This is a genomic window from Streptomyces sp. NPDC107559 (assembly GCF_055657365.1).
On sequence record NZ_JBVKBD010000013.1, the window covers coordinates 171695 to 228987 of the forward strand.

General features: G+C 71.6%; 49 protein-coding genes (1 of these 49 cut by a window edge). 31 read left to right on the top strand and 18 right to left on the bottom strand.

Annotated elements, in window-relative coordinates:
- The 3 genes from ACZ7OY_RS31745 to ACZ7OY_RS31755 form a co-directional block, all read right to left on the bottom strand.
- On the bottom strand, positions 1–114 hold the 5' end (the start) of the coding sequence (locus tag ACZ7OY_RS31745; RefSeq protein WP_471914617.1) for a hypothetical protein. 231 nt of this gene lie to the left of the window's left edge; only the first 114 of its 345 coding nucleotides appear in the window; it begins with the start codon at positions 112–114; its stop codon lies off the left edge, out of view.
- A gap of 301 nt (positions 115–415) precedes the next feature.
- Positions 416–1075: a response regulator gene (locus tag ACZ7OY_RS31750; RefSeq protein ID WP_450662864.1), complete on the bottom strand. Its 660-nt coding sequence runs from the start codon at positions 1073–1075 to the stop codon at positions 416–418.
- 2 nt (positions 1076–1077) lie between these two features.
- Positions 1078–2031, bottom strand: coding sequence for a sensor histidine kinase (locus tag ACZ7OY_RS31755; protein WP_471914618.1), 954 nt, complete (start codon positions 2029–2031; stop codon positions 1078–1080).
- Between the two features lie 414 nt (positions 2032–2445).
- On the opposite strand from ACZ7OY_RS31755, the gene ACZ7OY_RS31760 reads away from it, so the two are divergent.
- From ACZ7OY_RS31760 to ACZ7OY_RS31800, 9 genes are all read left to right on the top strand, one after another.
- On the top strand, positions 2446–2808 hold the full coding sequence (locus ACZ7OY_RS31760) for a TraR/DksA family transcriptional regulator (RefSeq protein WP_471914619.1): 363 nt from the start codon (positions 2446–2448) through the stop codon (positions 2806–2808).
- Between the two features lie 46 nt (positions 2809–2854).
- Positions 2855–3226, top strand: a complete 372-nt coding sequence (locus ACZ7OY_RS31765; protein ID WP_471914620.1) for a TraR/DksA family transcriptional regulator — start codon at positions 2855–2857, stop codon at positions 3224–3226.
- Positions 3223–4044: a rod shape-determining protein gene (locus ACZ7OY_RS31770; RefSeq protein ID WP_471914621.1), complete on the top strand. Its 822-nt coding sequence runs from the start codon at positions 3223–3225 to the stop codon at positions 4042–4044. Before ACZ7OY_RS31765 ends, ACZ7OY_RS31770 begins: the two co-directional genes overlap by 4 nt.
- 64 nt (positions 4045–4108) lie before the next feature.
- On the top strand, positions 4109–4738 hold the full coding sequence (locus ACZ7OY_RS31775; RefSeq protein WP_471914622.1) for an Rv1733c family protein: 630 nt from the start codon (positions 4109–4111) through the stop codon (positions 4736–4738).
- 245 nt (positions 4739–4983) lie between these two features.
- Entirely contained in the window at positions 4984–7614 is a 2631-nt protein-coding gene (locus ACZ7OY_RS31780) for a hypothetical protein (RefSeq protein ID WP_471914623.1), read from the top strand.
- Positions 7611–8888 carry a hypothetical protein gene (locus ACZ7OY_RS31785; RefSeq protein ID WP_471914624.1) on the top strand — a complete coding sequence of 426 codons (1278 nt, stop codon included), beginning with the start codon at positions 7611–7613 and terminating at the stop codon, positions 8886–8888. Before ACZ7OY_RS31780 ends, ACZ7OY_RS31785 begins: the two co-directional genes overlap by 4 nt.
- Positions 8885–10096: a hypothetical protein gene (locus ACZ7OY_RS31790; RefSeq protein ID WP_471914625.1), complete on the top strand. Its 1212-nt coding sequence runs from the start codon at positions 8885–8887 to the stop codon at positions 10094–10096. The genes ACZ7OY_RS31785 and ACZ7OY_RS31790 overlap by 4 nt, the downstream gene beginning before the upstream one ends.
- Positions 10093–10938, top strand: coding sequence for a vWA domain-containing protein (locus ACZ7OY_RS31795; RefSeq protein WP_471914626.1), 846 nt, complete (start codon positions 10093–10095; stop codon positions 10936–10938). Before ACZ7OY_RS31790 ends, ACZ7OY_RS31795 begins: the two co-directional genes overlap by 4 nt.
- Positions 10935–11717: a hypothetical protein gene (locus ACZ7OY_RS31800; RefSeq protein ID WP_471914627.1), complete on the top strand. Its 783-nt coding sequence runs from the start codon at positions 10935–10937 to the stop codon at positions 11715–11717. Before ACZ7OY_RS31795 ends, ACZ7OY_RS31800 begins: the two co-directional genes overlap by 4 nt.
- Positions 11718–11728: 11 nt before the next feature.
- Here ACZ7OY_RS31800 and ACZ7OY_RS31805 read toward each other — a convergent pair whose 3' ends face one another.
- Positions 11729–11860, bottom strand: a complete 132-nt coding sequence (locus tag ACZ7OY_RS31805) for a hypothetical protein (RefSeq protein WP_471914628.1) — start codon at positions 11858–11860, stop codon at positions 11729–11731.
- A gap of 10 nt (positions 11861–11870) precedes the next feature.
- On the opposite strand from ACZ7OY_RS31805, the gene ACZ7OY_RS31810 reads away from it, so the two are divergent.
- A complete protein-coding gene (locus ACZ7OY_RS31810) occupies positions 11871–12074 on the top strand; it encodes a hypothetical protein (protein WP_471914629.1) in 204 nt (67 codons plus the stop codon).
- 61 nt (positions 12075–12135) lie between these two features.
- Here the strand turns inward: ACZ7OY_RS31810 and ACZ7OY_RS31815 are convergent, their stop codons facing one another.
- Entirely contained in the window at positions 12136–12801 is a 666-nt protein-coding gene (locus tag ACZ7OY_RS31815) for a hypothetical protein (protein ID WP_471914630.1), read from the bottom strand.
- Positions 12802–13137: 336 nt separating this feature from the next.
- Here ACZ7OY_RS31815 and ACZ7OY_RS31820 point away from each other — a divergent pair, with 336 nt between their 5' ends.
- The 6 genes from ACZ7OY_RS31820 to ACZ7OY_RS31845 are packed head-to-tail and all read left to right on the top strand — an operon-like array spanning position 13138 to position 18821.
- On the top strand, positions 13138–13878 hold the full coding sequence (locus ACZ7OY_RS31820; protein ID WP_471914631.1) for a DUF1684 domain-containing protein: 741 nt from the start codon (positions 13138–13140) through the stop codon (positions 13876–13878).
- A gap of 48 nt (positions 13879–13926) precedes the next feature.
- The gene (locus ACZ7OY_RS31825) at positions 13927–15444 is read left to right on the top strand and encodes an ABC transporter substrate-binding protein (RefSeq protein WP_471914632.1); all 1518 of its coding nucleotides are present in this window, start codon (positions 13927–13929) and stop codon (positions 15442–15444) included.
- Entirely contained in the window at positions 15444–16409 is a 966-nt protein-coding gene (locus ACZ7OY_RS31830; protein WP_471914633.1) for an ABC transporter permease, read from the top strand. The genes ACZ7OY_RS31825 and ACZ7OY_RS31830 overlap by 1 nt, the downstream gene beginning before the upstream one ends.
- A complete protein-coding gene (locus tag ACZ7OY_RS31835) occupies positions 16406–17263 on the top strand; it encodes an ABC transporter permease (protein ID WP_471914634.1) in 858 nt (285 codons plus the stop codon). Before ACZ7OY_RS31830 ends, ACZ7OY_RS31835 begins: the two co-directional genes overlap by 4 nt.
- Entirely contained in the window at positions 17260–18060 is an 801-nt protein-coding gene (locus ACZ7OY_RS31840; protein ID WP_471914635.1) for an ATP-binding cassette domain-containing protein, read from the top strand. Before ACZ7OY_RS31835 ends, ACZ7OY_RS31840 begins: the two co-directional genes overlap by 4 nt.
- Positions 18057–18821: an ABC transporter ATP-binding protein gene (locus ACZ7OY_RS31845; RefSeq protein WP_471914636.1), complete on the top strand. Its 765-nt coding sequence runs from the start codon at positions 18057–18059 to the stop codon at positions 18819–18821. The genes ACZ7OY_RS31840 and ACZ7OY_RS31845 overlap by 4 nt, the downstream gene beginning before the upstream one ends.
- A 53-nt stretch (positions 18822–18874) precedes the next feature.
- On the opposite strand, the gene ACZ7OY_RS31850 is transcribed toward ACZ7OY_RS31845, so the two are convergent.
- On the bottom strand, positions 18875–20347 hold the full coding sequence (locus ACZ7OY_RS31850) for a 3-hydroxybutyrate oligomer hydrolase family protein (protein WP_471914637.1): 1473 nt from the start codon (positions 20345–20347) through the stop codon (positions 18875–18877).
- Positions 20348–20661: 314 nt separating this feature from the next.
- Here ACZ7OY_RS31850 and ACZ7OY_RS31855 point away from each other — a divergent pair, with 314 nt between their 5' ends.
- Both ACZ7OY_RS31855 and ACZ7OY_RS31860 read left to right on the top strand, forming a co-directional pair.
- The gene (locus ACZ7OY_RS31855) at positions 20662–20871 is read left to right on the top strand and encodes a DUF2180 family protein (RefSeq protein ID WP_471914638.1); all 210 of its coding nucleotides are present in this window, start codon (positions 20662–20664) and stop codon (positions 20869–20871) included.
- An 82-nt stretch (positions 20872–20953) separates the two neighbouring features.
- Positions 20954–21412: a Fur family transcriptional regulator gene (locus ACZ7OY_RS31860; protein ID WP_471914639.1), complete on the top strand. Its 459-nt coding sequence runs from the start codon at positions 20954–20956 to the stop codon at positions 21410–21412.
- A 45-nt stretch (positions 21413–21457) separates the two neighbouring features.
- On the opposite strand, the gene ACZ7OY_RS31865 is transcribed toward ACZ7OY_RS31860, so the two are convergent.
- Positions 21458–22195 (bottom strand): L,D-transpeptidase family protein, encoded by a 738-nt coding sequence (locus ACZ7OY_RS31865; RefSeq protein WP_471914640.1) that lies wholly within the window; start codon positions 22193–22195, stop codon positions 21458–21460.
- A gap of 262 nt (positions 22196–22457) precedes the next feature.
- Positions 22458–22829, bottom strand: coding sequence for a VOC family protein (locus ACZ7OY_RS31870; protein WP_351610220.1), 372 nt, complete (start codon positions 22827–22829; stop codon positions 22458–22460).
- A 160-nt stretch (positions 22830–22989) separates the two neighbouring features.
- Here ACZ7OY_RS31870 and ACZ7OY_RS31875 point away from each other — a divergent pair, with 160 nt between their 5' ends.
- A complete protein-coding gene (locus ACZ7OY_RS31875) occupies positions 22990–24060 on the top strand; it encodes a zinc-dependent alcohol dehydrogenase family protein (RefSeq protein ID WP_471914641.1) in 1071 nt (356 codons plus the stop codon).
- Between the two features lie 71 nt (positions 24061–24131).
- Here ACZ7OY_RS31875 and ACZ7OY_RS31880 read toward each other — a convergent pair whose 3' ends face one another.
- From ACZ7OY_RS31880 to ACZ7OY_RS31895, 4 genes are all read right to left on the bottom strand, one after another.
- Complete coding sequence (locus ACZ7OY_RS31880; RefSeq protein ID WP_471914642.1) at positions 24132–25052, bottom strand: pyridoxamine 5'-phosphate oxidase family protein; 921 nt, start codon at positions 25050–25052, stop codon at positions 24132–24134.
- A 115-nt stretch (positions 25053–25167) separates the two neighbouring features.
- Positions 25168–25455, bottom strand: a complete 288-nt coding sequence (locus tag ACZ7OY_RS31885; protein ID WP_351610227.1) for a DUF1876 domain-containing protein — start codon at positions 25453–25455, stop codon at positions 25168–25170.
- An 80-nt stretch (positions 25456–25535) separates the two neighbouring features.
- A complete protein-coding gene (locus ACZ7OY_RS31890) occupies positions 25536–26531 on the bottom strand; it encodes an Acg family FMN-binding oxidoreductase (protein WP_471914643.1) in 996 nt (331 codons plus the stop codon).
- Positions 26532–26692: 161 nt separating this feature from the next.
- Positions 26693–26974, bottom strand: coding sequence for an SHOCT domain-containing protein (locus tag ACZ7OY_RS31895; protein WP_471914644.1), 282 nt, complete (start codon positions 26972–26974; stop codon positions 26693–26695).
- A gap of 706 nt (positions 26975–27680) precedes the next feature.
- On the opposite strand from ACZ7OY_RS31895, the gene ACZ7OY_RS31900 reads away from it, so the two are divergent.
- Positions 27681–28874, top strand: a complete 1194-nt coding sequence (locus tag ACZ7OY_RS31900; RefSeq protein ID WP_471914645.1) for an anhydro-N-acetylmuramic acid kinase — start codon at positions 27681–27683, stop codon at positions 28872–28874.
- A 238-nt stretch (positions 28875–29112) separates the two neighbouring features.
- Positions 29113–29718: a hypothetical protein gene (locus ACZ7OY_RS31905; protein ID WP_471914646.1), complete on the top strand. Its 606-nt coding sequence runs from the start codon at positions 29113–29115 to the stop codon at positions 29716–29718.
- Between the two features lie 43 nt (positions 29719–29761).
- On the opposite strand, the gene ACZ7OY_RS31910 is transcribed toward ACZ7OY_RS31905, so the two are convergent.
- The gene (locus ACZ7OY_RS31910) at positions 29762–30145 is read right to left on the bottom strand and encodes a hypothetical protein (protein WP_471914647.1); all 384 of its coding nucleotides are present in this window, start codon (positions 30143–30145) and stop codon (positions 29762–29764) included.
- A 741-nt stretch (positions 30146–30886) separates the two neighbouring features.
- Here ACZ7OY_RS31910 and ACZ7OY_RS31915 point away from each other — a divergent pair.
- The 3 genes from ACZ7OY_RS31915 (at position 30887) to ACZ7OY_RS31925 (ending at position 41941) form a co-directional block, all read left to right on the top strand.
- Positions 30887–34729 (top strand): laminin G domain-containing protein, encoded by a 3843-nt coding sequence (locus ACZ7OY_RS31915; protein ID WP_471914648.1) that lies wholly within the window; start codon positions 30887–30889, stop codon positions 34727–34729.
- A gap of 196 nt (positions 34730–34925) precedes the next feature.
- Positions 34926–41453, top strand: a complete 6528-nt coding sequence (locus tag ACZ7OY_RS31920) for an RHS repeat-associated core domain-containing protein (protein WP_471914649.1) — start codon at positions 34926–34928, stop codon at positions 41451–41453.
- An 8-nt stretch (positions 41454–41461) separates the two neighbouring features.
- Complete coding sequence (locus ACZ7OY_RS31925; RefSeq protein ID WP_471914650.1) at positions 41462–41941, top strand: hypothetical protein; 480 nt, start codon at positions 41462–41464, stop codon at positions 41939–41941.
- A gap of 76 nt (positions 41942–42017) precedes the next feature.
- Here ACZ7OY_RS31925 and ACZ7OY_RS31930 read toward each other — a convergent pair whose 3' ends face one another.
- Together ACZ7OY_RS31930 and ACZ7OY_RS31935 are read right to left on the bottom strand one after the other, a co-directional pair.
- Positions 42018–44402: a beta-L-arabinofuranosidase domain-containing protein gene (locus tag ACZ7OY_RS31930; protein WP_471914651.1), complete on the bottom strand. Its 2385-nt coding sequence runs from the start codon at positions 44400–44402 to the stop codon at positions 42018–42020.
- A 165-nt stretch (positions 44403–44567) separates the two neighbouring features.
- Positions 44568–47171, bottom strand: coding sequence for a PA14 domain-containing protein (locus ACZ7OY_RS31935; RefSeq protein ID WP_471914652.1), 2604 nt, complete (start codon positions 47169–47171; stop codon positions 44568–44570).
- 158 nt (positions 47172–47329) lie between these two features.
- On the opposite strand from ACZ7OY_RS31935, the gene ACZ7OY_RS31940 reads away from it, so the two are divergent.
- The 5 genes from ACZ7OY_RS31940 to ACZ7OY_RS31960 all read left to right on the top strand — a co-directional run bounded on the left by ACZ7OY_RS31940 (position 47330) and on the right by ACZ7OY_RS31960 (position 53088).
- Complete coding sequence (locus ACZ7OY_RS31940) at positions 47330–48343, top strand: LacI family DNA-binding transcriptional regulator (protein ID WP_471914653.1); 1014 nt, start codon at positions 47330–47332, stop codon at positions 48341–48343.
- Positions 48344–48488: 145 nt separating this feature from the next.
- Entirely contained in the window at positions 48489–49586 is a 1098-nt protein-coding gene (locus ACZ7OY_RS31945) for an ABC transporter substrate-binding protein (protein WP_471914654.1), read from the top strand.
- A 1-nt stretch (position 49587) separates the two neighbouring features.
- Positions 49588–51105: a sugar ABC transporter ATP-binding protein gene (locus tag ACZ7OY_RS31950; protein ID WP_471914655.1), complete on the top strand. Its 1518-nt coding sequence runs from the start codon at positions 49588–49590 to the stop codon at positions 51103–51105.
- Positions 51098–52060, top strand: a complete 963-nt coding sequence (locus tag ACZ7OY_RS31955) for an ABC transporter permease (RefSeq protein ID WP_471914656.1) — start codon at positions 51098–51100, stop codon at positions 52058–52060. The genes ACZ7OY_RS31950 and ACZ7OY_RS31955 overlap by 8 nt, the downstream gene beginning before the upstream one ends.
- On the top strand, positions 52057–53088 hold the full coding sequence (locus tag ACZ7OY_RS31960; protein WP_471914657.1) for an ABC transporter permease: 1032 nt from the start codon (positions 52057–52059) through the stop codon (positions 53086–53088). Before ACZ7OY_RS31955 ends, ACZ7OY_RS31960 begins: the two co-directional genes overlap by 4 nt.
- Positions 53089–53172: 84 nt before the next feature.
- Here the strand turns inward: ACZ7OY_RS31960 and ACZ7OY_RS31965 are convergent, their stop codons facing one another.
- Positions 53173–53961, bottom strand: coding sequence for a YwqG family protein (locus ACZ7OY_RS31965; RefSeq protein ID WP_471914658.1), 789 nt, complete (start codon positions 53959–53961; stop codon positions 53173–53175).
- Between the two features lie 206 nt (positions 53962–54167).
- On the opposite strand from ACZ7OY_RS31965, the gene ACZ7OY_RS31970 reads away from it, so the two are divergent.
- Together ACZ7OY_RS31970 and ACZ7OY_RS31975 are read left to right on the top strand one after the other, a co-directional pair.
- Positions 54168–55073, top strand: a complete 906-nt coding sequence (locus ACZ7OY_RS31970; protein ID WP_471914659.1) for an AraC family transcriptional regulator — start codon at positions 54168–54170, stop codon at positions 55071–55073.
- A gap of 168 nt (positions 55074–55241) precedes the next feature.
- On the top strand, positions 55242–55991 hold the full coding sequence (locus tag ACZ7OY_RS31975; protein ID WP_471914660.1) for an SDR family oxidoreductase: 750 nt from the start codon (positions 55242–55244) through the stop codon (positions 55989–55991).
- Here the strand turns inward: ACZ7OY_RS31975 and ACZ7OY_RS31980 are convergent, their stop codons facing one another.
- Entirely contained in the window at positions 55992–56384 is a 393-nt protein-coding gene (locus ACZ7OY_RS31980; RefSeq protein ID WP_471914661.1) for a hypothetical protein, read from the bottom strand. It abuts the gene before it with no gap.
- Positions 56385–56500: 116 nt separating this feature from the next.
- The gene (locus ACZ7OY_RS31985) at positions 56501–57223 is read right to left on the bottom strand and encodes an SMI1/KNR4 family protein (protein WP_471914662.1); all 723 of its coding nucleotides are present in this window, start codon (positions 57221–57223) and stop codon (positions 56501–56503) included.
- Positions 57224–57293 lie beyond the last annotated feature (70 nt).

Below are 57293 nucleotides of genomic sequence, written 5' to 3' on the forward strand. Positions count from 1 at the left end.
CCCGCGCTCGGCCCGAGCGGTCGCGGCAGCCGGTCCGGTCGCGGTCGGCGACGCGGATGCGGACGCGGATGCGGCCGGTGGCGCGGATACGGATACGGCCAGTGGCGCGGACACGGATGTGGACGCTGGCGCGGATGCGGATGCGGATGCGGATGCGGATGCGGATGCGGATGGTGGCGCGCCGACGGGTGCCGCCTCGGTGAGCAGGGCGGTGAGTGCGGTGAGTACGGCGAGAAGGACCGCGATCAGCGCAGAGGCCCCGGGGGCACGCAAGCGTGCCGGGGTGTACGAGGAGCGCGCCATACGTCGTCCTCGCTTCGGCTGCGGTGGGCGCTGGTCCTGGGGCGGTGCGCCTCAAGGCCCCGGCGGGGGAGTGGACGGCCGGAGCCTTGAGGCAGTCGGAAGGGGCCGGCGGTCAGGGTTCGATGAGGCCGGCCCGGATGGCATAGCGCGTGAGCCCCAGACGGTCGCGCATCCCGAGCTTGTGCAGGAGGTTCTCCCGGTGCCGGTGGACGGTCTTGATGCTGATGAACAGCAACTCCGCGATCTCCTTGGAGGAGTGGCCCTCGGCCACGAGCTTGAGCACCTCCTCCTCCCGGGGCGTCAGCACCTGGTCCGGGGGTTCCTCGCCGTCGTGGACACGGTCGAGGTAGTTGCGGACGAGGGCGGTGACCGCGCCGGGGTAGAGGAACGGCTCGTCGCGCATGGCGGCCCGGCAGGCGGCGACCAGGTCGCGGTCGGCCACGGACTTCAGCACGTACCCGCCGGCCCCGGCCTTGAGCGCCTGGAAGAAGTACTGCTCGTTGTCGTGCATCGTCAGCATCAGGACCCGCACGCCGGGCTTGACCGCGAGAAGTTCGCGGGCGGCCTGGAGGCCGGTCATCCGGGGCATCGCGATGTCCAGGACGGCCAGGTCGACCTGGTGGGTGCGGGCCAGGGCGACGGCCTCGGCGCCGTCCCCGGCCTCGGCGACGACTTCGAGGTCGGGTTCGCCGTCGAGGATGAGCCGCACCCCGCGTCGTACCAGCGCGTGGTCGTCGGCGAGCAGGATCCGGATCGTCGGTGTTTCGGTCATGGTCACGACTTTCTGGGGCTGGCGGGCACGGTCAGCCGGACCTGGGTACCGGCCGTCGGCCCGGAGGTGATGTCGAGCGCCGCCCCGATCAGCAGGGCCCGCTCGCGCATCCCGCGGATCCCGGCGCCCTCGCGGACGACGGCGCTCCCACGGCCGTCGTCCGCGACGGTCAGGACCACCGCGCCGTCGGCGTGGCGCAGGGTCACCTCCACCCGGCCGGCCTCGGCGTGCCGGGCGGCGTTGGTCAGGGCCTCCTGGACGACCCGGTAGAGCACGAGTTCCGTCTGCTCGTCCAGCGCGGGCAGCCCGGGGTCGAAGCGGCGCACCACGCGCAGCCCGGCGTGCGTGGCGAACTCGGTGGTCAGCGAGGTCAGGGCGCTGACCAGGCCGAGATCCTCCAGCACGCCCGGCCGCAGCCGGCGCACCAGCCGGCGGACCTCGTCCAGGCTCTCGCGGGTGATCTCCTGAGCCTGTTGCAGCTCACCGCGCAGCGGATCGGCCGCCGTGTCCGCCGCCCGTTTCAGCGCCAGCAGGATCGCGGTCATGCTCTGGCCGACCTCGTCGTGGAGTTCCTGGGCGATGCGGCGCCGCTCGGCCTCCTGCGCGAGCAGGACGCGGGCGCTGCTGGCGGCCCGTTCGTGTTCGAGGCGGTCGAGCATGGCGTTGAAGGTGCGGATCAGCTCGGCGATCTCGGTGTGCCCGCGTTCCGGCAGGCGCTGGCCGGGGCGCAGCAGGTCGACGGTGGTCATCAGCTTCGCGAGCCGGCCCAGGGGGGCCAGGCCGATCCCCAGCAGGGCGGCGTTGGCGACCAGCATGACGGCGAGGCCGGCCACGAGGATGACCGCCTCGGTCAGCACGACCGGTACGGACACCGTCACCGGGGCCCACAGCAGCAGTGCGGTGGCGGTACCCAGCACCACGGCGTTGAGGGCGAAGATCCGCCAGAACAGCGACACCGGGATGACAACCCTTCCTCGTGCGATACGGCTCTGTTTCCACTGTCGGTCACCGCTGTCGGTCACCGCGCACCCTGTGCCCGAGCCGAGGCCGCGGTTCCCGACCGGCCTGTGGCCACCCTCCCTCCGCCCCGCCCGGCCCGTCGATGGGCTCCAATGCCCATTTCCGCGGCCGGGCCGGCCCAGGTCGCGACGGGCTCGGCGCGGCGCCACAGATGGGTATCGCGCCCGATGGGTTTCGTACGGCGCCTCGACCAAGGTGGGGGCATGGACCACTCACCGTGACTTCGTGACTCCGCGACCCCTCGACCCCGGACCCCACGGTCCCGGTCCGGGGCGCGCCTCTCCGGTCCAAGGCTTCACGCCTCACCTTCAGCTCCGTACGTCCCCGTTCCGTCGAGGAAAGGACCCGTCATGTCGCTCGACACGCCCCGAACCGATCCCCGTCCCGTAACCCGATCCGCAGCCAGTTCCGAGCCTCGTCCCGAGCGACTGACCGCGCACGAGGCCCGGCAGCGACTCGAACACGAACGCAACTCCCGGCTGACGCAGCTGCGGGCCATCGCCGAGGCCGGGCCGAGCACGGGGGACCCGATGGCGGCCGCGCAGCGGGACACCGTGCAGCGTGTCCTCAAGGAGATCGACGCGGCGTTCACCCGCATCGAGGACGGCAGCTACGGAGACTGCGAGGGCTGCGCCAAGCCCGTCCCCGTCGAGCGCCTGGAGATCCTGCCGCACACGCGGTACTGCGTCCCCTGCCAGCGCGCCGCCGCCTGACCGGCGTCCGCCCAGTCTCCGTCCGCTGCCCCGTCCGAGGGGGGAATTGGTGAACCACCAGAGCACCCGCCACCGCAACACGACCCTGTCGATCGAGGACCTCGCCGCCCTGCGGGAGAACCTGCACGAGCAGCGTCTGTTCCGCCTGGAACAGCTCCAGCAGCTCTCGGCCGCCGCGCACCGCCCCCAGGCGCTGTCCGACCGGCGCGCCGCCTCCCAGACGGAGGTCCGGGTCAAGCTCGCCGCCTCCGCCCGGATGGTCCTCGCCGACGTCGAGGCGGCCCTCGTACGCATGGAGCAGGGCCGGTACGGCACCTGCCACCTGTGCCGCAGGCCCATCGCCCGGGACCGCCTGATCATCGTGCCGCAGGCCCGCTACTGCGGCCGCTGCCAGCAGGTGCGGGAGGCGGGCCGGTGACCGGAACACCCCGCCCGCGCTCCCGTAGCGCCCGGCACCGTACCCGGCCCTGCTGCCGGCAGTGCTGCGGCGTCGCCCTGGACCTGGGCAGCGTACGCACCCGGGTCTGGGCGTCCGGCCGGGGCGTGATCCTGGACGTGCCCACGGTGACCTTCCCCGGGGACGGCGGGCTGCACCCCATCCAGCGCGCCACCATCGTCGACGTCCCGGGCACCGCCCTGATGCTGGACCGTCTGCTCGGCCATCGGCTGCCGCACGCCGCCCGGCCCATGTTCATCCTGACCACACCCGTCCTGAGCGGACCGGCCTTCCGTGAGGCGGCCCGCGCGGCGGTGGAGCGGCTGCGGCCGCACGGCGTGCTGACCGTCCCGGCGGCGCGAGCCGTGGCCACCGCCGTGGGCGCCGATCTGAGCAGGCCGCTGCTCGTGGTGGACCTCGGGGCTCACGTCACCGAGGTCGTCCTGCTCACCGACGGCTTCGTGACCGACGCCCGCCGTACCGCCCTGGGCCTCAGCGACCTGGACAGCCGCACCCCGCCGGCCCGGATCGCCGACGCGGCCGTCGCGATGATCACGACCATGCTGGAACAGGACCGCACCACCCAGACGCTCGACGCGCTGCGCCGAGGGGTGCTCCTGGCCGGCGGGGGCGCGTTGCGTCCCGACATCGTCTACCGCCTGAGCGGGCAACTGCACGCCCCCGTCACACCGGCGCCCGTCCCGCACACCGCGGCCGTCCGCGGGGCCGGCCGGCTGCTGGAGGCAGCCCAGGCGCACCCCTCGACCAGCGGACTCACCGAGTCCACGCACCCGCAGTAGTACAGCCGGGACCGTGCGCCCCCACAGGGCACCGGGACCGTGCGCCCTCCAGGAAAGGAGACACATGGTGGCCCGTGAAATACGCCGGAACAGCCGCCGCCCCCCTGAATCCCCGCCCGGTGTCCTGCTGTGGCGGTGGCGGCGCAATCCGCTGCGCCGCCGGACCGATGTCGTGGAGGCGTGGATCGCGCTCGGCCTGTTGCTCGCCGTGACGGCGGCGACCCCCGCCGCGATGTTCCTGGTCGGCGACGCGGCCTATCGGCACCACCGGCAGACCGCGCGGCACGAGGCCGCCGTGCGGCACCACATCCCCGCGGTCCTCGTGCACGACGCCCCTCGACACCCCGAACCCGGCTCCCCCGAGGCGAAGATGACGCGGTATCCGGTCACCGTCCGCTTCACCGATCCGCACGGAGACACGCGGACCGCCAGGGCCGAGGTCGAACCCGCACTGCGTGCCGGCGACGAAATCCGGGTCTGGGTCGGCGAGAAGGGGCAGATCACCGAGCCGCCGCTGAGCACCGAGCAGATCCGCAACCGCACGATGGGCGCCGCGATGGCCGCCGCCCTGACCGTTCCCGTGATCGGTGTCGCCGCGTACGGCTGCGCCGCCCGCAGGCTGGAGCGGCGCAACCTCGCCCGATGGGACACCGCCTGGGCCCGTACGGCCCCGCGGTGGACCACGTCCACGTGACCTGAATCGGTGCTGCCGGAGTGCCGCCGCCGGGCGGGCGACATGGGGCGCGCGGTGCCGGCGCCGTACGCGCGGCGTCGTTCCGCGTCTCCCGCAGATCCGGAATTTCCCACCTGGTAGGCCTACTTCGGTCGTTGCCTTCCGCTTGTGTCGGATGTCTGCGTAATGAGGACTATCCGGGGAATCCATGGCTATATTCGGCCCATCACAGGATGGGACATTCTGAGAACTCCGAGGGGGAAGGCGTGGAAAAGTCACGTCTGGAGTCGTCGATCAACCGTGCGCTGGCCAACCGGACGGCGAACCGTCCGCTGGTGCGCGAGATCGGCCGGCAGTGGGAAGCGTTCCGGACCCATTTCGAGGAACTGACGCAAGCCGTCGACCGGTTGGTGTCCGAGGCGACGAAGGCGGGGGCGCCGTCCGTCGACCCGGACCACACGCTGCGGACGGTCGAGGCCTGGCGCCGACCGGCCGCCGACGGTGGACCGGATCCGCTCGACCGGCTGGCCGAGCAGGTCCGCCGGACCGGGGCCCATCTGGCGGCCGTGGAAGCCCGCGTGAACCGCGACACGGTCAACATCGGAGTCGTCGGCCGTACCAAGGCGGGCAAGAGCACCGTGCTGCGGGCGGCCAGCGGACTCGACGGCACGGTCCTGCCCTCGCACCAGGACAACCCCACCACCGCGTCCCGCAGTTGGATCCACCATCAGCGGGGCAAGGCGGAGGCGAGGGTCACCCTGCGCACCTGGGAGGAGTTCGCGGAGCAGTACCTCGCGCCCCTGCACAGCGCCGCGCAGCTCACCGGAAGGCCGCCCAGGGACGCGGCGACGTTCCGTACGTATGCGTACCCCAAGGCGGACGGCAAGGGCGCGGTCACCGACGAGCGGAGCGCCGAGGCCCTGCCCTACCTCAAGAAGCTGCTGCAGGCGCAGCGGGCGCTTGACGACTATCTGCCGCTGCTGGAGCAGATCGGCCGGCGCCGCGGTGAACACCGGCAGCTTGTGGTCCCGTTGGAGCAGCTGCGGCCCTATGTCAGCTACCCGGGTGGTCGTGACGACGACGGCATGCCGAGGCTGTACCACGCGGTGCGGGACGTCCACATCCACTGCGACTTCCCGCATCTCGACACCACTGCGATGGTCCTGGTGGACCTGCCGGGAGCGGGCGAGGCCGGCCTCGACGTACAGCGGCACTTCCTGCACGACCTCACCCACGAAGTGGACTTCCTGCTCCATGTGAAGAGGGGCGCGCCAGACAAGGCGTTCTTCGCCCAGGAGGACTTTGCCGACCTGCATCTCGCCCAACTCGCCTGCGGTGACGTGCCGTTGGCGGACTTCGCCATGGTCGTGGTGAACGCCGACGACACGCTGACATCCGAGTCGGCACGCAACCTCCTGGACAAGGCCCGCGATGCGGCGCGCAACTACCAGGTCCGGACCGTGGAATGCCCGTTGGGACGCAGCATCGAGACGGCCGACGCCGCCGTGCGGGAACGGCTGCTGCCTGTGGTGCTCGGCCATCTCGCCGACCGGCTGGCGGAGATGGACCGCGCGGTGTTCGACGGCCTTCGGCGCCGCATGTCCGAGGTCACCCGCGACGTGGTGAGCTTCGCCCAGGAGGTGGCCGCCGCGAGCGAGCAGTGGCAACTGGGCGTGCCCGACGAGACCGACCGGCTCCAGAACCTGGTCAAGAGGCTGCGCAACCAGCTCGCCCAGGACCTGGCCCAGGTGTACGAGGACTACGAGGGGATGGTGCAGCGCAGGGAGCACATCCCGCAGATCGAGGCGGCGGTCGCCGACGCCGCCGAACGGGTCCGCTCCTGGGCGCGCACCGGCTTCGACTCCGCGGACGAGGCCACCTGGCGGGCCGAGACGAAGGCCGCGATGTACCAGAGCGGCGGCGAGGCGCTGGACCTGTGGTTCAACCGCGCCCGCACCAAACTGGCCGAGGAGTTCGGCCGCGTGGACACCTCCGTCGACCGTGCCGTCGCGCTGTTGTGGCAGCGGATGGCCGACGCCCTGCGCGGACAACTCACCGACGCCCTCGTGCCCGTCGGAGACCAGCCGCTGGAGACCCTGCTGCGGCGGGTGGAGCGCCTTCCGGTGCCCATCCTCCGGCAGGCGCTGCGGGACTTCACCGGCCTGCGCACCGACTACGGCAGTCTCTTCCTGCGGGTCGGCAGTCCCCTGGTGCAGCAGGTACGCCACTGGGCCGGCCAGATCCACTCCGTACCCGCCCACCGGCAGCAGTCGGCCGCCCAGGCCCCGGACCGGCAGGGGCCGCCCGACTCCCCGGGATCCCCGCAGGAGCCGCCGCATGGCGATGCGCAGCGTCCGGTCAGCCGCGCGAGCTGGTTCCACACCCCCGTAGCCGGACCGCCCGCGTGGGCACGGCCGGAGGCGGCCCTCCGCCAGGAGCCACCGGTTCGGCAGCACCCCGGACAGGGCGGGACGCCGGCCGACCCGGTCGCACCGGCGGACGGCCCGGGCGGTTACGCCGCCCGGGCCACCGCGAGCATGGAGCAACTGCACCGCGACCTGGTCGCGGCCGTGGAGAACACGGTGAGCGAGCTGGAACGCCAACTCCACGCCGAGGCCCTGGCGATGGTGCGGGTTCTGGTCGCCGCCGCGTACCAGTTCTTCGACGCGACGACCGGAACTCCGGGTGTGGAGCTGGAGTGGAAGCGGGTCTGCCGCGGCGAGCAACGGACCATCTGGCCGGGTGAGTTCGACGGAGCGGAGGCCGTACTGGGGGAGTCGGTGAGCTTGCTTCTGAAGCGTGCCGACGACGTCCGCGGCGCGGGAGCCGAGCTGTCGGCGGCCGTCGGCGCGCCGAGGCCGGGCCGTGTCGTGGGCCCGGACAGGGCCGAGTCGTGAGCAAGCCGCCGACCCCTTGGCCGGACATCACGGCCTTCGACAGGGCGGTGCAGTCGTCAGCCTTCCCGCCGAAGAGCAGACTGGGCGCGGCCGTGGTCGACCGGTCCGCCGGCCTGATGCGCCGGATGGAAGGGGCGAACGCCGCGGCCTACGTACTGAAGGCGCCCGAGGGCGAACTGGTGCTGCGGTGCTTCAAGGACAGGCCGGCGCCGACACTTCAGCGACGCTACGAAGCCCTCACGCGGTGGGCCGCAGCCCAGGGGAAGGACAAGGACCGGCGCCGGCCGCCCGTGCTCGCGGACGCGGTGTGGCTGCCCGAGGCGGTGAACATCGAAGGGCGCTGGTGGCCCGCGGTCGTCATGGAGCATGTCGCGGGCCGGAGTCTGCGGGCCCACCTCGAATCCCGGCTCGACCGGCCCGAGGAGCTCAACAGCCTCGCCGAGGGCTGGCTGGGCGTTCTCGACCATCTGGACCGGAACGACCTGGCCCACGGCGACCTCCAGCACGACAACATCCGGGTCACGGACGGGGGCGGACTGCGGCTCATAGATCTGGACGCCGTGTGGTTGGCCGAGATATCCGGGGATTCGCCGCAGGAGTTCGGGCATCCGCACTTCCAGCACCCCGAGCGGCAGCAGGCACATCACTGGGACCGGAACATCGACCGCTTCTCGGCCCTGGTCATCCATCTGTCGATCCTCGCCGTGGCCGTGGACCCCGGGCTGTGGGACGAGTTCCACAACGAGGACAACCTCCTGTTCACCGCCGAGGACTTCGCCCGGCCCATGGCGTGCCCGCTGTGGTTTCGGTTGGCGACCAGCCGGAGCCTGCACGTCAGGAAACTGACGGCACTGCTCGACCGGGCCTGCCGGGCCTCCCTGGACGAGGTGCCCTCCTTAGAGGCGCTCACCGACGTCGGTCTGCCCACGGCGGAGTCGGAACTGGTGCCGGTGCCGGACCGGTGGCCGATGAAGCGCCTGCCGGAGCCGATGCCGGATCGGCGGCCGGAGACCGAGTCCGAGCCGGATTCGGACCTGTGGCAGAAGCCGGACCGTCGGCCGGAGCCCGTCGGTTCGCCGGACCGGAAGCCGGCCTCTCGGCCCGGATCCCGTCCGTCCGAGACCGTACCGGCCCCGCCCGTCCGGCCTCCGCGGTCTCCCGTGTCCGAGCGCGCGAGGCGGCCCAGGCTGCCGAGGTCGGTGCTGTTGACCGGGGTCGCCCTGGCGACGCTGCTGGTGGTCGTCCTCGTCGTGGTCTTCGGAGTCATGTCATGAACGAGCCCCGCACCGAACGCCGCGCCGCGAGAACCCGGCCCTCGCCCGCGGGAGCCGTGATCCTGCTCCTCGCCCTGGCCGGGGCGCTGCTGGCAGCGGTGCTGCCCACGGGCGGGGGAGCGGCGAGCGAGCCGCCCCGGCGGACCCTGGTGGCCAGGCTGCCGGCCAAGCCCCGGGCCGCCGACCTCGATGCGATCTCCGCGCGGGCCGCGGCGGTGCGGGCCGACCTCGTACTGCTCGTCCCCCCTGAGCGTCAGGTGCTGCCGCCCCTGGTGCCCGACCTCCGGCCGGTGTGGACGCCCGACGCAGGACTCGCGCGGCGCGTCGCCGAGATGAAACCGCCCGCGGTCCTCTCGCTCACCACCGTGCCGGACCTCGTCGGGGCGGCGGGGGCCCTGCCGCCGTCGGTGGAGGCCGTCGACGACAGTGGCGCGGTGCTGCGAGCCGCCGACGTGCCGGAGCCGGAACGGCGCGGGCCGTCGCCCGTGCGCGTCATGGGCCTGCTCGCCGTGGGACTGCTCTTCGTGCCCACCACCAGGGCACTGATCCGCCAGGGTCGTCGCCCCGGCCCCGCCCGTCGCCCCGGCTCCACGCAGCGGAGCCGACCGGCGCCGCCCCGGTATCCCTCGTACGACCGGGCGACCGATCCCGGCGTGCCCGGTGCGGGCACGGCCCGCACCGACCCGACCGGATCGACCGGCCTGGACGAGACCGGCACGGGCATGGCGGGCACGAGCGTGACCGGTGGGCCCCTGAACGGCGTGCCCCTGAACGGCGTGCCCCTGACCGGTGGGCCCCTGAACGGCGTGCCCGCGACCGGCACGGGCGGGACCGCCGCCGGTCCGGCGGCTCATGAGGCGACGCCCCTTCTCCCCGATGCCCCCCTCCGGCCGGCCGACGGCAGGCCGCCCCTCCTCCCGTCGGCCGACGACCGGCCGCCGGCACCCGCGCCCGGCGACCACCGCCCGCCCCCACCCCGGGACTTCGACATCCGGGCCTTCGCCGCCACCCTCACCGGGCCCGAGAGCGGGCCGCAGTGTCCTGGCTGCGGATCCTTCGACCTGTACGAGAACTCCACCCGTACCGCCGTCACCTGCGGGAGCTGCACCCAACTGTGGCAGCCCGACGCGCAGGGGCTGCCCCCTCGGCTTCTACTGCAACCGGAACACATCGCCCGAGGACTCGGGGGACGCGGAGGCGACACATGAACCACACGATCCGGGTCGACAGGAAGCACCCCGCCTGTTTCGTCCTGCTGCTCGACCAGTCGTACTCGATGTCCGCCCCCATGCAGGGTGCCGACGGTCTGACGAAGGCCCAGGCGCTGGCGGACACGACCAATCGCCTGCTCACGCAGCTCATCCGTACCTGCACGCGGGACGAGGCGGGCCCGCGGCACTATTTCGACATCGCCCTCATCGGCTACGCGGACGACGCGGTGCCGCTGCTGAAGAGCAACGACGGATTCGGCAACCCCATGGTCGCCTCACCGCAACTGGCGGAGTCGTACTCACGGATCCACCACGGTCCCGGCGGCCAGGAATGGGCCGTGTGGCTGGAGCCGGAGTCCAACGGTCAGACCGCGATGTGCGCCGCGCTGGACCGTGCGTACGACTTCGCCGTCGGCTGGACCGCGTCGCACCAGGACTCGCCGGCCCCGGTGGTCATCAACGTCACGGATGGCGCGGCGACCGACGGCTCGCTCGACGACGTGGCCGAACGTGCGGCGAGACTTACGCAGTTGAGCACGGTGGACGGTCCGCTCATCCTGTTCAACATCGCCATTGCCGCGCGGGCGGCAACCCCCGTTCTCTTCCCCAGCGACGCCTCCGGGCTGCCCGACCCGTACACGGCGGGGCTGTTCCGCATCTCCTCCGCGCTGCCCGCGCGCATGATGGAGTACGCCGGTACCGACGCGGAGCTGGCGGGACTGCCCCGTCCCGACGCCGGGGCGCGGGGCTTCGTGTGCAACGCCGACCTCGAAGCCGTGGTCAAGGCGCTCAACGTCGGCACCCGGGTCGAGCCGCGGGCCAACGGGCGGCGCGTATGAGGACGTACGCAGCCACCGCGATGGACGCCCATGTCTACTTCGTTCCCTCGGCGCCGGACCGGCCGCTCGAGTACCAGGACTGTCCGGCCGTCAGCCCGGACCGGACCGTGTACGCGCTGTGCGACGGGGCGAGCACGGCCTATCGGGCGGGTCCCTGGGGCCGCCTGCTGGCCGCCGCGTACCTCGACGAAGTCCCCGACCATTCGCGCGAGTCGGTGGCCGGGTGGATCGAACGGTGCTGCCTGCGCTGGGACGAGGAGGAGTCGCGGCGCCGGAAGCAGCGCGGCGAGGTGAGCTTCTGGGTGGCGGACGCGGAGACGAGGGGTGTCGCCGCGGCCACCCTCCTGGGCGTAAGGCTCCGCACTTCTGTGGAGGGTTGGAGCTACGAGGCGGTCGCGGTGGGCGACACCTGCCTGTTGCACATTCGAGGGGATCAACTCCTGTCGGCCTATCCGTTGGACGACCCCGCCGCGTTCGACTCGCACCCCGACCTGCTGACATCGCGCGCCGAGCCGTGGAGCGCGGCCGAGTCGATCCGTCCGTACCACGGGTGGATCGGCTCCCAGGACATGGTGGTGCTGGCGTCGGACGCTCTCGCCCGGGTGCTGCTGGAGCGTGCCGGCTTCGGCGCGGGACCGGACGCGGCCGTGTGGTGGCAGGTGGTACGGCGCCTGGACCGGCGTGCCTTCACCCGGCTGGTGACGGAACTCAGAACCGCCGGGATCATCGAGACTGACGACACCACGCTGATCAGGATCTGCCCGAAGACCGCCCCGTAGCGGTCTCCCGCTCAGCCCCGCAGCAGCGTCGCCGCATGGCTCATGAACGCGGTGAGCGCGAGCTGAAAGGGGCTCTGAGCGCGGCCGGTCTCCGAGGCGGCCGACAGCCGTGGGGTGGCGGTACCGTCCTCGGGCTTCCGCATCGTCTCCAGGGTGGCGGGGCACCCCACGGCCACCACCGTGGCGAAGGCGATCACCGAGCGGACCCGCGACCGCACGATGGCCGCCGCCCTGACCGTTCCCGTGATCGGTGTCGCCGCGTACGGCTGCGCCGCCCGCAGGCTGGAGCGGCGCAACCTCGCGCAGTGGGACACCGCCTGGGCCCGTACGGCACCGCGGTGGACGACCTCCACCTGACCCGTCCCCGATACCGCAGCCCGGCGGCCGCTCTCCCGCGACTCGATCCGCAGGACAGGTTCTAGCCGCAGCGAGGACCTTGGGAGACCACTCCGTTCACGTCCACACGCGCGGTGGCCGAAGCGGACCCGCGTCGCAGGCCGAGGGTCATGGAGCCCAGTCGGCGTTCCGTGAAATGGACGGCGTACACGATGCGTCTGCCCTCATACAGCGTTTCGACCCTGTGCACCTCGACGGGCTCGCCCGCGCAGGTCGCGGACGTGACCTCCTGGTGGTCCGCGGCCAGCAGCACGGTCCATCCGGGGTCCGGGGCGTAGCCCAGCACGGTGATGTACGGACCCTTGCGGAGCGGTATGGGGTGCGGCAGACACGTCACCACGCTGAAGCCGCTGAAGCCGCCGACGTCGGCGGTGCAGAACCGCTCGTCCCGTGTCTGCCAGACGAAGCTGGAGATCCCGCTCTCGGTGCGCACCTCCACGAAGCCCCGCTCGTCGGGGGCGTCCTTGCCCTGCTGGTCCGGCTGTGACCGCAGCCATTTCTCCGAGGCGGCCCGGGCGGCGGCGTCGGTGTCGGCGCCGTCCCGGACCGACGGGGCCGGGGCCTTCGGCCGGGCCGACTTCGCCGTCGGCTTCGGAGCGGCGCCGCCGCTGTCGTCACCGCCGGTGGAACAGGCCGCCAGGACCGACATCACCAAGGCGGCCAGACCGCATGTGAAACGTCTGCGCATACTCCCCATCCCCTCGTCCCCTCCGGCCCCCTCGTCCGCTCCTGATGGTGACGCCCCGGGCCGTCATGAGGTTGCGGTCGCTGGAACATCCCGACGGGCGTACGGCACACGGCTGTTGAGGTCGGGCTCCGGCCCGCCCGGTTCCCCGTGAGGGCCCCGGCCCCTGGGGAACGGTCACCGTGTGTGACGATGGCACGGTGGTCCGGGGGTGCCGATCGCGTGGTCGGTCGTCTCACCTGCCGAGAAGCGGTTTGACATTAGGACAACTTATGACTGATATAGAACATGCTTTGGCCATCAGATAACGATCCGTGATGGTCGTGCCCGTCTAGTCGAATGAGTCACGCCGTGTCCCTGTCCTCCGCCGTCCCGACCCCCGCAGACCCCGGGGAGGAGTGGAACGTCTGGCGTGCCGGGCGTCTTCGGGCGCTCCCCGCGCCGACCGGGAATCTCGCCCTCGTGGAGACCCGTTGGCTTCCGGCCGGCGAGGAACCCGACGTCGAGGCGGCCCGCGCCGGACAGCCGGACAGCGTGACGGTCACCACACTGCGCCGCACCGACCTCGTCACCGGCGAGCCCGAGCACGGTCTGCGCTTCTGGGACGCGGACGCTCCCGCCATCCGGAACTTCGAGGGCGTCGAGGCCTTCCCGTACGACCCGGCCTGGGTCCTGGAGGCCACCTACACGCCCGTGCCCGGCGCCCGCCGCATTCCCTTCGAGCACCTCCGGGACAACGGCAGCACCCGCGACCTCGTGGTGCCGGGCGACATCACGCTCACCGTCGACGGCCGCGCATACACCCTCAGCGCCTTCGACGACGACGGCACCCTGCTGCTCGTCTTCGGCGACCCCACCAACGGGGACACCACCTACGGCGCCGGCCGCTTCCTGTTCGTCCGGCGCACCGACGACGACAGCCGCGTCGTCCTGGACTTCAACCGGGCCTTCGTGCCGCCCTGCGGATTCTCCGATCAGTACAACTGTCCGATGCCGCCGCGGCAGAACCGCTTCCACCTGCCGGTCGAGGCCGGCGAGAAGCGCCCCGTCTTCCGCGACGGCTTCCTCGCGCAGCACTGACCGGTCCGCAGCCCTCCTGTTCCACCCAGCACGAAAGCGCCCCGAACCATGCGACTCAGCACGTCGACCCTCTACGTCACCGCCACCACGGCCGCCCTCGCCCTCGCCCTCACCGCCTGCGGTGCCTCCGGCGCGAAGAGCACCTCCGCCGGCACCTGGGACAAGAACGCCACCGTCAACATCGGCTCCCTGTACGAGCCGCAGAACCTCGACAACACCGCGGGCGGCGGCCAGGGCGTCACCGAGGCCCTCAACGGCAACGTGTACGAAGGCCTGTTCCGGCTCACCGACGACGGCAAGGTCGACAAGCTCCTCGCCCAGGACTACCAGGCGTCGGCAGACGGCCTCACGTACACCTTCACCCTGCGCAGCGGGGTGAAGTTCCACAGCGGCAAGGAACTCACCAGCGCCGACGTCAAGTACAGCCTGGAGAAGGTCCTCGCGGACGACTCCCAGTCCGCCCGCAAGAGCAACCTCGAGGTCGTCAAGGACATCGCCACCCCGGACGCGCACACCGTCAAGGTCACGCTGTCCCAGAAGTCGATCTCGTTCGTCTACAACCTGTCCTACGTCTGGATCATCAACTCCGAGGCGAAGGACCTGAAGACCGGCGAGGACGGCACCGGCCCCTACACCCTCGCCAAGTGGACCCGCGGCTCCGCGCTGAGCCTGGACCGCTTCGCCGGGTACTGGGGCGACGCCGCCGCCAACAAGCAGGTGGTCTTCCACTACTTCAAGGACGCCACCGCGCTGAACAACGCGCTGCTGACCAACGCCGTCGACGTGGTCACCAGCGAGCAGTCGCCCGACGCCCTGGCACAGTTCAAGAGCAACCAGAACTACAAGGTCAACGACGGCGACTCCACCACCAAGCTGCTGCTGGCCTTCAACGACAAGGCCAAGCCGTTCACCGACGTCAAGGTCCGCCAGGCCGTCTCCGCGGCCATCGACGACCAGAAGCTCCTGGAGTCGGTCTGGGGCGGCTACGGCAAGCCGATCGGCTCCATGGTGCCGCCCACCGACCCCTGGTACGAGGACCTGACCAAGGTCAACGCCTACGACGTCACCAAGGCCAAGAAGCTGCTCGCCGAGGCCGGTTACGCCAAGGGCTTCTCCTTCACCCTCGACACCCCGAACTACGACCCGCACCCCACCGCCGCGACCTTCATCAAGTCGCAGCTCGCGAAGGTCGGCATCACCGTCGAGATCAACACGATCACCCCGGACGAGTGGTACACGAAGGTCTACAAGAACCACGACTTCACGGCCACGCTCCAGGAGCACGTCAACGACCGCGACCTCGTCTGGTACGGCAACCCCGACTTCTACTGGGGCTACGACAACAAGCAGGTCACCCAGTGGGTGGCGCAGGCCGAGGAAGCCACCACCACCGCGCAGCAGACCGAACTGCTGAAGAAGGTCAACCGGCAGACCGCCGAGGACGCGGCCAGCGACTGGTTGTACCTGTACCCGCAGATCGTCGTCGCCGGCAGCAAGCTCTCCGGCTACCCGCTCAACGGCCTCAACTCCCAGTTCTACGCGTACGACATCAAGAAGCAGGGCTGATGGGGCGCTATCTCCTGCGCCGCTTCGCCTTCCTGCTGGTCTCGCTGGCCCTGGCGAGCGTGGTGCTGTTCGTCCTGCTGCGCCTGCTCCCGGGCGACCCGGCCAACGCGCTCACCTCGGTGGGCGCGAGCCCGGAGCAGATCGCCGCGGCCCGCCACTCCATCGGGTCCGACCGGCCGCTGCCCGCGCAGTTCACCCACTGGCTCGGGCAGCTGGCGAGCGGCGACCTCGGCACGTCCTTCGTCAGCTCGCTGCCGGTCGGCCCCGAGGTCGCAGCCCGCCTGAACGTGACCGTCCCGCTGACGCTGGCCGCGTTCGTCCTGGCCGTCGTCATCGCCGTACCCGTCGGCTTCGTGGCCGCGCACAAGCGCCACACCTGGTACGGCGCCCTGCTCAGCGGGATCTCCCAACTGGGCATCGCGGTACCGGTGTTCTGGCTCGGCATGATCCTCATCGCGGTGTTCGCGCTGAACACGGGCTGGCTTCCCTCCGGCGGCTTCCCGCTGGACGGCTGGTCCGCGCCCGCCGACGCCGTACGCTCCCTCGTGCTGCCGGTCGTCACCATCGCCCTGGTGATGAGCGCCTCCCTCATCCGCTACGTCCGTTCCGCCGCCCTCGACGTGCTGGGCAGCGACTACCTGCGCACCGCCCGCGCCCTGGGCGCCTCCTTCCCCAGGGCCATGTGGCGGCACGGGCTGCGCAACGCCTCCGTCCCGGTGATCTCCGTCCTCGGCATCGAGCTCGCCTCGACGCTGCTCGGGGCCGTGGTCGTGGAGTCGGTGTACGCGCTGCCCGGCCTCGGCTCGCTGCTCGCCACCGGGATCGCCCAGCACGACTACCCGGTGATCCAGGGCGTCCTGTTCGTGTCCACGCTCGCCGTGCTGGTGATCGGCTTCGCCGCCGACCTGGTCCAGCGGCTCATCGACCCGCGGCTGCGCGGCCGTCTCTCGGGAGGTGCCCGGTGACGTACACGGACGTCCTGCGCAAGCCGGCGGCGGTCCGCCGCCGGCGTTCCGCCACCCTGCTGGCCGGCTGCACACTGACCGCCCTGATCGCGCTGCTCGCCGTCGTCTCGCTGGTCTGGCTGCCCTACGACGTCGACGACACCTCCGGCGGCCGGCTCGCCGGGCCCGGCGACGGACACCTGCTCGGCACCGACAAGCTCGGCCGGGACCTGTTCACCCAGCTGATGACGGGGTCGCGGATCGCGATCGAGGCCGGACTCGGCTCGGTGACGATCGCCGCACTCGTCGGTGTCGTCCTCGGCGTGCTCGCCGCGTTCGCGCAGGGCTGGCTCGACGACACGCTCGCCGCGTTCCTCGACATCCTCATCGCGTTCCCGACCCTGCTGCTGGCGATGCTCGTCGTCGCCGCCCGCTCGGCCACCCTCGGCTCGGCCGTCCTCGCGATCGGCCTCGCCCAGAGCGCGGTCGTCGCCCGGCTGGTGCGGATCCTCGTCAAACGGGTCCTGGCCCAGGACTACGTCACCGCCGCCCGCACCTCGGGCACCTCCTGGCCGCGTACCGTCGCCGGACACGTCCTGCCGAACATCTGGCCGACCCTCGTGGTCAACCTGGCCCTCCAGTTCGGCCTCGCCGTGCTCGCCGAGGCCGGTCTGTCCTACCTCGGCCTGGGCGCACCGCCGCCCAACGCCTCCTGGGGCCGCATGCTCCAGGAGGCGCAGGCCACCTTCACCACCGCCCCCGCCGGCGCGCTCGCCCCCGGCATCCTGCTCGTGGTCCTCGTCGTCGGGGTCAACCTCGTCGCCGACGGACTGCGCGACACCCTCGACCCGGCGACCCGCCGGAGGCGGTCATGACCCTGCTCGACGTACGCGGCCTGACCGTGCGCACCGACGACGGGCGCACCCTGGTCGACGACCTCTCCTTCACCGTCGACAGCGGCGAACGGCTCGGCCTGATCGGCGAGTCCGGCTCCGGCAAGTCCCTGACCACGCTCGCCGTACTGGGCCTGCTGCCCGACGGCATGACCGCCACCGGCAGCGTGGAGCTGGCCGGCACGCAGATCGTCGGCGCCCCCGAGAAGCGGCTCACCGCGGTCCGGGGCCGGGACGCGGCCGTGGTCTTCCAGGAGCCCCTGACCGCCCTCGACCCGCTGATGCGGGTGGGCCGCCAGATCGCCGAACCGCTGGCCCGCCGCACCGGCCTGCGCGGCCGCAGCCTGCGCACCGCCGTCACCGAGGCGCTGCTGCGGGTACGGCTGCCCGAGCCCGAGCGGATCGCCCGCGCCTTCCCGCACGAGATCTCCGGCGGCCAGCGCCAGCGCGTCGCCCTGGCCATGGCCCTCGCCTGCGAGCCGAGCCTGCTCATCGCCGACGAGCCCACCACCGCGCTCGACGTGTCCGTGCAGGCCGAGATGCTCGAACTCCTCGACACGCTCGTGCGCGAACGGGAGATGGCCGTGCTGTTCGTCAGCCACGACCTCGCCGTCGTCGCCGAGGTCACCGACCGCGCCCTGGTCATGAAGGACGGCCGGGCCGTCGAGGAAGGTCCCGTCCTGGACGTCGTCGGCGCGCCGCGGGCCGCGTACACCAAGGCGCTCGTCGCGGGCGCCCGCAAGCTGGAGTCCGCCCTGGACCTGAGGAGCGCGCGATGACACCCGTGCTGGAACTGACGGACGTGGCCGTGCGCTACCGAGGGGCCGCGGCCGACGTCGTACAGGACGTGTCCCTCGCCGTCGAGCCGGGGCAGTCCCTGGCCCTCGTCGGCGAGTCCGGCGCGGGCAAGACCACCCTGCTGCGGCTGCTGCTGGGACTCGCCCGCCCCACCGCCGGCACCGTCCGCTTCGACGGCGAGCCGCTGTCCCCGCGCGACCGGCGGCAGATGCGCCGCTTCCGGCGCAGCGTCCAGTGTGTGTTCCAGGACCCGTACTCCTCCCTCGACCCCAGCCGGTGCGTCGCCGCGATCGTCGCGGAACCGCTGCGCTCCCTCGGCCTGGACACCCGGGCGAGTGCCGCGCCCAAGGTGGCCGCGGCGCTGGAGCGGGTCGGCCTGCCCGCCGACGCCGGCGAGCGCTACCCGCACGAGTTCTCCGGGGGCCAGCGCCAGCGCATCGCCATCGCCCGCGCCATCGTCTGCGACCCGCGCGTGCTGCTCGCCGACGAACCCGTCAGCGCCCTCGACGTCACGACCCGGGTGAAGGTCGTCGACCTGCTCGCCGAGCTCAAGGAGGAGCGGCAGCTGACGCTGGTGATGGTCTCCCACGATCTGTCGGTCGTCGCCTCCCTGTGCGAGCGCACCGCCGTCCTGGAGCGGGGCCGCCTGGTCGAACAGGGTGACACCCACCAGGTGCTGGGCGCCCCGGAACACCCCTACACCCGACGCCTGATCGACAGCGTGCCGCGCCTGCCGGTCTGACCCGGACGAACCCCGGCCCGCCGTCGGTCCGCCGTCGGTCCGCCGTCGGCCCGTCAGCCGGACGACGCCGTCCGGCCCAGCGGGCAGTCGGTCAGCAGGGTCGCGGGATCCGCTCCGGCCGGTCGCAGGACCGTGTGATCCGCAGGCGGCAGGCCGTCCCCGCTCAGCCACCGTTCCAGCGCGGTGAACGCGGAGCGATGGCAGGGGACCATGGGGCGCAGCCGGTCCGGGAAGACGTCGACGAGCGAGTCCGTGTGCGTACCGTCCTCGATCCGGTAGTAGCGCAGCAGCGCACCGCGCCCGGCGTCGTGCACCATGCGGGCGTAGACGTCGGAGTCCCGGCCGATGGGCAGCAGCACGTCGAGGGTGCCCTGCAGGGTGATGAGCGGCTTGCTGATCCGGCCGGTCAGGGCGATGCGGCCGACGGCACGGCGCACCTGCTCCGGCCGGGTGGCGTAGGAGTAGTCGGCGTCGCAGTCCGGGGTTCCCGGGGCGCAGAACGGGGTGCCCGCCTCGACGGTCCCGTCGAAGCCGGGGTCGAGTTCCTCGCGGTAGATGCGCTGGGTCAGGTCCCAGTAGACCTGTTCGTGGTACGGCCACAGGAACTCGGAGCCCGCCGGGTACCCGGCCCGGTGCATGGCCTCCAGCGCTTCCGCGGCGCCGGGGCCGCCGGCGGCGTACACGGGGTAGGCGCGCAGCGCGGACGGCAGGAAGGTGAGCAGGTTGGGGCCGTCGGCGCGCCACAGGGTGCCTTCCCAGTCCACTCCGCCGTCGTACAGCTCGGGGTGGTTCTCCAGCTGCCAGCGCACCAGGTAGCCGCCGTTGGAGATGCCCGTGGCGACGGTGCGGTCCGGTGGCCGGTGGTAGCGCTGCGCGACGACCGTGCGGGCGGCCCGGGTGAGCTGGGTGAGGCGGGTGTTCCACTCGGCGATGGCGTCGCCGGGTCTGCGTCCGTCGCGGTAGAAGGCGAGTCCGGTGTTGCCCTTGTCGGTGGCGGCGAAGGCGTAGCCGCGGGAGAGCACCCAGTCGGAGATCGCGCGGTCGTTGGCGTACTGCTCGCGGTTGCCCGGCGTCCCGGAGACCACCAGTCCGCCGTTCCAGTGGTCGGGCAGCCGGATGACGAACTGCGCGTCGTGGTTCCAGCCGTGGTCGGTGTTCGTGGTCGAGGAGTCGGGGAAGTAGCCGTCGACCTGGATGCCCGGAACCCCACGGGGCGTGGGCAGATCCCGGGGGGTGAGTCCCGCGAAGTCGGCCGGGTCGGTATGGCCGGAGGCCACTGTTCCGGCCGTGGTCAGTTCCTCCAGGCAGTCGGCCTGCTGGCGGGCCGCGCCCGGTACGCGGATCAGGGCGCGTGCCGCGCAGTGGCCCTCGGGCGTCCCCTGCGCACCGGCGGCGGGTGCGGCCGTGGGCAGGAGCGCGCACACGGCCGCGAGCGACAGCGCGCCGAGGACGGTACGACGTCCGGGCCGTCCGGGCCGTCCGGGACGTTCACGGGGCGGGGCGGTGACGGTGTGCGCTGCGGGCATCCGATTCCTCCGGGTCGAGTGGGGGACAGGCGGGAGGCTAGAGGCGCGATCACCGTGCCGAACATGTGCGGGCCCACCACGTCGGCGGTCCGGACTGAAGCGCCGGACACCATGGGCAATGGCTAGTTTTGACTCTGTCCAAACTGGCGGGCTAGGCTGTCGTCACCGGACGGCCGGCGGGAGATGTCCCGCATCGGTGTCCGATTCCCCGCATGTCCCGTGCGCACCGGCGCGATCGCCCCGGTCTGCCGCCGGGCGGCGCCAGTCACTCGAACCACTCACTTCACGTGGGCCGACCACCGACGGAGTTCACCATGCACTGCTTCGACTGCACCGAGGACGGGAGCGGTACGACGGCCGGCATCGGCGCCTGCACCGGCTGCGGCCTGTTCGTCTGCCGTGATCACGCCCGTATCGTGGGCGCCGGTGTCCAGCGGCCCGTCGGTGTCGTGCCGCGGACCAGCCCCGTCGCGGCCCGGCGCCTGGTCTGCGCCACCTGCCGCACGGCCGAACTCGCCCGCTGACCGCCCGGACGCCCCGGCCGGGGCGACACGGGCTGTACGGTGACGAACGGGACTCGACGGACGCGAGGAGTGTGAGCCGGGCATGGAGCAGTCGGCGGACGACCTGCTCAGGAGCAAGGGACTGCGCAGTACGGCACAGCGGCGAGCCGTCCTGACCGCGCTGTGCGGCCACCCGCACTCCACGGCGGCCGACCTGGAGACGAGGATCGGCGCTGGCGGGTCGTCCGGCAGCGGACTCTCGCGTCAGGGTCTCTACAACGTCCTGGACGACCTGGCCGGGGCGCGGCTCGTCCGCTGCATCGAACCGGCGGGCTCCCCCGCCCGCTACGAGCTCCGGGTCGGCGACAACCACCATCACCTGGTCTGCCGCGGCTGCGGCCGCATCGAGGACATCGACTGCGCCGTGGGGTCGGCTCCGTGCCTCGCCCCGGTGCAGGAACGCGGTTTCGCCGTCGACGAGGCCGAGATCACCTGGTGGGGGCTGTGCGAGGAGTGCCAGCAGGCATCGGCCGGGAGCACGGCCGGAACTGTATCGGCGTGAGCGCCCGCCACCGCGTCCGCGCCTGCCGGTCCGGACCCGCTGATGTCAGCTCCCGAGGCGTTCCCGGTCTCCCATCACCACGACCGGAAGGTTCTCGGGATCGAGGGTGTGCAGCAGTGTCCGCATCCCCGACTCGGGGAGGGTGACACACCCCGACGTACCGTCGCCGTGGTCGAGGTGCAGCCAGATGCCGCCACCCCGCTCCACACCGTCGGGCCGGGACCAGTCGAAGGGCGGGACGCCCTTGCGCCGGTTGTAGTCGACGGCGATGACGTAGTCGAAGTCATGGGCGTGCGCCGCGGTCTGGATCTGCATGGACGCGTAGGCGTGGTCGTCGTACCAGTACCGCAGCCGGCTGCCCGGATCCCTGCGCGCGCCTCCCGCGTCGGTCAGCGTGAACACCCCGGCGGGGGTGCGCTCGTCGTCCATGCGATGGTCCGCCGTCCAGCCCCTCCTGCCGTTGTGGGCGGGCCAACTGCCCGTCCGCTCCCAGGTCGTGCCCTGTTTCTCGTAGAGCGCGACGAGGCCGTCCGGCGAGTCCCGGTCGTCGCCGTAGACGACGACCAGCTGGCGGGTCGCGGCCGGGACCTGTTGCCACATCCGCTCGCCGATGCCCGCGGGACGCAGGTCCGCGGGGCGCAGGTCCGCGGTGACCGGAGGGGGTGAACCCGCCGCCGTCGGGAGACTGCGCCCCGGAGCTCCGCCGGGGCCCGGCCGCTCGGCAGCACCGGCGCACGCCACGGTTCCCGCGAGCAGGACGCCGCAGGCGAGAGCCGCGGACATGGACCGAAGCGCACCGCCGCGCCGCCTCGGCCGAAACGGAAATCGCGTACCAGGGAATGTCCGCATGTCCAGGATCCTGCGGCGCGACGAGGACGAGGCGCATCCGCACCGGGGCAACCGGCCTAATCGCCGTTCCGCAAGACCGTTGGCCGTACGCGTCGTTGCCGGATTCTGATCCGGGTTCGGATTCTGACTCCGATTCGGGTTCTGACTCTGATTCGGGTTCTGACTCTGATTCGGGTTCGGGTTCGGGCCGGGGGTTCTAGGCGATCAGGCTCGTCTTCGGGCGGACCACGCAGAACTCGTTGCCCTCCGGATCGGCCAGTACGGTCCACGACTCGTCGCCCCGCTGACCGATGTCCACCCGCCGGGCGCCGAGCGCGAGGATGCGTTCGATCTCCGCCTCCCGGTCCTCGGCGGCGGACGTCAGGTCGAGGTGCAGCCGGTTCTTGACGACCTTGCGATCCGTCACCGGCATGAAGCAGATGCCCACCGGACCGGACTCCTCCGGCCCGATCACCACCTCCCGCTCACGCTCGGACAGGATCCGCCAGTTCAGTACCCCGGCCCAGAACCGGGCCAACGAGGGCAGATCATGGGCGTCGATGACGATGTGATGCAGCGACAGAGGCATGTCGCTCATTGTGCCCACCGGCCGGCGGGGGAGTTCCGGACCGCTGCCCGCGGGCTTCCGGTCCCTCCGAGGCCGTACGAGTGACGAAGCGGGCGAATGCCGGACAGAATGGAAGTGCAGGGCATTTTCGTCAGTCGAGCGACGGAAGGTGAGGGACGACATGAAAGGCTTCGTCTTCCACGGCCCGGGACAGTCCGCCTGGTCGGATGTCCCCGACCCAGCGGTCAAGGAGCCCACCGACGCCGTCGTGCGGGTCGACACCACCACCATCTGCGGCACCGACCTGCACATTCTCAGGGGCGACCTGCCCGAGGTACGCCCCGGAACGGTCCTGGGGCACGAGGCCGTCGGCGAGATCGTGGAGGTGGGCGACGATGTGCGGACCGTCCGTCCGGGCGACCGCGTACTGGTCTCCTGCATCAGCGCCTGCGGCCGCTGCCACTACTGCCGCGAGAGCGCCTACGGCCAGTGCCGGGGCGGCGGAGGCTGGATCCTCGGCCGCCTGATCGACGGCACCCAGGCCGAGTACGTCCGCGTCCCCTTCGCCGACCTGTCCGTGTACGCCCTGCCCGGCGTGGTCGAGAGCAAGGACGCCGTCCTGCTCGCGGACATCTTCCCGACCGCCTACGAGGTGGGCGTCCGCAAGGGACACGTCCGCCCGAGCGACACCGTCGCCATCGTCGGGGCCGGTCCCATCGGCCTCGCGGCGATCGCCACGGCACGTCTGTTCGGCCCCGAGCGGATCATCGCCGTCGACCTGGCCGCATCGCGTCTCGAGGCCGCCAGACGGCTGGGCGCCGACGCCGTGGCCGACGCCGGCGAGGTTCCCGAACAGCTGGTCGCCGATCTCACCGACGGACTCGGCGCGGACGTGGTCATCGAGGCGGTCGGCGTACCGGAGAGCTTCGAGCTGTGCACGCGCATGGTGCGGCCCGGTGGCCGCGTGGCCAACATCGGCGTCCACGGCGCACCCGCCGTGCTGCACCTCGAAGACCTGTGGAGCAGGAACGTCACCATCACCACCGGTCTGGTGGACACCCACTCCACGCCCACCCTGCTGCGCATGGCGGCGGCCGGCCGGCTGCCCACGGCACAGCTGGTCACGCACACCTTCCTGCCGGACCAGATGGAGGAGGCGTACGACGTCTTCGCCCGCGCCACCGACACCGGCGCCCTCAAAGTGGTCCTCGGGGAGCCGTCGCACGACGAGGTCGCCGTACGGGCGGCCTGAGGCGTCCTGAAGCAGGTTGGGGCGGAGCCACGCCCGGTCATCAGGGGGCCGCGGTCATCAGGGGGCCGCGGTCATCCGGGGGCCGCGGTGATGCGGCGGCCGGTGAGGCGTTCGGGCCGGATCGACACCCACATCTCGCGCACGCCGCCCGCCCACGGTGTGCCGGGGGCCAGCTCGGTGAGCCGGCGCACCGCGTCGGGAGCCGTCACGGCGCTCGCGGGACCCACGGCGAGGACGCTCCAGCCCCTGCTCAGGGCCTCGTCCATGTGGTCGACCTCGAAGGCGACCTCCGCCCCGACGGCCGCCGCGGGCGTGGCGTGCGGGGCGGTCCTGAAGACGATCGCGTCGTCGACGACCGCGTAGTTGACCGGGACGACCGCGGGGTGGCCGTCGGGTGCCGACACCGCGATGCGCCCCACGCCGTGGGTGGAGAGCAGCGCACGGCATTCCTCCGTGTCGAGGTCCTGCAGCTTGGGGTGGAGCAGGGCGTGACCCTGGCCGGGAGGCAGATCCGCGTCGGCGCCGCGCAGAGCGGTCACCGTGGTGCCCAGTGCGTCGGCGAGCCTGATCAGGCTCGCCACCCCCGGGTCGGCGGGCTCTTCCTCCAGGTACCGCAGATAGGCGGGGGACATCCGGGCCCGCTGGGCCGTCTCCTCACGGCTGAGCCCCCGTTTCCGGCGCTCGACGATCACGCGTCGGCCGATGTCACCGGGGTGGGGAACCCGCAGTGCGGCGGCCTCGTACCCGGCTGCCTTGACGCCCCCGCCGGCCGGGTGCGGATCCTGGGCGGGTGGAGGCTGCCCGTGTTCGAGCGGGCGGATGTGCGCATCGGGCCCGGGGAACACCAGGGTCACCTCGCCGGTGTCCGACCAGCACACGTCGTAGGGCGGCGTCCCGTCCTCGTGGTGGAGTCCGATGATCTCGCCGTCGCGTCTGGTGCCCTCGGTCGTCACGTTATCGATGACCAGCCGATCGCCGACGTGAGCCCTCATGACGCCGCCCTTCCCTGAGAGTGGTGCTGTTTCCAACGTGCCACGCGCGGCGGCGGCGCGCAGGAGCTGATCGCCCCGGACACCCGCAGCCCGGGAGCCGGTGCGCCGCCGTCGGTCAGCCGGGCCACCCGGCGACCTGCTGGTCCTCCGGCCGTGGCGTGCCCATGCCCTGGATGTCCTGCTCGGCCGCCTTCAGCAGCTGCCGCGCCAGGTCGCTCAGGCCCCGGCCCGCGGCGAGCTCGTCGCCGATCCGCGGCACGTCCTCGTCCGCGGGGTTGCAGTGCGCGGTGCCCAGAGCGGTGAGCTCGCCCGCGCCGGTGTCCAGCAGCAGCTCCGCCTTCGTCGTTCCCGCGTCGTCCTCGTACAGATGAATACGGACCTTCCATTCCAACGTATGCGACATCGCTCTCCTCCTCGGCTCGATGCGGCTCCGTCCGGACTGACAATCCAGCTTCGTAGGACACGCAGGCCGACGCCATGCGGTCAGTCGCCCTCGATGTCGAGCACCTCGTCCACGGGGCGCCGGGCCGTCCCGGGCCCCGAGGGGCCGTAGCCGAGCCGCAGGACCATCTGGACGAAACCCATGGCGGATTCCGGGTCGCGTACGGTCCAGCGGAGTTCGGGCCACTCGAGGGCATGCGAGGTGAGGGAGGTGGCGAGCCCGTCGAGGGTGGCCCGCAGCAGTACGCGCTCCAGCGCCTGGCCCGCCACCAGCCAGTCCCGTGGCCGGTCGTCCTGGGTGCCCAGAACGGCGAGCTGGGGTGTTTCCTCGAACACGGCGGTCTCCCGGCCGGGCACGGGGTGCCGGCCCGCGAAGTCACGCACGGGTGCCGCGCCGAAGCGCTTTCGCGGGCCGAAGGCTTCCTCCGGCACCCCGTCGCCCGGCTGTCCGGCCGCCGGTGCGCCCACGCGGGTCCAGCGGCTCAGTTCCTCGGCGGCGGCGGAGTCCCGGTCGTCGCGCCCCTCGGCGTCCTGGACCAGATGCAGCAGGGTCCGGACATGCCACGCCCCGGGGAAGACCAGCTGGGCGCCCTCCAGCACGGCGGCACCGCTCAGGGTGTCCTTGACGGCCTGCGGAATCTCCTCGTCCGTGAACGGGTGACGGCTGGTGTGGCGGCGGCGGATCGCCGGATGCAGCGCGGCGAGGTCGTCGTCGGCGGGCGTGGGGCCGGCCAGCCGTACCTCGGCGAGCAGGGCGGGGTCCGCCGGATCGGGCAGCAGCCGGGTGACGGGCTCCCAGCCCGCGTGCGCGGCGGCCACGCGCAGATTGAACACGGCGGCGGCGCAGCCCAGGTGCAGGGCGCGGGTGGTGGGGTCGGCGTGCGGCATGGCGCGGTCGAGGTCCGCGTGCACCTCGAAGGCGCTGTCCGCGCGCCGGAAGCGGAACCTCCACGGCTGGGCGTTGTGCATGGAGGGCGCTGCCGTGGCGTCCGCGACCAGGGCCGTCACGGTTCTCGCGTCGAGTGTGCGTACCGACAACGGACCTGCCTCCCTCCAGGGCCGACCGTTCGTCCACGTAGAGGCGACTTCCGTCCCTTCCACCTGTGCGCTCTTCCCACTATGGCACCGGGGATCAGGCCACGCGCGGCCGTCCGACGGCGTCGCCGGGCGCCTCGGCGGGCACCCGCGCGGACGCCGGATCAGGCCTTGTCGAGCCGGGTACCGCCGCTGCCGCGCAGGACGTCCAGACGGCGGTGGTACTCGTCCTCGTCGATCTCCCCGCGGGCGAACCGTTCGGCGAGCAGCTGCTCGGGGAAGGGCCGGTTCGGGGGGAGGTGGTTCGTCGAGCCGGTGCCGGACGGCCGGGACAGGGCCCGGAACAGCAGAACGCCGACGGTGATGAGGGCGGCCCAGAAGAGGATCATGCCGACCGACATGCCGAACCAGCCCCATCCGCCGGGATCATGGCCGTACCAGAACATCACGTCACCCACTTCCAGGCGGCCGCCGGACCCGGGCCACGCGCCCGTCCTCCCGGCGTCGCACCTCCATTGTCGTCCCGCCGTAGCCGCACGTCATGGGCCGTCGGGCACAGTGCGCCGGGCCGATGGTCCCGGCCTCGCGGGGATGACCGGGACCGTCGGAGGCGGTCACCACGGACGACGGCAGGCAGGGCACGGCACGGATTCGGGCCAACCGTCGGTGACGGCCCCCGGTGACGGCCCCCGGTGACGGCCCCCGGAGACGGCCACCGAAGGCGGCCACCGAAGGCGGCCACCGAAGACGGCAGGCCGGGCACGGATCCCGGCCGTGTCACGGCGGCCCTCGGCCGGGAGGGACGGCACGCTTGCAGGACGGGCACCGCGGCACAGCACCCGTCGTGCCTCGCCGCGTCCCGCTCCGACCGCCACGGACGTTCCCCCGACCGCCACGGACGTTCCCCCACGGAGACGCCATGCCGCACCCGTCGTCGCAGCCCGTGCCGCGACCCGCCCCACAGGTCACGCCGCAACAGTCGCCCGGACCGCACCAGTTGCTCGCGCCGCACCAGCCGCCCGGGCCGCGACCCCGCTCACAACCACCGCTCCGGCCAAGGCTTCTCTCAAGGATCCTGTCACGGCCGACCGTGCCTGCGCCGCGGCCGGCTCTCGTCACCCGGCCCGGGTGGCGGACGGCGGGGGAGCTGCCGTGCGGGTGATCGGCCTGATGTCGGGGACCTCCTACGACGCCATCGAGGCCGCCGCCGCGGACCTCGCCCTGGACGGCGACGTCCTGCACCTGCGCCCGCTGGGGCACCTGTCCGCCCCCTACCCCGACGCCGTGCGCGACCTGATCGCCGCCACGCTGCCGCCGGCCACCACGACCACCCGGGCCGTCTGCACCCTGGACACCCGCATCGGCCAGGCCTTCGCCGCCGCCGCCGAACGCGCCCTGCACGACCTGTGCGACGGCAGGGCGGACCTCGTCGTCTCGCACGGCCAGACGCTGTACCACTGGGTCGAGGACGGCGCCGTGCACGGCAGTCTGCAACTCGGCCAGCCCGCCTGGATCGCCGAGGCCACCGGCCTCCCGGTCGTCTCCGACCTGCGCAGCAGGGACGTGGCGGCGGGCGGGCAGGGAGCCCCGCTGGTGGGCCTGACCGACACCCTCCTGCTGCGCGGCCTGCCCGGCACACCCGCCGCACTCAACCTGGGGGGCATCGCCAACGTCACCGTTCTCGCGCCCGGCACCGACCCGCTGGCCTTCGACACCGGCCCCGCCAACGCGCTCCTGGACGCGGCCGTACGGCACTTCACCGGCGGCGCCCACGCCTACGACGCGGACGGGCGACGGGCCGCGGCCGGCCGGACCCGTCCCGAGCTGCTCCGCTTCCTGCTGGACGACCCCTACTACCGCAGGCCGGCCCCGAAGACCACCGGCAAGGAGTACTTCCATCTGCCCTATCTGCAACGGGCCCTCGCGGCAGTGCTGCCCGCGCCCCGGCCCGACGACGTACTGGCCACCCTGACCCGGCTGACCGCGGTCACCGTCGCCGACGCGTGCCGGGCCCATGGCGCCACCCAGCTCGTCGTGTCCGGCGGCGGGGTGCGCAACCCCGTGCTGATGCGCATGATCGCCGAGGAGCTGCCCGGGGTGCCGCTGCGCCCCAGCCATGAGCTGGGCCTTCCCTCCGACGCGAAGGAGGCGTTGGCCTTCGCGATCCTGGGATTCCTCACGGTGCACGGCCTGCCCGGCACGCTTCCGTCGGGCACCGGAGCCCGGCGGGCGACACTGCTCGGCACCATCACCCCGGGCCGCTCGCCGCTGCGCCTGCCCGAACCGGCCGCGCGCCCGCCCCGCGTGCTGCGGATCGGCCCCGGGCGCCGTACTTCCGGCCGCTGAGACGGAATGCCACCATGGTCCGAGGAGTCCTTCCCACCACCCCCGGGACCATCCATCGGTATCCGACACAACGCCGCTCGACCGCCCCGGCCCGCGGACGCGGACACCCGTGCCCCGGATCCGCCTCTCGGCCCACGCACGGCCGGGCCGCCGGCCCGATCCCGTCACCGCGACCGCCCCACCCCGCCCGGCCCGAGCCGGACCGTCCCGATGTCACCGCCGGAACAGGAGCATGCGCATGCGTCTTTATGCCCAGACCCCAGTGCGTCGGAGCCGCCAGGTGCTCGCGGACCTGATCGCCGTGGTCCTGATCGCGGCCGCGGTGCGGTTCGCCCTGGCCGTCCATCACGTGATCATGCTGCTGGCGGAGCCCGGACGGGAGGCGCAGAGCGCGGGCGACACCCTCGCCGACGGTCTGGGCGACGCCGGCGACGCGGCCTCGAAGGTGCCGTTCGTCGGTGATTCCCTGAAGAAGCCGCTCCTGGCCGCAGCCGACGCCGGCAACGGCCTGTCCGACGCCGGACGGTCGTTGCAGGACACCGTGGGACAGGTCGCCACACTGACCGCGGTGGCCCTGATCGTTCTTCCGGTGGCCTTCGTCCTGGTGCTGTGGCTCCCGCCGCGGCTGCACTGGATCAGGCGCAGCGCCACCACGCGCCGTCTGCTCGACGCACCGGGCGGCGCGGACCTGCTCGCCCTGCGCGCCCTCACCGGGCCGCAGCGTGCGCTCGCCGCGATCCCCGCGCCGCCCGGCGGCCTGGCGGACGCCTGGCGGCGTGGGGATCAGGAGGTCATCTCCGCACTGTCCGCGGTCACGCTCAGGCATGCGGGGCTGCGACCGTGACCCGCGGATGCGGGAGTCGGGTGCGGAGCTCCTGCGGAAGGGTTCAGCCGACTCTGAAGGAGTGGAGCGGGGCGCCGGACACACCTAGGGCGTACGACAGGGCCGACCCGCCCCACGGAGCCCCGGTGCACGTGCTGTTCTCGTACGCGGAGACGGGCCTGATGGTGTAATTGGCCACCGAACGGAAGTAGTTGCCCTCGGGAGCGTTGGGGAACAGTTCGAGCACGGTGTAACAGTGGCCGTCCTGGGGGTTCTTCACGACCAGTCGCGGGGCGAGCAGGATGGAATCCTCCCCGGGCTGGCCGAGTATGACCTGTACGTCGCCTGCGGCGGGCGAGGCCGAGGTGGGCACGGCCCAGGCGAGCAGCAGGGCGGTACCGGCCGCCAGGGCGAGCTTGACCCGGCGGGAGATCGATGGACGGGACATGGACACCTCCGGCGTCTCGAGGTCGTGGCGACCTCTCCGCTCCGGTGGCACGGACCGGGTCCGCGCCGTCGCAGCACTGTCGGACCTCTACGGCCAGTCTGCATGTGGATCGACCCACGCGCATCACCGGTTGCACGAACACGGGCCGGGCGGCGTTCTGCGGCCGATTTTCCGGCCGCTGCCGCCCGGTTGCCGCGCTGTGACAGCAGGGCGGGCCGCCATTGCGCCCGGCCGAGGCATTGATGCCGACCTGGCTCCGATTTCCGTTCCGGTGAACCCGCGATGCGGGGTGGTCCGGCCGCGATCGGTGAACGTGCCGAGGGTGAAATTTGATTGCATTCAACATGAACGCACGTCGGTTCGGAGATGGCGGCACGTCAAAATGCGGAACTTTGCACTTCTGTTCCGTTGAGGGTCGTCCGGTGTCGGACTCGGCTTTTTACCCGGACGTGATTGATCTTGGTCGGATCGGCAGGTCCTGCAGTCAAATGGAGGTGTCGGTTCCTCTGCGGATGCGAGGTGACGGAATGTTTCGTCCGTTTCAGTGTCCATGGAACGAAAGTCGGCGTCTGCATCTGTCCGGCCGATTTGTTTGCGGACAACTTCCTTACGGACAAAGTCATTTGACGCTCCGTCCGCTTCGCGCTTTCCTCTGCTGAGTTTTCTATGGCGCCGTTGTCGAAGAGGCCCGTCCGGGGCCTTGGCGAAGCGTGCGCCGACGGACCAGGGGGTCGGTGGGGAATGACAGAGTGGGGAATGACGGCGTACTCGCGTGCACGGCGCAGACGCAGAACCCGGGTCGCGGTCGTCGGCGCGCTGTCGGGACTGGTGCTGGCGGGACTTCCCGTCCTGTCGCCCACGCCCGCCGGCGCGGCTCCCGCGCAGGGCGCCGCCGCGCAGGGAGTCGCCTCCGCCACCTCGCCGGCGGCGCAGGCGGCCGCCCAGGCGGCGGAGTCCGGAAAGCAGGTCGAGGTGGTGTCCGAGCGCACCGAGTACTCGACCACCTACGCCAATCCCGACGGCAGCACGTTCAACCTCAAGCAGTCGGTGACCCCCGTCCGGGTGGCCCGGCCCGGCGGCGCCTGGGCGACGCCGGACGCCACGCTGGTCCGTCGTGACGACGGCCGCGTCGCTCCGAAGGCCGCGGTGGCCGGGGTGTCCTTCTCCGGAGGGGGCGACGGCAAGGACCTGGTGAGCATGGCCGAGGGCGGCCACACCCTGACGGTCGGCTGGACCGGTTCGCTGCCCGTTCCCACGCTGGAGGGCGACTCGGCCGTCTACGCGGACGTGCTGCCGGACGTGGACCTGCGGATGACGGCGACCACCGAGGGCTATCGCGAGGTCCTCGTCGTGAAGACGGCCCAGGCCGCCGCGAACCCGGCGCTGGCCGAGCTCCGTCTGCCGGTACAGGCCGACGGCCTGGTGCTCAGGGAGGGCGCGGGCCAGTCGCTCCAGGCGGTGGACGAGAACGGAGCCACTGTCTTCCGCGCACCGACGGCCCGGCAGTGGGACTCCACCGGCCGTGACGGCGAGACGGGCACGCCCGCACCTGCCGGGTCACCCGACGAGTCACCCGCCGGGTCACCGCCGGTGAAGTCCTCCGCCGCGAAGTCCACCGCCGTGAAGTCCACCGCCGTGACGTCCGGGGCCGCCGTGACGTCCGAAGGCACCCCGGCGGCGGGCTCCGCGGGCACGGGCGACGAGTCCGGTGCCACCGACCCCACCGAGGGCCCGAGCGGTGCCGCCACCGCCGTCCCGCTGGACGTGTCGGCCACCCAGAGCGCCATCACCGTCGTCCCCGACGCCGGCCGGCTCAAGGACGACAAGACCGTCTACCCGCTCTACATCGACCCGGACGTCTCCTGGTCGGAGTCCGAGCGCACGGTGCTCTCCTCCGACGGCGACGCCTTCTACAACTTCACCGGCGGAGACGAGGGCAAGGGGGTCGGCCTGTGCTCCATCTACTACACCGGCGGCTACGGCTACCCCTGCACCACCGGCACCCCGTACAAGCAGCGCATGTACTTCGAGTTCTCGCCGTCCGCGCTGAAGGGCAAGAAGGTGCTGGACGCCACCTTCCGGGTGACCGAGCGCTGGTCGATGTCCTGCACGGCGACCGTGGTGCAGCTGGTGCGCACCGGTGACATCTCCTCCTCCACCCGCTGGCCCGGCCCCACCGCCAACTGGGACGTCATGGGCGACCGTACGGTCTCCGCGGGCCGCGGCTCCGCCTGCGACCCGAGCCAGCCGGCGAAGCCGATCGAGTTCAACGACGACCCCAGCCAGTCGTACGAGAACCTGACCAAGACCGTGCAGTCCTTCGCGGCCGGGGACATGTCCCGGCTGACGCTGATGCTCAAGGCCGGCGACGAGGGCGACCCCAACGGCTGGAAGCGCTTCGACGACGACGCGGTCCTGGACGTGAACTACGTCGGCGTCCCCGGGCCGCCCACCGGCCCCGCCGTCCTGTCCGGCAGCGGCACCACCTGCGAGACCACCGAGTCGGACCCGGCGATCATCTCGGACCCGACCCCCGACTTCGTCTCCAACGTGCAGACGGAGTCCGGCGGTGAGAGCGGCGCGACCCTGCGCGCCCACTTCGTGGTGCAGAAGAAGAACACCGACGGCAGCTGGAGCGTCGCCACCGAACCGGTGCGCCCGTCCAGCGGGTTCGTCACCGACAACGCCAAGGTCCAGGTGACCTCGCCGGTGTCCTTCGCCGACGGGACCCTGGCCCGGATGCAGTCGTGGACCCGGTCCTACTGGAGCGGCGACGACCACATGATCGAGTCGACGCACAGCTCGGTGGTATCCAAGGGCTGGTGCTACTTCAAGGTCGACACCACCGCACCCAAGGCGCCCACCGTCACCACCGACGGCACCTACAGCCTGTGCACCGCCAACGCCTGCGCCGCCGGCGGCGGCCCCGGCATGGGCGGGAACTTCTACTTCAAGCCCGCCTCGGGCGACACCAACATCGCCAGTTACGAGTACCGGCTGCCGACCTGGCCCTCCTGGCACTCCGTCACGGGCTCCGCGCCGACCAAGCTGATCACGCCCGAGCTGCCCGGCACCCAGATCCTCCAGGTCCGGGCCAAGGACAACGTCGGCTCCGGGCGGCCCGGTGCCACCACCAGCTTCCTGTTCAAGGTGGCGGAGGGCGAAGGCGCCACCGGACGCTGGCACTTCGACGACGCGGCCCCCGGCTCCGGGGTGACCGCGGCCGCCGACAGCGCGACCACGACCGGCACCCGGCACGCCCTGACCTTCCACACCGCCGGCGCCGGCTTCTCCTCCCTGGCGCGCCGGGGCGAGGGGGACCGCTCCTTCTGGCTGGACTCCACCGTCGCCGCCAACCAGACCGCCTGGGCCGACACCTCGGCACCCGTGATCAACATGCAGGGTTCCTTCTCGGTCTCCACCTGGGCCTTCCTGACGGACAGCTCCGACTTCCGCACGATCGCCTCCCAGCTGAACTCCGACAACACCGGCTGGTCGCTGTACTACTCCTCGAGCGTCCAGCGCTGGGTGTTCCTGTGGTCCTGGTACGAGAACGGGGTGCGCAAGTACGTCGGCGCCAACGCCTCGGCCGCGGGCGTGCCCCTGAAGACATGGACCCACGTCGGCGGGGTCTACAACGCCACCGACCGCACCATCACCCTCTATGTCAACGGCCGTCCGCAGGGCTCCCCGATGGCACTGGGGACATCCGGCAAGCCCACCACCAGCGACGGCGTCCTGGAGGTCGGACGCGCGGGTTACGACGGCGGGTTCGAGCGCTACTGGCGCGGCCGCGTCGACGAGGTCGCCGTCTTCCAACGGGCCCTGAGCGACGGTGAGATGGCTCAGGAAGCCGGACTGATCGACCCGGACACCGGGAGCACCGCCGTGGAACTGGTCGGTGCCTGGAACCCGGACGGAGCCACCGGCACCACCCTGTCCGACCCGGTCAGCGGCTACGGCGGCCGGACCGTCACCCTCACCGGTGGCGCCACGCTGGACGGCGAGACCATCCCGCTGGACGGCGTCGACGACGCGGCGACCGTGCCCGGCCCGGTCGTGGACGACACCGGCTCCTTCACCGTGACCACCGAGGTGGAACTCGACGGCGTCGCCCTGGCCAAGAAGGCCACCGGCTACAGCGGGCAGGTCGTCGGCCAGCGCACCGCCGACGGATCCGCCTGGGGCCTGTGGTTCAACCAGACCGGCACCGAGCAGGTCCCGCAGGACGACGGCACCCTCAAGGACGTACCCGTCGGGTACTGGCGCTTCGGACGCCTCGCGGCGGACGGCAAGACCTACACCGCCGTCACGTCCGACAGCGCAGCCCTGACCGACGAACGCGTCCGGCTGACCGGCGCCTACAACGCCCAGGACGGGACGATCAGCCTGTACCTGGACGCCACACCCAACGACGTACCGACCGCCTTCACCGCGGTCGCAGGCAGCGGTGACTTCAGCGCGGGCCGGGCCTACGTGAACAAGGCGTGGGGCAACTACCTGCCCGAGAAGATCAGCGATCTGCGGATCTGGGTCGGGGCGCCCGCCAACGACATGCAGGTGGAGAACATGATCGGCGGCTAGCCGCGGGCTCGGGGCCCGGCCGAACGGGCCGGGCCCCGAGCAGTGTCCGCGGCCGCCCCGACGGGTGTCCGTGCCACGCCCCGCAGCCCCGGCCGGCCGGTCCGTCGGGCTCCTTCACCGTCGGCCTGCACGTGCGGGCCGGCCTCCTCCACCACCATCCGTGCACCTCCGTATGCCTTGGAGCGGAACCAACACCATGTTCTTGCGTCCACGCAGACGACGGAACGGCCCCGCGGCCACCGTCAGCCGCACCCTTCGTCTGGCCGTCGGGTCACTCGTGCTCGCCCTGAGCGTGCCGATCGGACTGGCCCCGATTGCACAGGCCGCCGACGCGCTCGGCCGGCCCCACACACCGAAGACCCGCAGCGCCGGCATGGTTCCGGCGGACCCCGCCACGGCGCAGGCGGCCCGGGCGCGTCTGGCCGGGGCCCGGGCCCGCAACCGGGCGGAGGGCGCCAAGGCCCTGGCCGCCCAGCACGCCACCTGGCCCAGCCCCGCCCGCGCCGGCCTCGTCCGCGGCAGGCGCACCGAGGTCGGCGGCCTGCCGGTCACCCTCACCGCGCCGACCACGCCGTCCGGCAAGGACAAGGCCGGCGCCAAGGCGAAGGACAAGGCCGCCGCCCCGGCCGCGACCGCGGCGACCGTGCAGGTGCTCGGCCGCAAGGAGGCCGCCGCCGCCGGCATCAAGGGCGTACTGCTGTCGGTCACCGCCGACCAGGCCGGTACCACCGGGCTGGTCGTGGACTACTCGTCGTTCGCCTCGGCCTACGGCGGTGACTGGGCCGGCCGGCTGCGCCTGGTGCAGTTGCCGGCGTGTGCGCTGACCACGCCGCAGAAGGCCTCCTGCCGCACCGAGACACCGCTGGCCGGATCGCGCAACGACATCGGCGACCGGACCGTCTCCGCCCAGGTGACGACCGTCCGCACCCCGACGGCCACCGCCGCCACGACCGCCCAGGTGGCGCCCGCCACCGCCGTCGTGGCGCTCGCCGCGGCCGCCGGTGAGTCGGCGTCGGGTTCGGGCGCGTACACCGCCACCCCGCTGAGCCCGTCGTCGTCCTGGCAGGCCGGCGGCTCCTCGGGCTCGTTCAGCTGGTCGTACCCCATGGGCACCCCGGCCCCGGCGGCCGGTCCCGCCCCCTCGATCACCCTCTCCTACGACTCCGGCGCCATCGACGGCCGGACCGCCAACAGCAACAACCAGGGCAGCGTCGTCGGTGAGGGATTCGACCTGTCGTCCGCCTCGTACGTGGAGCGTTCCTACGGCTCCTGCGACGACGACGGCCAGGACGAGAAGTTCGACATGTGCTGGAAGTACGACAACGCCTCCCTCGTCCTGAACGGCAAGTCCACGACCCTGGTCAAGGACGACACCACCGGCACCTGGCGGCTGAAGGACGACGACGCCTCGACCGTCACCCACGGCACGGGCGCCGACAACGGTGACGACGACGGCGAGTACTGGACGGTCACCACCGGCAACGGCACCAAGTACGTCTTCGGCCAGAACAAGCTGGACGGCGCCGGCACCGAGCGCACCAACTCCACCTGGACCGTCCCGGTCTTCGGCGACGACTCCGGGGAGCCGGGCTACAGCAACGGCACCGCCTTCGCCGACCGCGCGCTGACCCAGGCGTGGCGGTGGAACCTCGACTACGTCGAGGACGTGCACGGCAACGCGATGTCGTACTGGTACACCGCCGAGGCCAACTCCTACGCCAAGAACAAGGCGACCACGGCCACCGCCGACTACACCCGCGGCGGCTACCTCACCAAGATCCTCTACGGACAGCGCAAGGACGCCCTGTTCACCGGCACCGCCTCGCACAAGGTGACCTTCGACTACGCCGAGCGCTGCACCGCCGCGGACTGCTCGGACCTGAAGGACTCCACCGCCGACCACTGGCCCGACGTGCCGTTCGACTCCATCTGCAAGAACGGCGACGACTGCGACTCCAAGAGTCCCTCCTTCTTCACCCGCAAGCGGCTGACCGGGGTGAACTCCTTCGCCTGGGACGCGGCGAACAGCACGTACACCGCCGTGGACTCCTGGGCGTTCACCCAGCACTTCTACGACGGCGGCGACCTCGGCGACACCTCCGACCAGGTGCTGGTCCTCGACTCCATCACGCGCACCGGCAAGGTGGGCAGCGACATCGCCCTGCCGCCGGTGACGTTCACCTACGACAAGCGGCCCAACCGCGTCGACGGCACCGACGACATCGTGCCGCTCTACCGGCCCCGTATCCGTACGCTCATCTCCGAGACCGGCGCGGTGACCACCGTGACCCTCTCCGACCCGGAGTGCGTGCGCGGCCAGACCCCGGACGAGGACGACGACCACGCCTCCTGCTACCCGGTGTACTGGCACATCAACGGCGCCGCGGAAGCCGGCCTGGACTGGTTCCACAAGTACCGGGTCCTCGCGGTGACCACCACCGACCCCACCGGCAAGAACGCCACCACGGAGACCGACTACACCTATTCCGACCCCGCCTGGCACTACGACGAGAACCCGCTCACCCCGCAGGACGAGCGGACCTGGTCGCAGTGGCGCGGCTACGGCAAGGTGACCGCCGTCAAGGGCACGGATGCCGTGAAGTCCAAGACGGTGACCCTCTTCATGCAGGGCATGAACGGCGACCGGATGCAGGGCTCGGACGGCAAGCTCGACCCCACCGCCCGCAAGTCCGTCAGCGTGAAGCCGGTCGCCGTCTCCGGCCTGACCGTCGCCGACCAGACCGACAGCGAGCAGTACGCCGGCTTCACCCGGCAACAGGTCACCTACGACGGCAGCCGGGCCGTCGAAGTGACCGTCAACGACCCCTGGTCCAAGGTGACTTCCACCCAGCACGCCTCCTACGCCGACACCGAGGCCTACTTCGTCCGGACCGGCAGGACCGCCACGTCGACGTATCTGACGGCCAAGGACTCCTGGCGCACGCACACGAACTCCACCACCTTCGACGCCTACGGCATGAAGGCCACCGAGGACGACGCCGGCGACACCGCCAAGAGCGGTGACGAGATCTGCACCCGCACCTGGTACGCCCGCAACACCACCAAGGGCATCAACAGCCTCGTCTCCCGCACCCGCACCGTCGGGCGCACCTGCGCCACCGGCGAGGACCAGCTGACCCTGCCCACGAAGGTCGCCGATCGCGGCGACGTGCTCTCCGACACCGCCACCGTCTACGACAACACCGCCGCCACCGCCTGGAGCGCGAGCCAGACGCCGACCCTGGGCGACGCCTCGTGGACCGGACGGGCTGCCGCCTACCCGGCGACCGTCAGCGGCGGGGAACGCGCCCCGACCACCTGGCAGACCACGGCCAAGACCGTCTACGACACCCTCGGCCGCCCGACCACCGTCACCGACGCGGCGAACTACGCCACCACCACGGCCTACACGCCCGCCGCCGCCGGTCCACTGACTCTGGCCATCAAGACCAACGCGGCCACGCAGAAGACCTTCACGTACTACGAGCCCGCCCGCGGCAACGTCATCCGCTCCTTCGACATCAACAACAAGCAGACCCAGTCCACCTACGACGCCCTCGGCCGCGTCACCGCCGTCTGGCTGCCCAACCGCACCAGCGACCTGCCGGCCAGCTACGTCTACGACTACAGCATCAGCAACACCGCCCCCTCCTGGACCTCGACCGGGGCGATCAAGGCGGACGGCGACACCTACGAGACTGGCTACTCGATCTACGACGCCCAGCTGCGGCCGATCCAGACGCAGAAGCGCAGCCCCGAGGGCGGCCGGATCCTGACCGACACCCGCTACGACAGCCGCGGTCTGGCCTACGAGACCTACGCGGACGTCTACGACAGCAAGAACGCGCCCTCGGGCACCTACGCCCGCGCCGAGTACGGCGGCACCGCCAAGCAGACCGCGACCACCTTCGACGGCGCCGAGCGCCCGGTTACCAGCACCTTCTTCACCTACGGCGTCCAGCGCTGGTCCACCACCACCAGCTACACCGGTGACTCCACGGCCACCACGGCCGTGCAGGGCGGCTCCGCGAAGCGCGTGATCACCGACGCCCTCGGCCGCACGGTCGAGACCCGTCAGTACGCCACCACCTCACCCGACGACGCGGCCTACGGCGGCGCCACCGGTACCGCGTACAGCTCGACGAAGTTCTCCTACACCCTGGACGACAAGCAGGCGACCGTCACCGGCCCGGACAACAGCGCCTGGAGCTGGACGTACGACCTGTTCGGCCGCCAGGTGAGGTCCACCGACCCGGACAAGGGCACCGAGACCACCGGCTACGACAACCGGGACCTGCCGGCCTGGACCAAGGACGGCGCGGGCCGGGTGGTCATCACCGCCTACGACAAGCTGCGCCGCCCCACCGCCACCTACAAAGCGCCGGCGGACGCCGACCTGACCTCCACCACCGAGGAGCAGACCCCGGCCAACCAGCTCACCGCCCTGGCCTACGACCCCGCCGGCTACAAGGGCCGGCTGTCCTCGTCGACCCGATACACCAACGGCGCCACCGACACCGCCCACGCCTACACCCGCAAGGTCACCAGCTACGACAGCCTGTACAACCCGCTGGAGTCCACGCTGACGCTGCCCAGTGACGACCCGATGGTGACCTCCGGAGCGGTACCGTCGGCGACCCTGTCCTTCAGCGCCAACTACGACATCACCGGCGCCCAGAACCAGGACGTCCAGCCGGAGGCCGGCGGCCTGCCCAAGGAGATCATCGACACCGGGTACAACGACTACGGCCTGCCCGCCACCCTCAGCGGCACCCAGAGCTACGTCCTGGCGAGCGACTTCACCGCCACCGACAAGGTCCAGCAGCTCACCCTCGGGATCTCCGCGGCCGCGGGCGTCAAGAAGGCGTACGTGTCCAACACCTGGGACGAGGGCACGGACCGACTGACCCAGTCGGTGGTCACCGACGACACCCACGCCTGGCAGCTCCAGCAGCTCAACTACAACTACGACCAGGCCGGCAACGTCACCTCGCTCACCGACCCCACCACCCTCGGTGGCACGAGCAGCGCCGACAACCAGTGCTTCGCCTACGACGGCTACCAGCGCCTGACCGAGGCCTGGACGCCCAAGACGGCCGACTGCTCCGCCACCGGCCGCACCAGCGCCAACCTCGGCGGTCCCGCTCCCTACTGGAGCAGCTACGCCTACAACACCGCCGGCCAGCGCACCACCGAGACCAGCCACAGCACCACCGGCACCACGACCTCACGCACCTACTGCTACAACAGCACCACCCAGCCGCACACCCTGACCGCCACTCCCGCCGGGACCGCCTCGGGCGTGTGCACCGGAGTCACCGCGGCCTACGGCTACGACGCCGCCGGTGGCACCACCGCCCGCCCCGACGGCACCGCCACCCAGTCCCTGGTCTGGGACACCGAAGGCAAGCTCGGCAGCCTGAAGGAGACGTCCGGCTCCACCACCAGCACCACCGGATACATCTACGACACCGACGGCAACCTCCTCGTGCGCCGCAACACCGGCGGCGAGAGCGTGCTCTACCTCGGTGCCACCGAGGTCCACTACAACGCCGTCACCGGCAAGAAGTGGGCCCAGCGCAGCTACAGCCTCGGCGGCACCACCGTCGCGGTGCGTTCCAACCAGAGCGGCACCTCCACCCTCACCTGGCTCGCCGCCGACCGGCACAACACCGCGGGCCTCGCCCTGACCGCCACCGACCAGGCCATCACCAGGCGCTACACCACCCCGTTCGGCGCCGACCGCGGCACCGCGGTGACCACCTGGCCCGACGACAAGAAGTTCCTGGGCAAGGCGGCCGACGCCGTCACCGGCCTCACCCACGTCGGCGCCCGCGAGTACGACCCGCTGCTCGGCCAGTTCATCAGCGTCGACCCGCTGCTGGACACCTCCGACGGCCAGTCGCTCAACGGGTACGCCTATGCCGACAACAGCCCGCTGATGGGCTGGGACCCGGACGGCAAGGACAACTGGTGGGCCGACCCCACCATGAACAAGCCGGTGAACAAGGGCGGGACGCCCATCAGCCAGGACCTCGCCAACGAGCAGGGCTTCGGCTCCCTGTGCAACCCGAACAACTGCTCAGGCTTCGACCCGAACAAGATGCCGGCCGGCGGCCCGGCCTACGAGTACCCCCCGGTCCAGGCCGAGGACGCCAACCGTCCCGGCTGGGGCACGCTGAAGACGACCCCGCACGACAAGACCGTCTTCTTCATGGCCGGCTCCATGGCCCTGTCCTACGTCGCGATGAGAGGGTGGCAGCGCGGCTTCGGCCTCCTCGAACACTGGATGGAGAACAGCGGGGAGACGGTCGAGCTCAATGTCGCCGACATGATGAACAGCCTCTCCCTCATGCGCAAGGACGTCGGTTCGTACATCAAGCTCGGCACGTTCGACAGCGGCTGGCAGCCCGGCAGCGTCGCCACCAAGAAGAAGGGCGAGAACAAGGGCCACGACGCCGACGACTACTACTTCGCGCTCAACGGCTACCAGTACCGGGTGCGAGGAAACACGGAGATGCAGCGAGGCCATCTCACGGGTAGCGTCACGGTGGACGTGTACAAGAGATACAACTGGGGGAACATCGGGGGCGGCAAGCCCCGGAGTGATCTCGGCTACGGTCCGTTCAAGCCTCTGAAGCAGAACGACATGGCCCATCTGAACTCGGTGGGGCTGGCTCGCGACTTCGATGTCGTCGGTCACCAGACGTTCAACATCGGCTAGGAGAGATCATGTTCGACCGACTGCCACGCACTCCGGTGCTGTTCGTCGGCATGGCGCTCGCCGTCGGCCTGGTTGTTGCCTGTGATCCCGGCGGCCTGCACGCCGGCGAGAACAGGAAGCCGTTCCCTCACCAGGGCGAGTCGGACCTCGCCGATGTCAGCCTTGAGCAGGCGCTGTCCGACTACCGCGTCCGCCTGCCCAAGGCGGCCGAGGACATCGCCTACGGTGCCCTCAAGGCCGCGGACGGATACCCGTTCGGGGTCGAGTTCACGATGCCGTGCGACGGCGTTCCGGCGTTCGCCCGGGACAACCAACTCGCCTCCGCAGGCAAGGAAACCCCCTCCGGCGTGCGGGTGGACGCGATGGAGGCGGGATTCACGCTGGATGACAGCCCGGCCTACGCCCGGGCGAAGGGATCGAAGCTGCCCAGGATCGTCGGGGCGGTCTTCGAGAGATCCGGAACGTGCCGAGTGTTCCTCAGCGACTGAGGCCCACCGTCCTACGGCGTCCTGTTCTCCTCCAGTCGGAGGAGAACAGGACGCCGTCCGTTGTGCCGCCGTCCGTTCAGAGCAGCCGCCACAGATGGTCGTCGGTGCCGTTGTCGTCGAACTGCACGACTTGGGCGCTGTTCTGGGTCGACATGCCGTCCACGCCAAGGACCTTTCCGCTGTGCCGGTTGCGCAGCAGGGACCAGCCGTCGCCGCGGTCCACCAGGGTCCACAGGTGGTCGTCGGTGCCGTTGTCCTCGTACTGCACGACCTGGGCGCTGTTCTGGGTCGACATGCCGTCGACGCCCAGCACCTTGCCGCTCTGGCCGTTGCGCACCAGGAACCAGCCCTCGCCCTTGTCGATCAACTGCCAGGCGTGGTCCCCGGTGCCGTTGTCGTCGAACTGCACGACCCGCGCGCTGTTCGCCGTGGACATCCCGTCGACCCCGAGCACCTTCCCGCTGTGCTTGTTGAGGATGCGCCGGTACGACGGCTCCGGCACCCACGCACGGCCGTCCGGGGAGGCGGTCGGGAACGAGGCGATCCGCAGCCGGGCCGCGCCCATCGGGACGAGCGTGACCTGCTCCACGGCTCCCGTGGCCCGGGCCGGGCTCTGTTGCAGCGGGGCGACCACGTGCTCGTCGTCGGCGACCCACTCGGGTATCCGGCGGGCCTCGGCGGTGAGCGTGAGCGGAGTGCTCCCGAGCGTGAACGGGTTGGCCGCGAGCGGCCCGGGGGCGCGGTGCAGTACCGGTGAAGTGCCGGGCACGAGGCCGTAGTTCCAGGGTGTCGTCGCGTGCACCGCGTACTCGGGGAAGGTGTCGTCACCCGCGTACCGGTCGTACCGCTCCCCGATCCTCAGCGCGTAGGTCAGCGGGCCGTGCGCGACGCTCACCGCGTCGCGGTTGGCGGACCAGGTGCGGACCGTGGTGCGCTGCGGCAGGGTCAGTGTGACGCGGTCGCCGTTGCGCCAGGTGCGCGCGACCCGCACGAACGCGGGCCCGGCCGGGGCGGCGACCGCCGCGCCGTTGATCCGCAGCACGGGTGCCGCGCACCAGCCCGGTACCCGCAGCAGCAGCGGGAACGCGACGGCCCGCGGGGTGGACAGGGTCAGGGTGACGGTCTCGTCGAACGGGTAGTCCGTGTCCTCGGTGACGGTGACCGCCGTGCCCGCGACGGTCGCCGTGACGCTGCTGGGCGCGTACATCGCGGCGGCCAGCCCGCCGTCCGGGGTCGCCAGCCACAGCTCCTCGCTGAAGTAGGGCCAGCCCATGCCGTAGTTGTGCGGACAGCAGCGGTACTGGTCGACGCCCGGCTGGTACGACTGCATCGCGAAGCCGTTCTGGAACTGGCCCTCGGTCTTGCGGACGTCGTCCAGGTCCGCGCAGTTGGCGCTGGTGATGTAGTGCACCCCCTTGCCGTCGGGGTCGAGGGCGGCGGGCAGCAGGTTGAACGCCAGCTCCTCGCAGCGGTCCGCCCACACGGGGTCGCCGGTGATCCGCGTCAGCAGCTCGTGGCTGGCCATGAACTCGACGATGCCGCAGGTCTCGAAGCCCTGCCGGGGGTCGTCGAAGCCCGGCCTGATGTTCTCGTCTCCCGCGAACCCGCCACCGGGGAACTGGCCGTAGCCGCCCAGGACTTGTTCGTACGTGCGGTACGCGGCCCGGGTCAGGTCGGTCGAGCCGGAGCGCTGGGCGTACTGGGCGGGCTCCCGGAAGCCCTGGGCGATGTTGACGTTGTGCGCGCTGGGCAGGGGACCGGTCCAGTCGGCGCCCCAGGCGTGCATCTTGTCGACGAGATCGAGGAGATAGGGCTCACCGGTACGGCGGTACAGCCACAGCGCGATGTCCATCCCGTCGCCCCAGCGCAGCGACACCCAGCTGGAGTCGAACGCGCCGGAGCCCTGGGCGTTCATGAAGCGCAGGAACCGGCCGACGAAGGGCACGACACGGGTGTCGTGCGTGTACTCCTCGTAGGTGCGCAGTGCCTGGAGCAGGGGGAGGAAGGGCCAGAAGTCGGGGCCGCCGTTCAGCGCGGTGCGCAGGGCGCGCGGGCCGAAGAACCCGTCGCTCTGCTGGGTGGCGAGGACCGCGTCGATCCAGCGGCGGGCCGTGGCGAGGGCGGTGGAGTCGCGGGTGGCGATGGCGAGGGGGACGTATCCGCGCAGCCAGTAGGGGAGTTCCTCCCAGCCGTCCCGGTCGGGGTGGGCCCAGCCGCTGGTCGACAGGTCCAGGAAGTGGGAGCGTTCGGCGTAACGGCCGCACAGTCCGGCCAGTTGCAGGCGCAGTTGGCCGGCGAGCCAGCCGCGGGCGGTGATGCTGCCGGGCGCCAGCCGGGTGAAGGCGTCGGGGGCGAGGCCGGCCGCCGCGGCGGCCGGCGGCGCGGGGAGCAGGGCGCCGACGGCCAGGGCGCCGACGGCGAGGCCTCCGGTCTGCAGTAAGTGTCGCCGGGCGATGGCCATGCGGCTTCTCCAGTCGGGAGTGGGGGGGGTGGGGGAGCGGCGGAGCCGGACGGTGGTGCGGTCCGCCCGCCGCCCATGGGCGGCAGGCGGACCGCAGCCGTGCGGGGATCGGCGCACGTCTCTCGGCGGGGCGCGGGGAGGCGTCCGCCGAGAGCCGTCACCGGGTCAGGCGCAGCCGGCGGGCGTCGCCCGCGAGGCGTCGGCGATCAGCGCCCGCTGGGCCGCGCCGAGCCGCTCGACATCGGGTTTGACGACCTTGCGGTCGTACGTCAGCAGGCCGTTCAGCTCGCCCTCGACGTCCGAGATCTGCGTGTAGACGGCGCCGTTGCCGCCCTTGCAGGCCAGCGCGTGCACCTCGGCCAGCTTCTGGAGGTAGTCGTCCGTGTAGGTCGAGGGGTCGACGTCGACGTACGACTGCTGGACCGACCAGGCGTGACCGGGCACCGCGAGTCCCAGGCCGCCGTACTCGCCGCTGACCAGCGCACGTCTGCCGTCCGGGTGGGGCGGCAGCGCGGGGCTGGGGTAGCCGTGCTCGTCGATGATGTCGCCGGTGCCTCCGTCGGCCCCGAGGTTGATGCCCGACATGCTGTTGACCAGCCGGGTCGGGTCCCAGGCCTTGGCCTGGTCGGCGATGCGGGCCATGTCGTACTGGCCCCATCCCTCGTTGAAGGTGACCCACATGACGACCGACGGACTGCTGATGTGCTCGTCGATCATCTGCTTCATCTCGCGCTCGTACTCGGCGCGGGCGGCGGTCGACGGGTTCACCCCGGCCGTCATCGCGGGCATGTCCTGCCACACCATGAGGCCCAGCCGGTCGGCCCAGTAGAACCAGCGGTCCGGCTCCACCTTGATGTGCTTGCGCACCGCGTTGAAGCCCATCTTCTTGTGCATCTTCAGGTCGTAGGCGAGGGCGCTGTCGGTCGGCGCGGTGTACAGGCCGTCCGGCCAGAAGCCCTGGTCGAGCGTGGCCATCATGAAGACCGGCTCGCCATTGAGCATGGTGCGCGGTACGCCGTTCACCTGCTCCACCGCGATCGACCGCATCCCGAAGTAGCTGCCGACGCGGTCGCCCCCGACGCTCACCTTCAGGTCGTACAGGAAGGGGTCGTCCGGTGACCAGAGGTGGGCCTTGGGGATCCGCAGCGTGAGGGCCCCGCCGCTGCGGCCGACGACGGTGGCGACGCGCCGCTTGCCGGCGTACGCGGTGGCGGTGACCGGCAGTCCGGCGCGCACGCCCTGCGGTTCGATCGTCAGGGTGCCCGCGGCCACGTCCGGGGTGAGCTTGAGCGTGTCGACGTGGTCGGCGGCGACCGGCTCCAGCCACACGGTCTGCCAGATGCCGGAGGACGGGGTGTACCAGATGCCGCTCGGGTCCAGTCGCTGCTTGCCCACCGGCGGGTTCTCGCCGTCGGCCGCGTCCGTCGGGTCGTACACGCCGACGATCAGCTCCTGGGTGCGGCCCGGCTTGAGGGCGTCGGTGATGTCGGCGCTGAACTTGTCGTAGCCGCCCTGGTGTTCGGCGACCTTGCGGCCGTTGACGTACACCTCGGCCTGCCAGTCGACCGCGCCGAAGTTCAGCTGGAGACGCTGGCCGGAGCCGATCTTCCAGCCGGCCGGGACGGTGAAGGTGCGCCGGTACCACATGCGGTCCTCGTGCCGTTCGAGGCCGGACAGCTGTGACTCGACGGGGTAGGGGACGAGGATCTTCTCACCGAGATTCCTGCCGACCGGCGGCTGCTCGCCGGCCTGTGCGGCGGCGAACTGCCAGGAGCCGTTGAGGCTCTGCCAGGAGGTGCGGGTCAACTGCGGCCGTGGGTATTCGGGATGGGCGTTGTGCGGGGAGACCTCGTCGGCCCACTTCGTGCGCAGTTCGTACGTGGACCGGTTGGCACCGCTGCTCCAGAAGGACTTGACAACGTTGCCGTCCTTTCCGGTCAGGCCGCCCGCGCCGTCGTAGCGGACGTCGGCGAGGCCGGACGCGGTGCCGTCCTTGTTGCCGACCACGGGCTGTTCCAGCGTGATCAGGAGCGACCTGGGGTCGGCGGGGTCCAGCCGGGCCGCGCCGAGCGGCCAGGTGGCGCCGCCGATCACGGCGTCGATGTGGTCGGTGAGGTCCGCCGGGGGAGCGGCGAGGGGCTGCGCGAAGTCGAGCCGCAGCGTGCGGCCGTCCGCGCGGACGGCGGTGGCGGTGGCGCCGTCGTAGTCGTAGCCGTCGGGCAGCCGCAGCGCGGACGACGGGACGGCGGCCTTGGTGCCGCCGGGCGGGGTCCAGCGCAGGTGGAGGTTGGAGCCCCCGTAGTGCTCGAAGTACTCGACCTTGATGTCGTAGGCCTTGCCCGCGGTCAACTCGACGGGAGCGCCGGTCTGTTCGCGGTCCCAGTCGTCGACCCAGTGGTCGATGACCAGGGTGTCGCCGACCCAGAGGCGGAAGCCGTTGTCGCCGATGATCGAGAAGGTGGTGGGGCCGGTCTTCTCCGGCACGATCCGGCCGGTCCAGCGGACGCTGACGTCGTCCGACTGCCCGGTGGCGAAGCTCAGGCGCGGCTCCAGGGTGTCGAAGTCGAGGTTCGGGTCCAGTCCGGTCGCCTTGAGCTGGTCGAAGTCGAAGGCGCCGGGGGCGGACTGGGTGTAGTACTCGCCCTTGAGGCCATGGACCTCGACGGGGTCGTCGGCCGCGTGCGCGACGGGTGTCGCGGCGAGTCCCGCGGCGCCCAGGGCCGCGGCGAGCAGCAGGGCGAGGCGTTGCCTGAGGGGTTTGGTGCGCACGGATCCTCCTTGGCTGAGGAAGGGTGGCGGCTCGTTGCTTCAGTCTGTACAACGTTGGAAGGAACGGCAGTTGGCATGAGAGCACGGCTCCCGGCCGCTGTCCAGGGGCAGAGCACAGGCTCCGAGGACGCGGCGCCCATCGACGCTGAGGAGATCCCTTGCGGGTCAGCCTGAAGGACGTGGCGGAACGCGCGGGCGTTTCGATCAAGACGGTGTCCAACGTGGTGAACAACTATCCGCACGTCACCCCGGCGATGCGGGCCCGGGTGCAGTCGGCCATCGACGAGCTCGGCTACCGGCCCAACCTGACCGCGCGTCATCTGCGCAAGGGACGTACGGGGATCATCGCGCTCGCCGTTCCCGAGCTCGGCAACCCCTACTTCGCGGAGCTGGCCGGAGCCGTGATCGACGCGGCCGCCGAGCACGAGTTCACCGTCCTGCTCGACCACACGCGCGGCGACCGCGAGCAGGAGATCCTGGTGAGCCAGGGTCTGCCGGCCCGGGTGATCGACGGGCTCATCCTCAGCCCGTTGGAGCTGGAGGCCGAGGACCTCCAGGGCCGGTCCGACGACGTGCCGCTGGTGCTGCTCGGCGAGCGTGTGTACGACCTGCCCTACGACCACATCGCGATCGACAACGTGGCCGCGGCCCGGTGCGCGGTCCGCCATCTGCTGGGCCGCGGCCGGACCCGGATCGCCTACCTGGGCGCGCGCACCGACTCCGCGAACCGGCCCGCCCACCTGCGGCTGGCCGGCTGGCGGGAGGAGCTGGCCGCCGCCGGGGTGCCGGCCCCGGACAGCCTGGTGGTGCCGGTCGGCGGCTGGGACCGGGACGACGGGGCACGGGCGATGGCCGAGCTGCTCGACTCGGGTGTGCGCCCGGACGCCGTCTTCGCCTACAACGACCTGATCGCGATCGGGGCGATGCGGGTGCTGCACGAGCGGGGTCTGCGGGTGCCGTGGGACGTGGCGGTGGTGGGCTTCGACGACCTCGCCGAGGGACGGTTCGGGGCCGTCACCCTGACCACGGTCTCGCCCGACAAGCAGGCGATCGCCCGGATGGCCGTGGCCTCGCTGCTGCGCAGTCTGTCGGGGCGCGAAGTGCCCGGTGGACGCGAACTGACCGCGGAATTCAAGCTCGTTGAGCGGGAGAGCACGCTGGGGCGGCGCTGACGGGATTTCGAACGGAGGGGTTTACAGCCTCCTTCCAACGATGTAAAAACCTCACCGGAACGACGAGCACGCCGAGTTGACCGCAAGAGCCAGCCTCCCCGAGAGCGCTCTCACGCGCCGGGGCCGCGCCGTTTGGGGGACTCCCATGAAGACCAACGCAGTTGCCCGTCCCGCCTTCGCACGCCACCTCCTCGCAGCAGGCCTCGTGACGAGCCTGGCGCTCGTGACCGCATGCACCAAGTCCGAGGACGACTCGGGCAAGAGCACCTCCACCGCCCAGCAGGACGACGCCGGGCAGCAGGTGGCCTCGCCGAGCACCGACTCCGGACCCACCTGCACCGTCGACGCCTACGGCGGCGGCAAACTCGACCTCAAGGGCGCCACGGTCGGCTTCTCCCAGTCCGAGAAGGAGGCCAACCCCTTCCGGATCGCGGAGACCGCCTCCATCAAGGCCGAGGCCCAGAAGCGCGGCATCGAACTGCTCACCGCCAACGCGCAGTCGCAGTTCTCCAAGCAGATCAGCGACGTCCAGGACCTCATCGCCAAGGGCGCGAACCTGCTGGTCATCGCACCGCTGAACTCCGACGGCTGGGAGCCGGTGCTGCGCGCCGCGGGCGCCAAGCACATCCCGATCGTGACGATCGACCGCAAGATCAACGCCACCGCCTGCAAGGACTATGTGAGCTTCATCGGCTCCGACTTCGTCCAGCAGGGGCAGCGGGCCGCCGACCAGATGATCGAGGCGACCGGCGGCAAGGGCGAGATCGCCATCCTGCTCGGCGCGGCCGGCAACAACGTCACCACCGAACGCACCAAGGGCTTCGAGGACCGCATCAAGGAGAAGGCCCCCGGCCTGAAGATCGTGTTCCGGCAGACCGGTGAGTTCGCCCGCGAGAAGGGCCAGTCGGTCACCGAGAACCTCATCCAGTCCAAGCCCGGCATCACCGGGATCTACGCCGAGAACGACGAGATGGGCCTCGGCGCCGTGAACGCCCTCAAGGGCGCCGGGAAGAAGGCGGGCGACGTCAAGATCGTCACCATCGACGGCACCCGCAACGCCGTCCAGGCCATCGTGGACGGGTGGATCTACGGCGTCATCGAGTCCAACCCGCGCTTCGGCCCGCTCGCCTTCCAGACCCTCGACACCTTCACCCAGGGCGGCAAGGTCGGCCAGGACATCGTCATCCAGGACAGCTCCTACGCCAAGAGCAACGCCCAGACGGACCTCGGCAAGGCCTACTGACGTGCTCTCGGTCACCCGACTGTCCAAGACCTTCCCCGGCGTGCGCGCGCTGTCCGACGTGGACTTCACCGCGCACGCCGGGCAGGTGCACGCCCTCGTCGGTGAGAACGGCGCCGGCAAGTCGACGCTCATCAAGGTGCTCACCGGGGTCTACCGGCCCGACGCGGGCGAGGTGTCGTACGACGGCGCGCCGGTGCGCTTCGCCACCCCGCTGCAAGCCCAGCAGGCGGGCATCTCCACCATCTACCAGGAGGTCAACCTCGTCCCGCTGATGAGCGTGGCCCGCAACCTCTTCCTCGGCCGCGAACCGCGCGGCCGGCTGGGCCTGATCGACTTCGGGCGCCTGCACCGCGAGGCCGACGAGGCCCTGCACAGGCTCGGCATCCGGGTCGACGTACGCCGACCGCTGCGCGAACTCGGCGTCGGCGCCCAGCAGATGGTCGCCCTCGCGCGGGCCGTGGCGGTCGACGCCCGGGTCGTCATCATGGACGAGCCGACCTCCTCGCTCGAACCACGTGAGGTGGCGACCCTGTTCGGGGTGATCCGCATGCTGCGCGAGCGCGGCGTCGCGGTGATCTACGTCAGCCACCGCATGGACGAGCTGTACGAGATCTGCGACGCGGTCACCGTCCTGCGCGACGGACGCGTGGTGCACACCGGCCCGCTGGCCGGCCTCGACCGGCTGCGGCTGGTGTCCATGATGCTCGGCCGGGAGATCGGCGAGGTGCGCACGGAGGGCCTGACGAAGTTCTCCGGCTCGCACACCGCCACGGCCGAACCCATCCTGCGTGCGGACAACTTGACGGTACGTCATCGACTGCGCGACGTGTCGCTCGCACTGCGGCCGGGCGAGGTGGTGGGCCTCGGCGGGCTGCTCGGCTCCGGCCGCAGCGAGACCGCGAAGGCCATCGCCGGGGCGCTGCCCACCGACGCGGGCCGGGTGAGCGTCGCCGGCACCCCGGTACGCACCGGCTCCACCGCCGCCGCGATCCGCGCCGGCATCAGCCTGCTGCCGGAGGACCGCAAGACCGAGGGCATCGTGCCGGGCCTGTCCGTACGCGAGAACATCGCGCTCGCCGCGCTGCCCACGCTCTCCCGTTTCGGCCTCGTCGACGACTCCCGCATCGACCGGATCGTCGAGACCTTCATGAAACGGCTGCGCATCAAGGCCGCCGGCCCGCACCAGAAGGTCGGCGAACTGTCCGGCGGCAACCAGCAGAAGGTACTGCTGGCCCGCTGGCTCGCCCTGCACCCCAAGGTACTGCTGCTCGACGAGCCCACCCGCGGCATCGACGTCGGTGCCAAGGCCGAGGTACAGGCCCTCATCGACGAACTCGCCGACGACGGACTCGCCGTCCTGCTGATCTCCTCCGACACCGAGGAACTCATCGAGGGCAGCGACCGCGTGATCGTCCTGAAGGAAGGCGTGGTGGTGCGCGAACTCACCGGCGACGACGTCACCGAGGACGGTCTGATGCGCGCCCTCGCATCCGCACCCGCGGGAGGACACGATGGCTGACCTCGCACTCGCGCGCGGCACGCTGGACCGCGCCCGGCTGCTGCACCTGCTCCAGGAGTACGGCGTCTACGCGGGCGTCGTGGTGCTGCTGCTGTTCAACTTCGCCTTCACCCCGTACTTCCTGTCCACGGAGAACTTCCGCACCCAGGCCGTCCAGGTCGCCCCGGTCCTCGTCGTCGCGCTCGGCATGGCGCTGGCCATCGGCACCGAGGGCGTCGACCTGTCGGTGGGCTCGGTGATGGCCCTGTCCACCTCGCTGCTCTCCCTCTACCTCGGCTACGGGCCCTGGATCGCTGCGCTGATCGCGGTGCTCGGCGGCATCGTGGTGGGCGTGGCCAACGGCGCGCTCGTCGCCTTCGTCGGCGTCCAGCCCATCGTCGCCACCCTCGCCCTCATGGTCGCCGGACGCGGCTTGGCCCTGGTGCTGCTCCCGCAGCTCAAGGACGTACGCGATCCCGGCATGGCAGCGCTCGGCTCCGGCGACGTGCTCGGCGTGCCCTACCTGGTCCTGATCGCCGCCGCGCTCGCGCTCCTGGTCGCGTTCGTGGTGCGCCGCACCACCTTCGGACGCCAGGTGCTCGCCATCGGCGACAGCCGACCCGCCGCCCGGCTCGCCGGACTGCCGGTCAGCAGGGTCCTCGTGGTGGTCTACGTCTGCTCCGGCGCGCTGGCCGCCGTCGCGGGCATCCTCGCCACCGCGCGCCTGACCGCGAGCGACCCCACCTCCCTGGGCACCCTGATGGAACTGTCCGCCATCACCGCCGTGGTCGTCGGCGGCACCCCGCTCAGCGGCGGACGGGTACGCATCGGCGGCACCGTCGCGGGCGCCGTACTCATCCAGCTGCTCACCACCACCCTCATCAAGCACGACCTTCCGCCGTCGTGGACCCAGATCGCCCAGGCTGTGGTGATCGTCCTCGCCGTCTACGCGGCCCGGGAACGAGGCAGGCGATGACCGCGCACACCGAGGAGGCCGGCGTGCCGGTCACGACCGACGACCCCGCCGCGGACGCGCCCGCGCGCGCGAGCCGCTCCGACCGGCTCGGCGCCTTCGCCCAGCAGCACGGCGCGCTGGTGACCCTGGTGATCGCCATGGTCGCGGCGTCACTGAGCTTCGACACGTTCCTGACCGGCGACAACCTGGAGAACATGGCGCTGTCCTCGGCGTTCCTCGCCGTGGTCGCCCTCGGGATGACCTTCGTGATCGTCACCGGCGGGATCGACCTGTCCGTGGGCTCGCTGTTCGCCCTGGGCGGTGTGCTCGCGGCCTGGGGATCGCAGTACGGAAGCGCGGTGGCCCTGCTGCTGCCGCTCGCCGTGTGCGGACTGATCGGCCTCGTCAACGGACTGCTCATCGCACGGGTCCGGCTCGCCCCGTTCATCGTCACCCTGGCCGCGATGCTGGGCGCCCGCGGCCTGCTCCTCGCGATCACCGACGAGGGCTCGACGACCTATCTGGTCGACAAACACTCCTTCTTCGCGACCCTCGGCCAGGGCTCCCTGCTCGGCGTCGGCGTGCCCGTGTGGATCACCGTGGCACTGTTCGTGCTGGGCGCGGTCGTGCTGCGGCGCAGCAGATTCGGGCAGTACGTGTACGCGGTCGGCGGCAACGAGGACGCCGGGGCCCTGATGGGCGTGCCGGTGGCGGGCACGAAGGTCGCGGTCTACACGCTGTCCGGGCTGTGCGCCGGGCTCGCGGGCGCGCTCAACGCGGCCTGGCTGGTGTCGGGCGTGACCATCCTCGGCAGCGGGATGGAACTGGAGGCGATCTCCGCCGTGGTCATCGGCGGCACCCTGCTCAGCGGCGGCTTCGGCTTCATCAGCGGCTCCCTCGTGGGTGTGCTGCTGCTGAAGGTCATCCAGAACGTCATCAACCAGATCGGCTCGCTGGACTCGGCCTACCAGCAGGTCGTCAGCGGGGCCTTCCTGGCCGTGGTGGTCGTCGCGCAGACCTGGCTGGGGCGTCGGCGCCGGGTCCTGTGAGACGCGCGGCCGCCGTCGCCGGCCGGAGACGCACCGGCCGGCGGCAGCTCCGCCCGTACCTGCGGGCATGCCGCGACCACGAGGTCAGTGCAGGTCCACCTGGAAGGCGTGACGGTGGTCGGCGGGGCAGACGAAGACGCGCAGGTCCCCGTACCGGCCGACGACCACCGCGGTCTCGGCGTCGCTGGCGGCCGTGAACAGCAGCGTCATCGCCGTGCCGCACTCCGCGCAGGAGAACGACATGGGGTGCGTCAGATGCCAGGTCGGCCAGCCGCCCAGCTTCCAGCCGGGGACGCGGGTGATGACGTCACCGCCGTCGCCGGTCTCGCGGACCAGTTCCTCCAGCCGCGGACGCAGCTCCGCAGGCAGTTCCTCGCGGAAGGGGAAGTCGGTCAGGTGCTCGGCGTCGAGGTGACAGGCCTGGGGCAGGTAGCCGTCCTCGTCGTACCGCGAAGGCGCCGGAGGATGCGCCGGCCGGCCGGTCGCGTCCGCGGCCCGGCGCCACCGGACCTCGACCACCGGAGCGCCCTCCGACTGCTGCGCCGGGGGATCCCAGTGCTCGTTGGGGCACCAGAGGATCTGCAGGATGTCGATGCCGTCCGGCCACCACGGGCCGGGCGCGTCGTGCCGGAATATCTGGGCGACCGGCACCATGGCGGTGGCGGGCACGCCGTCCGGGTCCTCCTCGTCGGGCAGGGAGCACTCGGGCCACGGTTCGTCCCCCGGCCACAGCAACGGACCGCCGACGGAGCTGTGTTCAGGGCCGGGTGTTCCCCGTCGGGGATGCAGTACGACGGCGGGGCGGGCGTAGCGGGCGAGTTCGGGAACCGCGGCGACGATCGCCGCGGTCGACGGTCTGGGCTTGTGCGACATCGTGCCTTCCGGTCCGTGACGGTCGAGCGTGCGCAGCGTATCCGGGAGCTGTGACATCGACCGGGCCCGTCGTCCGTGCCGGGGCGGGGGGAGCGGTGCGCGGGGCCTCGGGCGGACCCCTGCCCGGCGGTGGGCATCCCGGGCGGTACTGCGCCGACTCGCCCCGGCCCGGCGAGAGTGCCTCGCGACGGTGCTGCAATGGACGCATGTGCCTCGACGAACTCCGTGCGCTGCTGGCCCGGCACGCCCGCCCCGACTGGAGCACCGCCATCGACGGAGTCCTGATCTCGAAGGTCGACTCGGCGGATCCGCCGGCGCCGTCGATGTCCGGCACCGTGCTCGCGGTCATCGCCCAGGGCGCCAAACGCCTCGCACTGGGCGAGCGGGTCTATGCCTACGGCCCCGGTCAGTACCTGGTCGCGTCCGTCGACCTGCCCGTCACCGGACAGTTCACCCAGGCCGAACCCGAGCAGCCGGCCCTCGGCTTCGGTCTGACGCTGGAGCCGTCCGCCGTCGCCGAACTCCTGCTCCAGGCCGGGCCCGCGGACACCTCGCGCACGCGGGAGGGAGCGCCGTCGGGCATCGCCGTGGGCGACGCCCCGCCCGCGCTGCTCGACGCGGTCGTGCGGCTGCTGCGCCTGCTCGACGAGCCCCGCGACCGGCCGGTACTGGCCCCGTTGGTCAAGCGCGAGATCCTGTGGCGCCTGATCACCGGCGAGCAGGGCGCGACGGTACGCCAGCTCGGCCTCGCCGACAGCGGGCTCAGCCATGTCTCCCGAGCCGCACGCTGGATCCGCGAGCACTACGCCGAACCCTTCCGTGTCGAGGACGTGGCCCGGCTGTCCGGCATGAGCGTCTCCGCCTTCTACCGCAACTTCCAGGCGGTGACCGCGCTGAGCCCGATCCAGTTCCAGAAGCAGATCCGGCTGCAGGAGGCCCGGCTGCTGCTCGCCACGCACCCGGGCGACGTCACCGGCGTGGGCCGGCGGGTCGGCTACGACAACCCGTCGCAGTTCAGCCGTGAGTACCGCCGCCGGTTCGGCGCGCCGCCGAGCCGGGACGCGGCCCGGCTGCGCGGCACGGCACCCGCCCCCGTGGGCGTGCTGCCCTGAGCCGGACCGGAGGGCGTGGGAGGATTGTGCAAGCGGCAGCGAGGTTAGTTCTATCGTTTGCCCAGGTCAGAGCGATTCAATGGGTTCAGAAGTTCTTACGCGGAGCAGGAAAGTGTGCCTGTCTCCGCGCATCCCAACCCATCCCATCGCATCGCCCAGGAGACCAGCATGAAGACCGTCCTGATCACCGGCACCTCCTCCGGATACGGACGCGAGACCGCCCGCCACTTCCACGCACAGGGCTGGAACGTGGTCGCCACGATGCGCACCCCGCGGGCTGACCTCCTGCCCGAGTCGGACCGGCTGCGCGTCATCACGCTCGACGTGACCAGGCCCGAGAGCATCACCGCCGCGCTCGACGCCGCCGGGCCGATCGACGTCCTGGTCAACAACGCGGGCATCCCCTCGATCGGCGTGTTCGAGGACACCCCCATGGCCCGCGTACGCGAGGTCTTCGAGACCAACACCTTCGGCGTGCTGGCGATGACGCAGGCGGTGCTCCCCGGCTTCCGCGAGCGCGGCCGCGGCGTGGTGGTCAACGTGACCTCCAGCGTGGTGCTGGGCCACATGCCGCTCTCGGCCGTCTACAAGGCGAGCAAGGCGGCCGTCGAGGGCTTCACCTCGTCCTTCGCGCTCGAACTCGCGCCCCTGGGCGTACAGGCGAAGACGGTCCAGCCGGGCGCCTGCCTGACGACGAACTTCGGCGAGCGGGCGACGGACGGCAGGTCGCTGGACGACCTGGTCCCGCCGCCGTACGCGGCGTTCGCGAAGAAGGCCCTGGACGGCTTCATGAGCCAGGACCTGTACACCCACGAGCGCGACGTCGCCGAGGCCGTCTGGCAGGCGGTGCACGACACCACCGGCCGACTGCACTTCCCGGCCGGCCCGGACGCCGTCCGGCTCGCCGAGGCCAAGTGATCATTCGGCGTCGTAGGAGGGAGTGGGCGTGTTCCAGACCGCGTCGTGACGCGCGATGACCGCCCGCAGCTCGCGGGCGCTGCGAGCGGGCAGGGCCCGCACCACGACGTCGAGGAGCGCGCGTGCGTCGAGGGGATCGCCGCAGCAGTCCCCGTGCGGGTGGCCCCACTCGGCGTCGTGCCACAACTGCCGCTCGCTACGGTGGACATACTCCTGCCACAGCCGTACGGCCCGGCCGGTGTCCCCGGGTTGAAGATAGTTCCGGGTGCGTTCGAGGCAGCCGATCTCGGAGAGCGTCCGTCGGGACAGGCCGTCGATGACCGGTCCCGCATCTGTCGTGCGGCGCCGCGGGGGAAGGGCGCTCCGCAGGTGTCCCGGCCGGCTACGCGGCATGGACCTTTCGGGTCGTCGTCATGCCGGCCATGCTGCCACGACCTCGGACGATCCCTCCAACGGATTTGCCCGCTCCGGACCGCCTCACCGGGACACCCGCCGCCGCTGACGTGGTGTCAATTCACCCAGGACGCGGGCAGGTCCCTGCGCAGGGTCTCCAGGTCGTCGGCCGTGCGGCCGCGCGCGTGGACCCAGCACAGGTCGAGGTCCCCGTCCCGGCGGATCAGCCGGCCGGGCGCCGAGTACCAGCGCAGGGGTGAGTCCTGCGGGCCGACCCACATCGGATGGTCGGGCAGCGGCACCCTCGTGTAGCGGTCGTGCAGGTTCGGCAGGAGCGCCTCGGGCAGTTCGCAGGCGTCGTAGAACGTCCCGGCCCCCAGCAGGGACTCGCTGAGCACCAGCTCCACCCAGGCCGTCGACATGCGGTCCAGGAACGGGATCCACCCGTCGTGGGACTCCACCACGACCGGTGGGTCGTCCTGCTCGATCAGCTCGAGGGGGATCCCCCACGCGGCACAGTCCTGGTTCTCACGACGGAAGACCAGGACTCCGCCGGGACCGTCGGCCACGAAGAGACCGGCCGGCGGCACCAACGGGTCCTGCCCGGCGGTCAGGTCGGCGCGGCGCCCGAACAACTGGTAGCCGTCGCGCAGCACCTCAGGCAGTTCGAAGCCCAACTCCGCCTCTGCGTGGTCCAGTTCCTCCCGGGTGAAGCCGTCCTTCGGGCGCAGCGGGACGCCTGTCCACTCCTCGGCGAACCGGCGTACGAAATCCCACGCACGCGAGGGGTCGCCCACCCCGTCGCTCAGCGCGGCTGCCACATCGAAGGTGTCCGGCATGACGCGGACGCTACACGGTGCGGACCGTGCCCGCGGCGGCTCTCCCCCGGAGCCGGCAGCAGCCCGGCAC

Excerpts from the sequence above, each read along its gene's own strand:
- ACZ7OY_RS31805 (WP_471914628.1), bottom strand. The coding sequence starts at position 11,860 with ATGCGGAAGCCCGAGGACGGTACCGCCACCCCACGGCTGTCGGCCGCC.
- ACZ7OY_RS31985 (WP_471914662.1), bottom strand. The coding sequence starts at position 57,223 with ATGCCGGACACCTTCGATGTGGCAGCCGCGCTGAGCGACGGGGTGGGC.
- ACZ7OY_RS31860 (WP_471914639.1), top strand. The coding sequence starts at position 20,954 with ATGGAGCAGTCGGCGGACGACCTGCTCAGGAGCAAGGGACTGCGCAGT.
- ACZ7OY_RS31915 (WP_471914648.1), top strand. The coding sequence starts at position 30,887 with ATGACAGAGTGGGGAATGACGGCGTACTCGCGTGCACGGCGCAGACGC.
- ACZ7OY_RS31930 (WP_471914651.1), bottom strand. The coding sequence starts at position 44,402 with ATGGCCATCGCCCGGCGACACTTACTGCAGACCGGAGGCCTCGCCGTC.
- ACZ7OY_RS31820 (WP_471914631.1), top strand. The coding sequence starts at position 13,138 with ATGAGTCACGCCGTGTCCCTGTCCTCCGCCGTCCCGACCCCCGCAGAC.
- ACZ7OY_RS31840 (WP_471914635.1), top strand. The coding sequence starts at position 17,260 with ATGACCCTGCTCGACGTACGCGGCCTGACCGTGCGCACCGACGACGGG.
- ACZ7OY_RS31750 (WP_450662864.1), bottom strand. The coding sequence starts at position 1,075 with ATGACCGAAACACCGACGATCCGGATCCTGCTCGCCGACGACCACGCG.
- ACZ7OY_RS31800 (WP_471914627.1), top strand. The coding sequence starts at position 10,935 with ATGAGGACGTACGCAGCCACCGCGATGGACGCCCATGTCTACTTCGTT.
- ACZ7OY_RS31825 (WP_471914632.1), top strand. The coding sequence starts at position 13,927 with ATGCGACTCAGCACGTCGACCCTCTACGTCACCGCCACCACGGCCGCC.
- ACZ7OY_RS31945 (WP_471914654.1), top strand. The coding sequence starts at position 48,489 with ATGAAGACCAACGCAGTTGCCCGTCCCGCCTTCGCACGCCACCTCCTC.
- ACZ7OY_RS31760 (WP_471914619.1), top strand. The coding sequence starts at position 2,446 with ATGTCGCTCGACACGCCCCGAACCGATCCCCGTCCCGTAACCCGATCC.
- ACZ7OY_RS31970 (WP_471914659.1), top strand. The coding sequence starts at position 54,168 with ATGTGCCTCGACGAACTCCGTGCGCTGCTGGCCCGGCACGCCCGCCCC.
- ACZ7OY_RS31885 (WP_351610227.1), bottom strand. The coding sequence starts at position 25,455 with ATGTCGCATACGTTGGAATGGAAGGTCCGTATTCATCTGTACGAGGAC.
- ACZ7OY_RS31855 (WP_471914638.1), top strand. The coding sequence starts at position 20,662 with ATGCACTGCTTCGACTGCACCGAGGACGGGAGCGGTACGACGGCCGGC.
- ACZ7OY_RS31870 (WP_351610220.1), bottom strand. The coding sequence starts at position 22,829 with ATGCCTCTGTCGCTGCATCACATCGTCATCGACGCCCATGATCTGCCC.
- ACZ7OY_RS31905 (WP_471914646.1), top strand. The coding sequence starts at position 29,113 with ATGCGTCTTTATGCCCAGACCCCAGTGCGTCGGAGCCGCCAGGTGCTC.
- ACZ7OY_RS31850 (WP_471914637.1), bottom strand. The coding sequence starts at position 20,347 with ATGCCCGCAGCGCACACCGTCACCGCCCCGCCCCGTGAACGTCCCGGA.
- ACZ7OY_RS31790 (WP_471914625.1), top strand. The coding sequence starts at position 8,885 with ATGAACGAGCCCCGCACCGAACGCCGCGCCGCGAGAACCCGGCCCTCG.
- ACZ7OY_RS31795 (WP_471914626.1), top strand. The coding sequence starts at position 10,093 with ATGAACCACACGATCCGGGTCGACAGGAAGCACCCCGCCTGTTTCGTC.
- ACZ7OY_RS31980 (WP_471914661.1), bottom strand. The coding sequence starts at position 56,384 with ATGCCGCGTAGCCGGCCGGGACACCTGCGGAGCGCCCTTCCCCCGCGG.
- ACZ7OY_RS31880 (WP_471914642.1), bottom strand. The coding sequence starts at position 25,052 with ATGAGGGCTCACGTCGGCGATCGGCTGGTCATCGATAACGTGACGACC.
- ACZ7OY_RS31975 (WP_471914660.1), top strand. The coding sequence starts at position 55,242 with ATGAAGACCGTCCTGATCACCGGCACCTCCTCCGGATACGGACGCGAG.
- ACZ7OY_RS31920 (WP_471914649.1), top strand. The coding sequence starts at position 34,926 with ATGTTCTTGCGTCCACGCAGACGACGGAACGGCCCCGCGGCCACCGTC.
- ACZ7OY_RS31875 (WP_471914641.1), top strand. The coding sequence starts at position 22,990 with ATGAAAGGCTTCGTCTTCCACGGCCCGGGACAGTCCGCCTGGTCGGAT.
- ACZ7OY_RS31910 (WP_471914647.1), bottom strand. The coding sequence starts at position 30,145 with ATGTCCCGTCCATCGATCTCCCGCCGGGTCAAGCTCGCCCTGGCGGCC.
- ACZ7OY_RS31845 (WP_471914636.1), top strand. The coding sequence starts at position 18,057 with ATGACACCCGTGCTGGAACTGACGGACGTGGCCGTGCGCTACCGAGGG.
- ACZ7OY_RS31865 (WP_471914640.1), bottom strand. The coding sequence starts at position 22,195 with ATGTCCGCGGCTCTCGCCTGCGGCGTCCTGCTCGCGGGAACCGTGGCG.
- ACZ7OY_RS31965 (WP_471914658.1), bottom strand. The coding sequence starts at position 53,961 with ATGTCGCACAAGCCCAGACCGTCGACCGCGGCGATCGTCGCCGCGGTT.
- ACZ7OY_RS31925 (WP_471914650.1), top strand. The coding sequence starts at position 41,462 with ATGTTCGACCGACTGCCACGCACTCCGGTGCTGTTCGTCGGCATGGCG.
- ACZ7OY_RS31895 (WP_471914644.1), bottom strand. The coding sequence starts at position 26,974 with ATGTTCTGGTACGGCCATGATCCCGGCGGATGGGGCTGGTTCGGCATG.
- ACZ7OY_RS31830 (WP_471914633.1), top strand. The coding sequence starts at position 15,444 with ATGGGGCGCTATCTCCTGCGCCGCTTCGCCTTCCTGCTGGTCTCGCTG.
- ACZ7OY_RS31955 (WP_471914656.1), top strand. The coding sequence starts at position 51,098 with ATGGCTGACCTCGCACTCGCGCGCGGCACGCTGGACCGCGCCCGGCTG.
- ACZ7OY_RS31775 (WP_471914622.1), top strand. The coding sequence starts at position 4,109 with ATGGTGGCCCGTGAAATACGCCGGAACAGCCGCCGCCCCCCTGAATCC.
- ACZ7OY_RS31815 (WP_471914630.1), bottom strand. The coding sequence starts at position 12,801 with ATGCGCAGACGTTTCACATGCGGTCTGGCCGCCTTGGTGATGTCGGTC.
- ACZ7OY_RS31960 (WP_471914657.1), top strand. The coding sequence starts at position 52,057 with ATGACCGCGCACACCGAGGAGGCCGGCGTGCCGGTCACGACCGACGAC.